At 56.1% G+C, this 55142-nt stretch carries 58 protein-coding genes (2 of these 58 cut by a window edge); 24 read left to right on the plus strand and 34 right to left on the minus strand.

Annotation, left to right across the window (positions count from 1 at the left end; genetic code table 11):
- The 3 genes in view from potC to potA are tightly spaced (each overlapping or abutting the next) and all read right to left on the minus strand, a layout consistent with a single transcriptional unit that may run on beyond the window.
- Positions 1 to 252, minus strand: partial view of a spermidine/putrescine ABC transporter permease PotC gene (potC, locus tag ACMWJS_RS01650; RefSeq protein ID WP_414746497.1) — the 5' portion only. 540 nt of this gene lie to the left of the window's left edge; the window shows 252 of its 792 coding nt (coding positions 1–252); the start codon lies at positions 250 to 252; its stop codon lies off the left edge, out of view.
- Complete coding sequence (potB, locus tag ACMWJS_RS01655) at positions 249 to 1106, minus strand: spermidine/putrescine ABC transporter permease PotB (protein ID WP_414746498.1); 858 nt, start codon at positions 1104 to 1106, stop codon at positions 249 to 251. The genes potC and potB overlap by 4 nt, the downstream gene beginning before the upstream one ends.
- Positions 1090 to 2232, minus strand: coding sequence for a spermidine/putrescine ABC transporter ATP-binding protein PotA (gene potA, locus ACMWJS_RS01660; RefSeq protein ID WP_167213168.1), 1143 nt, complete (start codon positions 2230 to 2232; stop codon positions 1090 to 1092). Before potA ends, potB begins: the two co-directional genes overlap by 17 nt.
- A gap of 237 nt (positions 2233 to 2469) precedes the next feature.
- On the opposite strand from potA, the gene pepT reads away from it, so the two are divergent.
- Complete coding sequence (gene pepT, locus ACMWJS_RS01665) at positions 2470 to 3693, plus strand: peptidase T (RefSeq protein ID WP_111966902.1); 1224 nt, start codon at positions 2470 to 2472, stop codon at positions 3691 to 3693.
- A 99-nt stretch (positions 3694 to 3792) separates the two neighbouring features.
- Positions 3793 to 4284 carry an REP-associated tyrosine transposase gene (locus ACMWJS_RS01670; protein ID WP_414746499.1) on the plus strand — a complete coding sequence of 164 codons (492 nt, stop codon included), beginning with the start codon at positions 3793 to 3795 and terminating at the stop codon, positions 4282 to 4284.
- 87 nt (positions 4285 to 4371) lie between these two features.
- On the opposite strand, the gene ACMWJS_RS01675 is transcribed toward ACMWJS_RS01670, so the two are convergent.
- The 8 genes from ACMWJS_RS01675 to rluE all read right to left on the minus strand — a co-directional run bounded on the left by ACMWJS_RS01675 (position 4372) and on the right by rluE (position 12181).
- Positions 4372 to 5493 carry a cupin domain-containing protein gene (locus tag ACMWJS_RS01675; RefSeq protein ID WP_021241031.1) on the minus strand — a complete coding sequence of 374 codons (1122 nt, stop codon included), beginning with the start codon at positions 5491 to 5493 and terminating at the stop codon, positions 4372 to 4374.
- Positions 5494 to 5584: 91 nt separating this feature from the next.
- Positions 5585 to 7048: a two-component system sensor histidine kinase PhoQ gene (gene phoQ / locus ACMWJS_RS01680; protein WP_414746500.1), complete on the minus strand. Its 1464-nt coding sequence runs from the start codon at positions 7046 to 7048 to the stop codon at positions 5585 to 5587.
- Positions 7049 to 7720, minus strand: a complete 672-nt coding sequence (phoP, locus tag ACMWJS_RS01685) for a two-component system response regulator PhoP (protein WP_024908594.1) — start codon at positions 7718 to 7720, stop codon at positions 7049 to 7051. It lies immediately after the preceding gene.
- Between the two features lie 123 nt (positions 7721 to 7843).
- Positions 7844 to 9214, minus strand: coding sequence for an adenylosuccinate lyase (gene purB / locus ACMWJS_RS01690; protein WP_045910223.1), 1371 nt, complete (start codon positions 9212 to 9214; stop codon positions 7844 to 7846).
- Between the two features lie 19 nt (positions 9215 to 9233).
- The gene (hflD, locus tag ACMWJS_RS01695; RefSeq protein WP_008500756.1) at positions 9234 to 9863 is read right to left on the minus strand and encodes a high frequency lysogenization protein HflD; all 630 of its coding nucleotides are present in this window, start codon (positions 9861 to 9863) and stop codon (positions 9234 to 9236) included.
- Positions 9864 to 9891: 28 nt separating this feature from the next.
- The gene (gene mnmA, locus ACMWJS_RS01700; protein ID WP_021241033.1) at positions 9892 to 11004 is read right to left on the minus strand and encodes a tRNA 2-thiouridine(34) synthase MnmA; all 1113 of its coding nucleotides are present in this window, start codon (positions 11002 to 11004) and stop codon (positions 9892 to 9894) included.
- A 40-nt stretch (positions 11005 to 11044) separates the two neighbouring features.
- Positions 11045 to 11518, minus strand: coding sequence for an NUDIX hydrolase (locus tag ACMWJS_RS01705; protein WP_023327130.1), 474 nt, complete (start codon positions 11516 to 11518; stop codon positions 11045 to 11047).
- A gap of 9 nt (positions 11519 to 11527) precedes the next feature.
- Positions 11528 to 12181 (minus strand): 23S rRNA pseudouridine(2457) synthase RluE, encoded by a 654-nt coding sequence (gene rluE / locus ACMWJS_RS01710; protein WP_414746501.1) that lies wholly within the window; start codon positions 12179 to 12181, stop codon positions 11528 to 11530.
- A gap of 117 nt (positions 12182 to 12298) precedes the next feature.
- On the opposite strand from rluE, the gene icd reads away from it, so the two are divergent.
- From icd to ACMWJS_RS01725, 3 genes are all read left to right on the plus strand, one after another.
- On the plus strand, positions 12299 to 13549 hold the full coding sequence (gene icd, locus ACMWJS_RS01715; RefSeq protein WP_008500752.1) for an NADP-dependent isocitrate dehydrogenase: 1251 nt from the start codon (positions 12299 to 12301) through the stop codon (positions 13547 to 13549).
- Positions 13550 to 13626: 77 nt separating this feature from the next.
- Entirely contained in the window at positions 13627 to 13974 is a 348-nt protein-coding gene (locus tag ACMWJS_RS01720) for a DUF1304 domain-containing protein (protein ID WP_126534335.1), read from the plus strand.
- 74 nt (positions 13975 to 14048) lie between these two features.
- Positions 14049 to 14294 carry a DUF2543 family protein gene (locus ACMWJS_RS01725; RefSeq protein WP_248221150.1) on the plus strand — a complete coding sequence of 82 codons (246 nt, stop codon included), beginning with the start codon at positions 14049 to 14051 and terminating at the stop codon, positions 14292 to 14294.
- 290 nt (positions 14295 to 14584) lie between these two features.
- On the opposite strand, the gene ACMWJS_RS01730 is transcribed toward ACMWJS_RS01725, so the two are convergent.
- Positions 14585 to 16084, minus strand: coding sequence for an EAL domain-containing protein (locus tag ACMWJS_RS01730; protein ID WP_414746502.1), 1500 nt, complete (start codon positions 16082 to 16084; stop codon positions 14585 to 14587).
- A 206-nt stretch (positions 16085 to 16290) separates the two neighbouring features.
- Between ACMWJS_RS01730 and ACMWJS_RS01735 the strand changes: the two genes are divergently transcribed.
- The 3 genes from ACMWJS_RS01735 to ACMWJS_RS01745 all read left to right on the plus strand — a co-directional run bounded on the left by ACMWJS_RS01735 (position 16291) and on the right by ACMWJS_RS01745 (position 20025).
- The gene (locus tag ACMWJS_RS01735; RefSeq protein ID WP_414746503.1) at positions 16291 to 17841 is read left to right on the plus strand and encodes an EAL domain-containing protein; all 1551 of its coding nucleotides are present in this window, start codon (positions 16291 to 16293) and stop codon (positions 17839 to 17841) included.
- A 166-nt stretch (positions 17842 to 18007) separates the two neighbouring features.
- Positions 18008 to 19492, plus strand: a complete 1485-nt coding sequence (locus ACMWJS_RS01740) for a diguanylate cyclase (protein WP_414746504.1) — start codon at positions 18008 to 18010, stop codon at positions 19490 to 19492.
- Positions 19493 to 19776: 284 nt separating this feature from the next.
- On the plus strand, positions 19777 to 20025 hold the full coding sequence (locus tag ACMWJS_RS01745; RefSeq protein WP_008500746.1) for a GlsB/YeaQ/YmgE family stress response membrane protein: 249 nt from the start codon (positions 19777 to 19779) through the stop codon (positions 20023 to 20025).
- A gap of 129 nt (positions 20026 to 20154) precedes the next feature.
- Here ACMWJS_RS01745 and ACMWJS_RS01750 read toward each other — a convergent pair whose 3' ends face one another.
- Positions 20155 to 20253 carry a YoaK family small membrane protein gene (locus ACMWJS_RS01750; protein WP_014883431.1) on the minus strand — a complete coding sequence of 33 codons (99 nt, stop codon included), beginning with the start codon at positions 20251 to 20253 and terminating at the stop codon, positions 20155 to 20157.
- 45 nt (positions 20254 to 20298) lie between these two features.
- The gene (locus tag ACMWJS_RS01755; protein ID WP_414746655.1) at positions 20299 to 21327 is read right to left on the minus strand and encodes a sensor domain-containing diguanylate cyclase; all 1029 of its coding nucleotides are present in this window, start codon (positions 21325 to 21327) and stop codon (positions 20299 to 20301) included.
- Positions 21328 to 21636: 309 nt separating this feature from the next.
- On the opposite strand from ACMWJS_RS01755, the gene ACMWJS_RS01760 reads away from it, so the two are divergent.
- Together ACMWJS_RS01760 and ACMWJS_RS01765 are read left to right on the plus strand one after the other, a co-directional pair.
- Positions 21637 to 21891: a DUF333 domain-containing protein gene (locus tag ACMWJS_RS01760; protein WP_045910230.1), complete on the plus strand. Its 255-nt coding sequence runs from the start codon at positions 21637 to 21639 to the stop codon at positions 21889 to 21891.
- A gap of 80 nt (positions 21892 to 21971) precedes the next feature.
- Positions 21972 to 22277 carry a periplasmic protein gene (locus ACMWJS_RS01765; RefSeq protein ID WP_048027499.1) on the plus strand — a complete coding sequence of 102 codons (306 nt, stop codon included), beginning with the start codon at positions 21972 to 21974 and terminating at the stop codon, positions 22275 to 22277.
- Here the strand turns inward: ACMWJS_RS01765 and ACMWJS_RS01770 are convergent, their stop codons facing one another.
- Complete coding sequence (locus tag ACMWJS_RS01770; protein ID WP_048027500.1) at positions 22278 to 22622, minus strand: DUF488 domain-containing protein; 345 nt, start codon at positions 22620 to 22622, stop codon at positions 22278 to 22280. It abuts the gene before it with no gap.
- A gap of 101 nt (positions 22623 to 22723) precedes the next feature.
- Between ACMWJS_RS01770 and ACMWJS_RS01775 the strand changes: the two genes are divergently transcribed.
- Complete coding sequence (locus ACMWJS_RS01775; protein ID WP_048222585.1) at positions 22724 to 23431, plus strand: CTP synthase; 708 nt, start codon at positions 22724 to 22726, stop codon at positions 23429 to 23431.
- Between the two features lie 31 nt (positions 23432 to 23462).
- On the opposite strand, the gene ACMWJS_RS01780 is transcribed toward ACMWJS_RS01775, so the two are convergent.
- The gene (locus ACMWJS_RS01780; RefSeq protein WP_414746505.1) at positions 23463 to 24650 is read right to left on the minus strand and encodes a CynX/NimT family MFS transporter; all 1188 of its coding nucleotides are present in this window, start codon (positions 24648 to 24650) and stop codon (positions 23463 to 23465) included.
- A gap of 99 nt (positions 24651 to 24749) precedes the next feature.
- Here ACMWJS_RS01780 and ACMWJS_RS01785 point away from each other — a divergent pair, with 99 nt between their 5' ends.
- The gene (locus tag ACMWJS_RS01785) at positions 24750 to 25541 is read left to right on the plus strand and encodes an AraC family transcriptional regulator (protein ID WP_414746506.1); all 792 of its coding nucleotides are present in this window, start codon (positions 24750 to 24752) and stop codon (positions 25539 to 25541) included.
- Here ACMWJS_RS01785 and ACMWJS_RS01790 read toward each other — a convergent pair.
- Entirely contained in the window at positions 25525 to 25971 is a 447-nt protein-coding gene (locus ACMWJS_RS01790; protein WP_008500737.1) for a DUF441 domain-containing protein, read from the minus strand. The genes ACMWJS_RS01785 and ACMWJS_RS01790 overlap by 17 nt on opposite strands.
- Positions 25972 to 26116: 145 nt before the next feature.
- Between ACMWJS_RS01790 and yoaI the strand changes: the two genes are divergently transcribed.
- A complete protein-coding gene (gene yoaI / locus ACMWJS_RS01795) occupies positions 26117 to 26221 on the plus strand; it encodes a small membrane protein YoaI (RefSeq protein ID WP_010430055.1) in 105 nt (34 codons plus the stop codon).
- A gap of 20 nt (positions 26222 to 26241) precedes the next feature.
- Here the strand turns inward: yoaI and ACMWJS_RS01800 are convergent, their stop codons facing one another.
- The 3 genes from ACMWJS_RS01800 to yeaG form a co-directional block, all read right to left on the minus strand.
- Positions 26242 to 26742, minus strand: coding sequence for a YbaK/prolyl-tRNA synthetase associated domain-containing protein (locus ACMWJS_RS01800; protein ID WP_008500735.1), 501 nt, complete (start codon positions 26740 to 26742; stop codon positions 26242 to 26244).
- Positions 26743 to 26841: 99 nt separating this feature from the next.
- Positions 26842 to 28125 carry a YeaH/YhbH family protein gene (locus ACMWJS_RS01805; protein WP_032651499.1) on the minus strand — a complete coding sequence of 428 codons (1284 nt, stop codon included), beginning with the start codon at positions 28123 to 28125 and terminating at the stop codon, positions 26842 to 26844.
- 74 nt (positions 28126 to 28199) lie between these two features.
- Entirely contained in the window at positions 28200 to 30134 is a 1935-nt protein-coding gene (gene yeaG / locus ACMWJS_RS01810) for a protein kinase YeaG (protein WP_008500713.1), read from the minus strand.
- Positions 30135 to 30564: 430 nt separating this feature from the next.
- Between yeaG and ACMWJS_RS01815 the strand changes: the two genes are divergently transcribed.
- Positions 30565 to 31311 (plus strand): MipA/OmpV family protein, encoded by a 747-nt coding sequence (locus tag ACMWJS_RS01815; protein WP_045910236.1) that lies wholly within the window; start codon positions 30565 to 30567, stop codon positions 31309 to 31311.
- A gap of 78 nt (positions 31312 to 31389) precedes the next feature.
- On the opposite strand, the gene ACMWJS_RS01820 is transcribed toward ACMWJS_RS01815, so the two are convergent.
- On the minus strand, positions 31390 to 32274 hold the full coding sequence (locus tag ACMWJS_RS01820; RefSeq protein WP_048027505.1) for a D-hexose-6-phosphate mutarotase: 885 nt from the start codon (positions 32272 to 32274) through the stop codon (positions 31390 to 31392).
- Between the two features lie 72 nt (positions 32275 to 32346).
- Positions 32347 to 33342, minus strand: a complete 996-nt coding sequence (gapA, locus tag ACMWJS_RS01825; RefSeq protein ID WP_006809136.1) for a glyceraldehyde-3-phosphate dehydrogenase — start codon at positions 33340 to 33342, stop codon at positions 32347 to 32349.
- 341 nt (positions 33343 to 33683) lie between these two features.
- Between gapA and msrB the strand changes: the two genes are divergently transcribed.
- Positions 33684 to 34097, plus strand: a complete 414-nt coding sequence (gene msrB, locus ACMWJS_RS01830; RefSeq protein WP_008500710.1) for a peptide-methionine (R)-S-oxide reductase MsrB — start codon at positions 33684 to 33686, stop codon at positions 34095 to 34097.
- Positions 34098 to 34138: 41 nt separating this feature from the next.
- Positions 34139 to 34411 (plus strand): YeaC family protein, encoded by a 273-nt coding sequence (locus tag ACMWJS_RS01835; protein WP_023327144.1) that lies wholly within the window; start codon positions 34139 to 34141, stop codon positions 34409 to 34411.
- A gap of 51 nt (positions 34412 to 34462) precedes the next feature.
- Here ACMWJS_RS01835 and ACMWJS_RS01840 read toward each other — a convergent pair whose 3' ends face one another.
- The 4 genes from ACMWJS_RS01840 to sppA form a co-directional block, all read right to left on the minus strand.
- Positions 34463 to 35716, minus strand: a complete 1254-nt coding sequence (locus ACMWJS_RS01840) for a glycoside hydrolase family 18 protein (RefSeq protein ID WP_414746507.1) — start codon at positions 35714 to 35716, stop codon at positions 34463 to 34465.
- Between the two features lie 220 nt (positions 35717 to 35936).
- Entirely contained in the window at positions 35937 to 36578 is a 642-nt protein-coding gene (pncA, locus tag ACMWJS_RS01845) for a bifunctional nicotinamidase/pyrazinamidase (RefSeq protein ID WP_069719432.1), read from the minus strand.
- Positions 36579 to 36587: 9 nt separating this feature from the next.
- The gene (gene ansA / locus ACMWJS_RS01850) at positions 36588 to 37604 is read right to left on the minus strand and encodes an asparaginase (RefSeq protein WP_014883450.1); all 1017 of its coding nucleotides are present in this window, start codon (positions 37602 to 37604) and stop codon (positions 36588 to 36590) included.
- 63 nt (positions 37605 to 37667) lie between these two features.
- The gene (sppA, locus tag ACMWJS_RS01855; protein ID WP_045910239.1) at positions 37668 to 39524 is read right to left on the minus strand and encodes a signal peptide peptidase SppA; all 1857 of its coding nucleotides are present in this window, start codon (positions 39522 to 39524) and stop codon (positions 37668 to 37670) included.
- A gap of 167 nt (positions 39525 to 39691) precedes the next feature.
- On the opposite strand from sppA, the gene ACMWJS_RS01860 reads away from it, so the two are divergent.
- The 3 genes from ACMWJS_RS01860 (at position 39692) to ACMWJS_RS01870 (ending at position 43321) form a co-directional block, all read left to right on the plus strand.
- Entirely contained in the window at positions 39692 to 40243 is a 552-nt protein-coding gene (locus ACMWJS_RS01860; protein WP_414746508.1) for an NAD(P)H nitroreductase, read from the plus strand.
- 116 nt (positions 40244 to 40359) lie between these two features.
- Entirely contained in the window at positions 40360 to 41403 is a 1044-nt protein-coding gene (selD, locus tag ACMWJS_RS01865; RefSeq protein ID WP_021241055.1) for a selenide, water dikinase SelD, read from the plus strand.
- A 4-nt stretch (positions 41404 to 41407) separates the two neighbouring features.
- Positions 41408 to 43321: a DNA topoisomerase III gene (locus ACMWJS_RS01870; RefSeq protein WP_045910241.1), complete on the plus strand. Its 1914-nt coding sequence runs from the start codon at positions 41408 to 41410 to the stop codon at positions 43319 to 43321.
- Between the two features lie 114 nt (positions 43322 to 43435).
- On the opposite strand, the gene gdhA is transcribed toward ACMWJS_RS01870, so the two are convergent.
- Complete coding sequence (gdhA, locus tag ACMWJS_RS01875) at positions 43436 to 44779, minus strand: NADP-specific glutamate dehydrogenase (protein WP_090417328.1); 1344 nt, start codon at positions 44777 to 44779, stop codon at positions 43436 to 43438.
- A 229-nt stretch (positions 44780 to 45008) separates the two neighbouring features.
- Between gdhA and ACMWJS_RS01880 the strand changes: the two genes are divergently transcribed.
- Positions 45009 to 45287, plus strand: a complete 279-nt coding sequence (locus tag ACMWJS_RS01880; RefSeq protein WP_045910243.1) for a DUF1496 domain-containing protein — start codon at positions 45009 to 45011, stop codon at positions 45285 to 45287.
- Here the strand turns inward: ACMWJS_RS01880 and ACMWJS_RS01885 are convergent.
- Entirely contained in the window at positions 45244 to 45663 is a 420-nt protein-coding gene (locus ACMWJS_RS01885) for a pyrimidine (deoxy)nucleoside triphosphate diphosphatase (protein ID WP_334762381.1), read from the minus strand. The genes ACMWJS_RS01880 and ACMWJS_RS01885 overlap by 44 nt on opposite strands.
- 75 nt (positions 45664 to 45738) lie before the next feature.
- Here ACMWJS_RS01885 and ACMWJS_RS01890 point away from each other — a divergent pair, with 75 nt between their 5' ends.
- Complete coding sequence (locus ACMWJS_RS01890; protein WP_262750319.1) at positions 45739 to 46308, plus strand: carboxymuconolactone decarboxylase family protein; 570 nt, start codon at positions 45739 to 45741, stop codon at positions 46306 to 46308.
- Positions 46301 to 46918 (plus strand): CDP-alcohol phosphatidyltransferase family protein, encoded by a 618-nt coding sequence (locus ACMWJS_RS01895; RefSeq protein WP_262789890.1) that lies wholly within the window; start codon positions 46301 to 46303, stop codon positions 46916 to 46918. Before ACMWJS_RS01890 ends, ACMWJS_RS01895 begins: the two co-directional genes overlap by 8 nt.
- Here ACMWJS_RS01895 and ACMWJS_RS01900 read toward each other — a convergent pair.
- The 6 genes from ACMWJS_RS01900 to xthA form a co-directional block, all read right to left on the minus strand.
- Positions 46915 to 48222 carry a sulfurtransferase gene (locus ACMWJS_RS01900; protein WP_414746509.1) on the minus strand — a complete coding sequence of 436 codons (1308 nt, stop codon included), beginning with the start codon at positions 48220 to 48222 and terminating at the stop codon, positions 46915 to 46917. The genes ACMWJS_RS01895 and ACMWJS_RS01900 overlap by 4 nt on opposite strands.
- Before the next feature lie 73 nt (positions 48223 to 48295).
- Positions 48296 to 48916, minus strand: coding sequence for an ATP-binding cassette domain-containing protein (locus ACMWJS_RS01905; protein WP_045910248.1), 621 nt, complete (start codon positions 48914 to 48916; stop codon positions 48296 to 48298).
- Positions 48916 to 50445, minus strand: a complete 1530-nt coding sequence (locus tag ACMWJS_RS01910) for a thiamine ABC transporter permease (protein ID WP_414746510.1) — start codon at positions 50443 to 50445, stop codon at positions 48916 to 48918. Before ACMWJS_RS01910 ends, ACMWJS_RS01905 begins: the two co-directional genes overlap by 1 nt.
- Complete coding sequence (locus ACMWJS_RS01915) at positions 50418 to 51578, minus strand: ABC transporter substrate-binding protein (RefSeq protein ID WP_414746656.1); 1161 nt, start codon at positions 51576 to 51578, stop codon at positions 50418 to 50420. The genes ACMWJS_RS01910 and ACMWJS_RS01915 overlap by 28 nt, the downstream gene beginning before the upstream one ends.
- 15 nt (positions 51579 to 51593) lie before the next feature.
- Complete coding sequence (locus tag ACMWJS_RS01920) at positions 51594 to 52277, minus strand: TVP38/TMEM64 family protein (RefSeq protein WP_414746511.1); 684 nt, start codon at positions 52275 to 52277, stop codon at positions 51594 to 51596.
- A gap of 6 nt (positions 52278 to 52283) precedes the next feature.
- Positions 52284 to 53090 carry an exodeoxyribonuclease III gene (gene xthA / locus ACMWJS_RS01925; protein ID WP_008500688.1) on the minus strand — a complete coding sequence of 269 codons (807 nt, stop codon included), beginning with the start codon at positions 53088 to 53090 and terminating at the stop codon, positions 52284 to 52286.
- A 433-nt stretch (positions 53091 to 53523) separates the two neighbouring features.
- On the opposite strand from xthA, the gene ACMWJS_RS01930 reads away from it, so the two are divergent.
- Both ACMWJS_RS01930 and astA read left to right on the plus strand, forming a co-directional pair.
- A complete protein-coding gene (locus tag ACMWJS_RS01930) occupies positions 53524 to 54744 on the plus strand; it encodes an aspartate aminotransferase family protein (RefSeq protein WP_045910251.1) in 1221 nt (406 codons plus the stop codon).
- A protein-coding gene (astA, locus tag ACMWJS_RS01935) for an arginine N-succinyltransferase (protein ID WP_008500686.1) crosses the window boundary here: on the plus strand, positions 54741 to 55142 show its start. Its footprint extends 633 nt past the window's final position; only the first 402 of its 1035 coding nucleotides appear in the window; its start codon is at positions 54741 to 54743; its stop codon lies off the right edge, out of view. The genes ACMWJS_RS01930 and astA overlap by 4 nt, the downstream gene beginning before the upstream one ends.

A 55142-nucleotide genomic window follows, 5' to 3' on the forward strand; every position in this document is an offset into this window, starting at 1 on the left:
CGCCACGCCGGTCAGGGAGCCAATCAGCGTGGCGAAGGTGGCGGAGAAGATCGCCATCGTCAGCGAGTGCTGAGCGGCCTGCAGCAGGCTGTCATTGTTCATCAGCAGGCTGTACCAGTCGGTGGTAAAGCCCTGCCAGTTAATCCCAAAGCGCGAGCTGTTAAACGAGTTCACGATCAAAATGATGATCGGGATATACAGGTAAGCGTAAATGGCGGTCATAAAACCGCCGCGAAGCAGTCGACCGATCATTCGAGTTCCACCTTCTTATTCAGCAGCCGTGAGGCGCGCCAGTAGACCAGCAGCATCAGACCCATCACCACCGTCAGCGTGATGCTGGTGGCGGACCCGAACGGCCAGTCGCGGATGTTGAGGAACTGGCTCTTGATCACATTCCCAATCAGCAGGTTTTTCGCCCCGCCCATCAGGTCAGAAATGTAGAACAAGCCCATCGCCGGGAGCATCACCAGCAGACAGCCCGCGATAATACCGGGCATGGTCAGCGGGATGATAATGCGGATAAAGGTCTGGAACCTGTTGGCACCCAGATCTTTTGCCGCTTCCAGCAGCGGTTTATCCAGCTTCTCAATACTGGAGTAGAGCGGCATCACCATAAACGGCAGCAGGATATAGACCAGACCGACAATCACCGCGCTCGGGGTGAACATGATGCGGATCGGCGTATCAATCACTCCCAGCCACAGCAGAAATTCATTGAGGTAGCCTTTGGTGCTGAGGAAGATTTTCAGCCCGTAGATGCGAATCAGCGAGTTGGTCCAGAACGGCACAATCAGTAAAAATAGCAGCAGGGGCCGCACCTTTTGCGGCAGGCCCGCGAGGAACCACGCGAAGGGATATCCCAGCACCAGACAGGCAATCGTGGCAATCAGCGCCATATTCAGCGAGTGCAGCAGCACGTCAAAATAGAGCGGATCGAGCAGGCGCGTGTAGTTGTCCAGCGTAAAGACCAGCGAAACGAAATGGGTATCGTCGCGGGTCAGGAAGCTGGTGGCGATAATGATCAGGTTGGGTAGAAAGACAAACAACACAAGCCAACCAACGATCGTGGCAATCACCACATTCTGGAACTTACTTGTGTTCTTCATCAGCCAGTACAACCTCCCAGCTTTCTACCCAGTTGATAACCATTTTCTGGTCGAGAGAGTGGTCGAAGTCAGGGTCGTCCTCGTTAAAGAACTCGCTGACCATCACCATTTTGCCGTTCTCCAGCTCGACGACAGACTCCAGCGTCATCCCTTTGTAGTTGCGCTCGCGGATATAGCCGATTAACCCTTCGGCCTCGGCATTGCCGTGGATTTCATCGACGCGCAGATCTTCCGGGCGCAGCAGAACGTTGAGCTTTTGTCCCTTTTCGACGGGGAAATTCACCGTGATGGCGCACTCCCGTCCTTCGACGCGGGCCCGGACGCGCTGGTCGTCCAGACGTTCGATCACCGTGGCGTCGAAGATATTGATTTCACCAATGAAGCTGGCGACAAACAGGTTCTTCGGCTCTTCGTAGATTTCACGTGGCGTGCCGTCCTGCTCGATTTTACCGTCACGCATCACCACGATGCGGTCGGACATGGTCAGGGCCTCTTCCTGGTCATGGGTGACGAAGACAAAGGTAATGCCGAGCTTGCGCTGCAGAGCCTTGAGCTCGTTCTGCATCTGCTTGCGCAGCTTGTAATCCAGCGCGGAGAGGGATTCATCCAGCAGGAGCAGACGCGGCTTGTTGACCACGGCGCGGGCGATGGCCACGCGCTGCTGCTGGCCGCCGGAAAGCTGATGCGGTTTTCGCTGGGCGAACGTCTCAAGCTGCACCATGCGCAGGGCTTCGGTGACGCGCGGTTCGATTTCATTCGCCGGGGTTTTTTGCATCCGCAGGCCAAATGCCACGTTTTCAAACACGGTCATGTGCGGGAAGAGGGCATAGCTCTGAAAGACAGTGTTGACGTGGCGGTCTTCGGCGGGAACCTGGGTGATGTCCTGGTTTTCAAGATGGATATGGCCGTTATCGACGCTTTCCAGCCCGGCGATAAGGCGCAGTACGGTTGTTTTGCCGCAGCCGGAGGGGCCAAGCAGCGTAAGAAACTCACCGTCATTGATGGTGAGAGTGAGGTCGGAAATGACGTCCTTGCCATCAAAACTTTTACGAATTCGTTCCAGTTTCACCAGCGGTGAACGGGTTTGTGTATTCAATTTTTGCGCTGTCCCATATAGACGCCTCAGGCAGCAGACTGAAGCGGGGTTTGTGTGTAACCACCTTGGTGACTCGTAATGAGGGCGGACATTCTACGGCAATCCCCTGCAATCGCCAATCCTTGTCACTGATTCATAAGCTACATTTACTAACGCATAACGATATAAACGGAAAATATTCTCGTTTGCGGGATAAAAGTGACCTGACGCAATATTTGCGTTTTGATGCTTATTGATAATGTTGTCACAAAAAGTGAGGGTGACTGCATGGATAAATTACTTGAGCGTTTTTTACAGTACGTTTCGCTGGATACCCAATCTAAACCGGGTGTTCGCCAGGTGCCGAGCACCGAAGGCCAGTGGAAGTTATTAAACCTGCTTAAAGAGCAGCTTGACGCCATGGGGCTGGTCAACGTCACGTTAAGCGAGAAAGGCACTGTGATGGGAACGCTGCCGGCGAATGTCCCGGGTGACATTCCGGCGATTGGCTTTATCTCCCATGTCGACACCTCTCCGGATTTTAGCGGTAAACATGTGAACCCGCAGATTGTTGAAAACTACCGCGGCGGCGACATTGCGCTGGGCATAGGCGACGAAGTGCTCTCGCCCGTCATGTTCCCGGTGCTGCACCAGCTGCTGGGCCAGACGCTGATCACCACCGACGGAAAAACGCTGCTGGGGGCGGATGATAAAGCGGGGATCGCAGAAATCATGACGGCGCTGGCGGTGCTGAAGGGCAAAAACATTCCGCACGGGGATATCCGCGTGGCCTTTACGCCGGACGAAGAGGTCGGCAAGGGCGCGAAGCACTTCGACGTGGACGCCTTTAACGCGCAGTGGGCCTACACCGTTGACGGTGGCGGCGTCGGTGAGCTGGAGTATGAAAACTTCAATGCTGCCTCAGTGACGATCAAAATTGTTGGTAACAACGTTCACCCCGGTTCGGCGAAAGGCGTCATGGTGAACGCGCTGTCGCTGGCGTCGCGAATTCATGCGGAAGTCCCGGCGGAAGAGAGCCCCGAACAGACCGAAGGGTATGAAGGTTTCTATCACCTGACCAGCATCAAAGGCACTGTGGACAGCGCGCAAATGCACTACATCATCCGCGATTTCGACCGTAAAGCCTTTGAGGCGCGCAAGCGTAAGATGATGGAGATCGCCAAGAAGGTGGGCAAGGGCCTGCATCCTGACTGCTATATTGAGCTCATCATCGAAGATAGCTATTACAATATGCGCGAGAAGGTGATGGCGCATCCGCATATTCTCGATATCGCCCAGCAGGCGATGCGCGACTGCGATATTGAACCGCAGCTGAAGCCAATTCGCGGCGGCACCGACGGTTCTCAGCTGTCATTCATGGGGCTACCGTGCCCGAACCTGTTTACCGGTGGCTATAACTACCATGGCAAACATGAGTTTGTGACGCTTGAAGGAATGGAAAAGGCGGTGCAGGTGATTGTGCGGATCGCGGAGTTGACCGCGAAGCGGTAGCCGCTTTAAGCCGGGTGGCGGCTACGCCTTACCCGGCCTACGTTCAAATTGTAGGCCCGGTAAGCGAAGCGCCACCGGGCAGAAAGGCAAGGAGTGCCCATGTCAAACTACCGTCGCCATTACGTCCCCGGTGGAACCTGGTTCTTCACCGTCAACCTGCAAAATCGTCAGAGCGATTTGCTTACCCGTCATATCGATAGCCTGCGTTCCGCCGCCTCAACGGTTAAGCGTGCGAAGCCCTTCACCATCAACGCGTGGGTTATTCTGCCTGAACACATGCACTGTATCTGGACCCTACCGGAAGGAGACAGTGATTTTTCTGCTCGCTGGCGGGATATCAAAATGACGTTCAGCCGCAACATCGACATGCGCCATATCTGGCAACCACGATTCTGGGAACACACTATCCGTAACGAAGAGGACTACCGGCGGCATGTGGATTACATTTACATCAATCCGCTGAAGCACGGCTATGTGGGTAAAGTCAGCGACTGGCCGTTTTCAACGTTTCATCGGGACGTGCAGGAGGGATTGTATCCGGTGGATTGGGCCGGCGAGATCGAGGATTTTGCGGCGGGTGAGCGGCGATAAAAACGCCCGGTGGCGCTACGCTTACCGGGCCTACGATCCGAATGTAGGCCGGGTAAGGCGAAGCCGCCACCCGGCAAATATCACGACTCAGTCCTCAAAGAACCAGTACCCGCTGTTGACCAGTGCGGCCAGCATCGCGAGGAAGGACGGGTCTTCCAGCGCATCGCCAAAGGTATCGGCAGTCAGCACCAGATGGCTGGCAATCGCTTCCAGTGCCGGACGGTGTGGAGAGTCCAGCTTCTCGCCGTTGACGAACACGTCCTCACCAATACGCAGCACGCGTAGCCCGCCCAGACGCGTCAGCTTGTCACCCTGCTGAAGCGCATCATAAATCTCGTCAGCCTGATAAGGCGGCTCCGGTGGTGCAACGTCCAGCTCGTGGCGGGACTGGCTGATAAACTCGCCAAACCACTGTTTGAAGTGCTCCGGCTCGTTAATCAGATCCAGCATCATGCCGCGCAGCTTATCCAGCTCTGCGGGCAGGATATCGGCCGGATGCTCGCGTGCAGGCACATCAGGGTCGCTGTAACGATAGCTGCCCAGCTCGCGCTGCAGAACATAGTCGGCAAATCCGCTGATCATCTCGCGGCCGCTTGGCGCGCGGAACCCGACGGAGTAGTTGAGGGAATTCTCCAGGGAGTAACCTTCGTGAGGGAATCCCGGTGGAATGTAGAGAATGTCACCCGGCTCCAGCTCTTCGTCGATAATCCCGTCAAACGGGTCAACCTGAAGCAGGTCCGGATGCGGGCAGTGCTGCTTCATGGGGACTTTTTCGCCCACGCGCCAGCGGCGGCGGCCCGTACCCTGAATAATAAACACGTCGTACTGGTCCAGATGCGGACCGACGCCACCGCCAGGAACGGAGAAGGAGATCATCAGATCGTCCATGCGCCAGTCGGGCAGGGCGCGGAATGGACGCATTAAGGCGGCCGTTGGCTCGTGCCAGTGGTTGACCGCCTGCACCAGCAGCGACCAGTTGTTTTCACCGAGGTGATCGTAGCTTTCGAAAGGACCGTGGCTAACCTGCCATTTCCCGTCCTGGTGGCTGACCAGACGGCTGTCGACTTCGTTTTCCATGGCCAGACCGGCCAACTCGTCAGGCGAGATGGGGTCGACAAAATTGCTGAAACCGCGCTTCAGAACGACCGGGCGTTTTTGCCAGTAACGTTCAATAAACTCGGGCCAGTTAAGCGTTAAGTGATAATCCATATTTTTTTATTCCGCAGGCTCTTACTGACTCGGATTATAACGGAAGCTCAGCCCCCCGGCTGCGAGATCCTCGCATTTTTCACATAACGGGTTAACTATCGTTCGATGTGGGCTGCTGGCGACCAAAAATGACCTCCATTCGCGCGCCGCCCAGCAAACTTTCACTGGTTTCGATTTTCCCGTCGTACTGATCGACAATCTCGCGCGCGACGGCTAATCCAACGCCCTGGCCAGGACGTAGCGTATCAACGCGTTGACCGCGATCGAACACCACATCACGTTTATTGCGCGGGATCCCCGGGCCATCATCCTCAACGATGATATGCAGTTCGTTATCCGTCTGCCGCGCCGACACTTCCACGAACTCCAGACAGTATTTGCAGGCGTTATCCAGCAGGTTACCCATCACTTCCATGAAGTCATTTTTTTCACCCACAAAGCTTATCTCTGGCGAGATATCGAGGCTGATGTTCACCCCTTTACGCTGATACACCTTGTTGAGGGCAGACGTGAGGTTATCCAGAAGCGGGGCGACCGGATGCAGCTCTCGGCTCAGCAGCGCGCTGCCGGAACGCATGCTGGCGCGGTGGAGGTAATAGCCAATTTGCTGGGAAATACGGCTGATCTGCTCCAGCATCACCGGCTCGGCATCGTCAACGCTCAGCTTCGAACTGCGCATGGAACGCAGGGTGCTTTGCATGACCGCGAGCGGGGTTTTCAGGCTGTGGGTCAGGTCGGTAAGCGTCGTACGGTATTTATCATAGCGTTCGCGTTCACTTTTCAGCAGGCGGTTGAGGTTTCGCACCAGGCTGGTGAGCTCGCGGGTGGTTTCCGGATTAAGCTTTTCGCGATGATGTTCTTCCAGCTCGCGAACCTCTTTCGCCAGTGATTCAATGGGGCGCAAGCTCCACCACGCCGCCACCCACAGCAGCGGGATTACCAGCAGCAGATTTGCCGCCAGAACGTAGATGAACCAGCTCCAGACCATATAAGAACGCTTCAGCTCGACCGGAATGGTGTCGATCACCACGATGGTCAGTTGCGGCATGTTTAGCGTCGCCGGATAGAGGTTAATCGCGACGGAGTGCGTCATCTCCGTTTCGGCATCGTCGGCGCGGATCTCGTTCAGCTTTTGCTGCAGGGAGCGATCTTCACGGATCAGCGAGCTGGTGGTGTTGAGATCGGCTTCAATTTCATGAAACCCGTTGGTTTTAAGCCAGTCCGGACGAATGCTTTTGACCAGCCACGGGATGTCCCGCTGTGCCCACAGTAGCTTCCCCTTTTCGTCATAAATCAGGGCCAGCGTGGGGCTCTGCTGATTGAGGTTTTCCGGCATTTCGACGGTGATTTTATTGTCTTCCCACTTCGCCAGGGTATAAAACAGATTGCTTTCGCCACGCAGCAGGCGAAAGGTGGTTTTATCAAAGCTGACGCTGTAGCCCACCAGGGCGACCATGCCGTAGGAGAGCGACAGCACCAGCACGACGGCTGCCGTTGCCAGTAAAAAGCGCACCCGCAGCGAGAGGGGCAAAATATGGCGCAAGATCCGTCTCATTTAGCGTAATTCGAACAGGTAGCCCTGGCCACGGACGGTGGTAATCACATCCTGTGGATATTGCGCCTGAATTTTCTTACGTAAACGTCCCATCAGCACGTCAATGGTATGGCTTTCACGCAGTTCAGCATCAGGATAGAGCTGGAGCATCAAGGAGTCTTTGCTCACGACCTTGCCGTTGTTACGGATCAGCGTCTCCATGATGGTGTATTCGAAAGCGGTGAGCTTGATCACTTCATCATTGATGGATAATTCCCGGCGGGAGAGATCGACCTGGAAAGGCGGGATGGAGATAACCTGAGACGCCAGCCCGCTGTTGCGACGAAGCAGCGCCTGCATGCGGGCCGCCACCTCTTCAATATGGAATGGCTTGGTGACGTAATCATCTGCACCCGCGCTGAGCACTTCGACCTTATCCTGCCAGCCTTCACGGGCGGTCAGCACCAGAACCGGCAGAGAAACATCGTGGCTGCGCCAGCGGCGAATCAATGACAGACCGTCTTCATCAGGCAACCCTAAATCGACAATGGCGATATCCGGCAGGTGTTCATTGAGATAATAATCGGCTTCTTTTGCATCTTCAGCATCGTCCACCTGATGTCCCATCTCCTGAAGCTGAACCTTCAGGTGATGACGTAGCAATGCGTTATCCTCAACAACCAGTACGCGCATCATCTTTTCTCCCAGAATAAATAGTATGAATAGTTTAACGCTGATTATGTTGCTGTGGGGATAAACATTGAGTAAACCGGGGAAAAGCAACCCCCTTTCCGGGCGGAAAGGGGGGAGAGGAGATTACTTCAGCTCGTCAACCATGGTGATGGCGCGGCCAATGTAGTTCGCCGGAGTCATCGCCTTCAGGCGGGTTTTCTCTTCTTCCGGCAGCGCCAGGCCGTCGATAAACTGCTTCATACCCTCGGCGTCAACGCGTTTGCCGCGGGTCAGCTCTTTCAGTTTTTCGTACGGCTTTTCGATGCCATAACGACGCATCACGGTCTGAATCGGCTCCGCCAGCACTTCCCAGTTGTGATCCAGTTCGTCCAGCAGACGATCGCGGTTCACTTCCAGCTTGCTCACGCCTTTCAGGGTGGACTGGTACGCAATCAGCGCGTAGCCGATGCCCACGCCCAGGTTACGCAGCACGGTGGAGTCGGTCAGGTCGCGCTGCCAGCGGGATACCGGCAGTTTGCTTGCCATATGCTGCAGCACGGCATTCGCCAGACCCAGGTTGCCTTCGGAGTTTTCGAAGTCGATCGGGTTCACTTTGTGCGGCATGGTGGAAGAGCCAATTTCACCCGCGATGGTTTTCTGTTTGAAGTGGTTCAGGGCGATGTAGCCCCACACATCACGATCGAAGTCGATCAGGATGGTGTTGAAGCGCGCGATGCAGTCAAACAGTTCGGCGATATAGTCGTGCGGCTCAATCTGGGTGGTGTACGGGTTCCACTGAATGCCCAGCGAGGTCACGAACTCTTCGCTGAACTGGTGCCAGTCCACTTCCGGATACGCGGCGATGTGGGCGTTATAGTTACCGACCGCGCCGTTGATTTTGCCCAGAATTTCAACCTGTTCCAGCTGACGATACTGGCGCTCCATACGGTACGCGACGTTCGCCATCTCTTTACCCATCGTGGATGGGGTGGCTGGCTGGCCGTGGGTACGGGAGAGCAGCGGAATGTCGCGGTATTCCACGGACAGCGCTTTCACCGCGTCGATGATTTTCCGCCAGTAAGGCAGCACCACCTCTTTGCGCGCGGTAGAGAGCATCAGGGCGTGCGACAGGTTGTTGATGTCTTCAGACGTACAGGCGAAGTGGATGAACTCAGACACGGCGTGCAGCGCAGGAACGCTTTCCACTTTCTCCTTCAGGAAGTACTCGACCGCCTTCACGTCGTGGTTGGTGGTGCGCTCAATGGTTTTAATGCGCGCGGCATCTTCTTCATTGAAGTCGGCAACGATTTTATCAAGGTAATCGTTTGCCTTTTCATCAAAAGCAGGAACTTCCTTGATTGCTGCCTGGGCGGCCAGCTTTTGCAGCCAGCGTACTTCAACCTGAACACGGAACTTCAGCAAACCATATTCGCTGAAGATCCCGCGCAGCGCGCTGACTTTATCGCCGTAGCGTCCATCGACAGGGGATACGGCGGTCAGTGAGGATAATTCCATAATTCGCAACTCCGGGAGGTTAACAATGAGCAAGAATTTGTTTTGCCTGAGTGGTCAGGCGATTACGAGAAAACATTAGCTGCAGGCGGCCACCGCCAACCTGGTGCCACAGCACGGCAGCGCGGATCCCAGCCAGCAGGGACGCGCGTACTTTTGCCTGTACCTGCGGACTTTGCAGCACGGCAGGGGAGCCGGTGACCTGTATACGCGGTCCCAGCGGGCTGATGACGTCAACATAAATGCCGGCCATGGCGCTCAGCAGCGTGTCGGACTGCAGGTCAAAATGATCGAGCTGACGCTGTAGCCCGGCAATGCGATCGCCCAGGGTATTAAGCGCGCCTTTTGCTGCGCTCAGCTTACGCTCCAGCACCATCAGGCTCAACGTGTAGCGGGTCAGCTCTGCGTTTAACCCCTGACGGCTGCTGGCGTTAAGCACGCCAAGCAGGGTTTCAAGACCGAGACGAAGATTGGTTTCACTGCCGCCGAACACGCCCAGGGTTGAACCGGGGTTGAGGTCGATAACGCTGTTGAGTGAAACGTGCAGGGCGTCAGCGTCGCAATGACCCTGATGCGCCAGCTGTTGCACCAGACGGGCTGACTGGCAAATTCCCGCCAGCGCCAGGGTGATGTCATAGTAGTTCTTCGCCACACGGTCTCCTTTATGTGTGCAATCGCTGTTAAACAGCGGGCAGCGGCAGGCGCTGTTCAATGATCCCGCCGCCCAGGCAGATTTCGCCGCTGTAGAAGACAGCAGACTGGCCCGGGGTGACGGCGGCGACCGGCTCGTCGAAGCGCACGTCAATGCGATCGTCATCGAGCGCGGTAACGGTGCAAGGAATATCGGTCTGACGGTAGCGTGTTTTCACCGTGCAGCGCAGCGTGCCTTTTAGCGGCTCACGATCGACCCAGTGCAGCTGTTGCGCGATCAGGCCAACGGACATCAGACGCGGATGGTCGTGACCCTGAGCAACAACCAGAATATTGTTTTCGACATCTTTGTCGACCACGTACCACGGATCTTCGCTACCTTCTTTCGTCCCGCCGATACCCAGGCCTTTACGCTGGCCTAAGGTGTGGTACATCAGCCCCTGATGCTGGCCAATCTCTTCCCCGTCGACGGTGACAATTTTACCCGGCTGTGCGGGCAGGTAACGTCCGAGGAAATCGCGGAATTTGCGCTCGCCGATGAAGCAGATGCCGGTAGAGTCTTTTTTCTTCGCGGTGATCAGGTCCAGCTCTTCGGCGATTTTACGCACCTGCGGCTTTTCCAGCTCGCCGACGGGGAACAGGCTCTGGGCGATTTGCTCGTGGCTCAGCGTATAGAGGAAGTAGCTTTGATCTTTATTGCCGTCCAGACCGCGCAGCAGCTGGCTTTTGCCATTCACATCTGCGCGACGCACGTAGTGACCGGTCGCAATGTAGTCTGCGCCCAGATCTTCCGCGGCGAATTCCAGGAAGGCTTTAAATTTGATCTCTTTATTGCACAGAATATCCGGGTTCGGCGTGCGGCCCGCTTTGTACTCTTCGAGGAACAGTTCAAACACGTTGTCCCAGTATTCTGCGGCAAAGTTAACGGTGTGCAGTTCAATGCCGAGCTTATCGCACACGGCCTGCGCATCGGCGAGATCCGCAGCGGCAGTGCAGTATTCCTCGCCATCATCTTCCTCCCAGTTCTTCATGAACAGGCCCTCCACCTTATAGCCCTGTTGCTGTAACAGGTAGGCGGAAACGGAGGAATCGACACCGCCGGACATGCCGACGATCACTTTTTTCTGGCTATTATCTGACATGGAATACTCACGACATTGAACTTCAAGGCGGCGTATTCTATCACGCCCCCCCACCATTGGCACCCTCTGTAAACGGCCAGTTAAAAGCGCCGATGACATCCAGCGGCAAGCGGTCGGCAGACTGCCAGCAGCGAATGCTTTCCGCAACCAGCGGCGAGCGCAGGTTTCGCGCGTTCAGGATCTCGTCGGCGGTGACCCACAGGCAGCGGTCGATATCGTCATCCTGCGGCTCAGTGGCGCACGTTTCGCTAAGCTCAACGGCAAATAAAAAACGCAGGAAAGGGGTGCTGTCGGGTGCAATCCACTGGTGCATACGGATGAAGTGCTGGGGTTCAGCGTGAATGCCGGTCTCTTCCCACAGCTCGCGTTTTGCGGCCTGAAGAAGGGTCTCATTGGCTTCAAGGTGCCCGGCTGGCTGGTTCCACAGCGCTTTGCCGTTAATGCTCTCTTCGACAACCAGGAATTTACCCCGGGCGTGGACCACGCAGGCAACCGTGACATGAGGTTTAAACATAGTGACTCCTTAACAGGTAACGTCTCGCCATTCACCGTTTGCCAGCGTTTCCAGGGTGTAGTTACCCATAGCGTAGCGAATCAGACGCAGGGTAGGGAAGCCGACGTGCGCGGTCATCCGTCGAACCTGACGGTTGCGGCCTTCATAAAGGGTGATTTTGAGCCAGCTGGTCGGAATGGATTTGCGTTCGCGGATCGGCGGATTGCGCGGCCACAGCCACTCCGGTTCATCCACGCGTTCAATACATGCCGGCAGGGTGGGACCGTCGTTTAGCGTGACGCCTTTGCGCAATTTATCCAGCGTTTCTTCGTCCGGCTCGCCTTCGACCTGGACGAAGTAAATTTTGCCGGTGCGTTTTCCCGGCTGCGTGAGCTTCGCCTGCAGCGCGCCGTCGTTGGTCAAGACCAGCAGGCCTTCGCTGTCCCGGTCCAGACGCCCGGCCGCGTAGACCCCCTGAACAGGGATGTAGTCCTTTAGCGTGCTGCGTCCGGCTTCGTCGGTGAACTGCGGCAAAACATCGTAGGGTTTATTGAACAGAATCACCCGCTTTGGCTGGGTTTCTTGCGGTCGTCTGGCTGCTTGTCGGGAGCTGAATCGCTCAACCCGGTGTTTTGTAAAAGAAGTTTTCTTCATGGTATTTTCAGGCGTTATCAATTGCCGCATTATAGCCTAATAACGAAGACCTTTCATGGCGTCGGACAATCAGGTACTATCGAAGGGCTCATTACAATTTATTAACATAAGATCAGTAACAACCAGAAGCGCTCGAAGGAGAGGTTAATGGAAAGCAAAGTAGTTGTTCCGGCGGAAGGTAAAAAGATCACCCTGCAAAACGGCAAGATTAACGTTCCTCACAATCCGATTATTCCGTTCATCGAAGGCGACGGTATCGGTGTAGACGTTACCCCGGCAATGCTGAAAGTGGTTGATGCCGCTGTTGAGAAAGCCTACAAAGGCGAGCGTAAAATTTCCTGGATGGAAATTTACACCGGTGAGAAATCGACGCAAGTTTATGGCCAGGACGTCTGGCTGCCAGCAGAAACGCTGGACCTGATCCGCGACTACCGTGTTGCTATTAAAGGCCCACTGACGACGCCAGTCGGCGGCGGTATCCGTTCCCTGAACGTAGCTCTGCGTCAGGAGCTGGACCTGTACGTATGTCTGCGTCCGGTTCGTTACTATCAGGGCACCCCAAGCCCGGTGAAGCACCCGGAACTGACCGACATGGTTATCTTCCGCGAAAACTCAGAAGACATCTACGCGGGTATCGAATGGAAAGCGGACTCTGCTGACGCAGAAAAAGTGATTAAATTCCTGCGCGAAGAGATGGGCGTGAAGAAAATTCGCTTCCCTGAGCATTGCGGTATCGGCATTAAGCCGTGCTCCGAAGAAGGGACCAAGCGTCTGGTGCGCGCGGCCATCGAATATGCGATCACCAACGACCGTGACTCTGTGACCCTGGTTCACAAAGGCAACATCATGAAGTTCACCGAAGGCGCGTTCAAAGACTGGGGCTACCAGTTGGCGAAAGAAGAGTTCGGCGGTGAGCTGATCGACGGCGGCCCATGGCAGAAGATCAAAAACCCGAACACCGGCAAAGAGATCATCATTAAAGATGTGATCGCCGATGCGTTCCTGCAACAGATCCTGCTGCGTCCTGCAGAATACGACGTAATCGCCTGTATGAACCTGAACGGTGACTACATCTCTGACGCCCTGGCTGCACAGGTTGGCGGTATCGGTATCGCCCCTGGCGCGAACATCGGTGACGAGTGCGCCCTGTTCGAAGCAACCCACGGTACTGCACCTAAATACGCAGGTCAGGACAAAGTGAACCCAGGCTCTATCATCCTGTCCGCAGAGATGATGCTGCGCCACATGGAATGGTTCGAAGCCGCAGACCTGATCGTTAAAGGTATGGAAGGCGCGATCAACGCGAAAACCGTAACTTACGATTTCGAACGCCTGATGGAAGGCGCTAAGCTGCTGAAATGTTCAGAGTTTGGCGACGCGATTATCGCGAACATGTAATCCAGATTCTGGGTTAAACAAGAGCGGGGGCCTGAGGGTTCCCGTTTTTTTTGCCCCTGCCTGCGGGAGACAACTCGATGTTAGCCACTGTCCTTATCGCTGTCGTTGCACTCATCCATCTCTACATTCTTGTGCTGGAAATGTTCCTGTGGAATACCAAAACAGGGCACAAGGCTTTTAATCTGCGTCCTGATTTTGCGCGCGACACCCGCGTGCTGGCCGCGAATCAGGGGCTCTATAACGGTTTTCTGGCGGCAGGTCTGCTCTGGAGCCTCTGGCTCGGCGAAAAGGGGATTCAGGTAGCCATCTTCTTCCTGACCTGTGTACTGATCGCCGGACTTTTTGGCGCAGCCACCGCCAGCCGTAAAATTTTGTATGTGCAGGCCATACCCGCGCTTGCAGCGCTGCTTGCGTTACTCCTCTGAAGCAATGCTTTGGTTGAGATAACGCCTCCGATATACTCGTGACGTTACCTTTATTGACCTGAGACGAGACTGTTATGCACAACGACATCCCACTGAAATACTATGACATTGCCGACGAGTACGCGACGGAAGCCGCAGAGCAAGTCCCTGAGTCAGAGCGCGACGCGCTGGCACACTATTTCCAGCTGCTGCTCACCCGCTTAGCGAATAATGAGGAGATCAGCGAGGAAGCCCAGCAGGAGATGGCCACTGAAGCCGGGATCCGTGCGGGTCGCATTGATGATGTTGCGAACTTCCTCAATCAGTGGGGAAATGAATAGCCTGCCTTAGAAACCGTTATGCTGATGCTTTGCGATACAGCTCAGCATCACGCTATCGGACCACATGCATTTTTTCCGCAGAATAGGCGAAGTGGGTTTATCGATAAACAGCGCGAAAATAACGATCAGAAAGAACAGTACCACTGGAAAAAGTAAGGATAATTTCACGTTTTTAACCAAAATAAGAGTGTGCTTCAGGGTAATCTACCGTCTGAATATGACGACTATATGTTTTGGCGGAAAAAATGGAAACGCCTGCGTGTAAAAAAACGTGCATGGCAGGCTTCTGATTACGCGGCGACGCCGGTGAGTCGCTTCGCCAGTTCGCTCCGGGTGAGTGCTTTTGAAAAATACCATCCCTGGATCAGGGCATCGGGATATCTGTCCGCAATGAAGCGATATTGAATTTCATTTTCCACGCCCTCGAAAACAAGGGTTTTATTCAACTTCGCAAGAGCATCGCTGAAGATAACAAAGATGTTTTGCTTATAATGCTCGCTGACGCCATCCACCAGCGACTTATCAATTTTAATTTCATCATATTCAAGCTGCGACAGCCGGGCCAGATTAGAATTTTGCACGCCAAAATCATCAATTGAAATTTTAACGCCAAGCGACTTCAGTTCCTGACAGAACTCCTCGAGGATACCCGCCGCGGAAACGGCTTTCTCAGAAAGCTCGACCTTCATCAGGGAAAGGGGGAGGCGATTGGCTAAGCACTCGCGACGCAAAATGTTAATAAACTGTCCATCTTCAATTTCTTTTCGCCCAACGTTGATTGAAACGATCAGCTGATGCTTAATCGCCAGCGGGGCAATTTCTGAAAGGGACTTCGCGATAATATTGCTGTAATATTTTTTATACAGACCGATTTTTTTAATTAATGGGATGAACAGCTCCGGCGAGACGTCTCCGTGCTTTTGATCGCGCCATCGCGACAGAACTTCGACACCCACGATTTTTTGATCGCGAATACGAATAATGGGCTGATAATTAACGCTGAAGGTATTCGTTATCACGGCTTTGATCAGCGTGCGTTCCAGCGAAAAACGGTCTTCATAGAGACGGAAGATAAATAACGTTATCGCGACCCAGATAAAAAAGAGTATGACCGCGAGAAACGTAAAGATAAACGGGGGGAGCGAGGCCAGTCCCGCATCGTGGTGTTTTACAATCACGCATAGATCCCACAAGGCGCTGCACTGTGTAATGGTCAGGGTGAACAACACCGAATACAGCCAACTCCGCGGCTTCAGCTCAGGGGCGGCTGAAAAAAAGATCCGGCCAAAGTCCTTCGTGGTGGCGCTCAGAGAATAGCTTGCGGTTACCGGGGTAAATTTATCGTAAGCATAGCGGGAGGTGAAGATAATAATATTATTATAAATAGCCGCATTGCCCGTGAAAAAGTCTTTTCTGGAAAACTGCGCCAGGAGAAAACCTCTCGGCGTTTTATGCAGTTCCGCAGGAAGTGGAATGGGCGTCGCGAGTTTACCCCAAAAAGCGGTACAGACAATTTTTCCCTTTTCGATGAAACCGATATCGCTGAAATAGAGGTTATTAAGCTTTATTTGCCTGTAGCTATCAAGGCTGGCTTTATCACATCCCTGCGTCGTTATGCTTTTGAGGCCCAGCGCCACGCTTTGGGACAGATCTTCTGAATAATGTAAAAGGGTTTGGGATATTTCAAGCTGTTTGGTTTTTTGCTGGCCGATGATAACCACGTTGACCGCATAAAGAGACAGGATGACCAGAAGCGTTGAAACGATCGCAACGGCAATGCGCTTTTTCATTTTCCAGTTATCCTGTCCGCTCCCTGATTTCACAAAGCTTAACACAGCCAGGGCAAGGCACAAGCCTGATAGTCACGTCGGGTGAGCAAATTTGGGCGGGTGAACTCATACGAAAGCATCAGTTTTTTAAGACAATTCTCAGCTAAGCTATTTTCATTGTGATAAGCAACGCCGGGTAAACCACGGGTTCTTCTTTCCGATCCTCCATGCTTGTTTATTCTATTAAGGAAAACATCGTGCGTAACATGATGATCCCTGTTCTCAGTGCCTTGTTTCTTTTTCTGATCGGCATACTGATTATTAACTGGCAGTTATGGCAGATGGCAAAAATGAATAATGTTCATACCGCCACGGTAAGCACCCAGAAAATAGAAAACATTCTGTCGGAAGCCGTCAGTGCGGCCAGCACGGCGAAGCGCGTTGCGGAGCAGGGGTGTACCAGTAGCGGGCAGCTGGTGCTGGGGACAGAAGCCGCGCTAAAACCGCATCTGCGCGCCATCATGATCCAGCAGCAGGGAAAAATCATCTGTACTTCCCTTCCGGGGAATGGCGTTTTGATTGTGCATCCGGAGACGCTACCTGAAAAAGAATTAATGCTGCTACCCGGTAATCGACTGGTGAACGGCATCCCGGTACTTGTCTTCCAGATGCCCATTGCGGGAGGGCGCGTCATCGTCAGCGTCAGTGATGCGCATTTGCAGGACGTCATCGCGAACGCATCAAACAGCGTTAACCTGGGGTTGGTTGTCGGCGACAGGATGTTTACGCGCAACGGTGAGGTGACCGGCTGGAAAGCGGCCTCGTGGGCGGGGTCACTGACGACCTCTTCGCACTTCCCCTTCAGTCTGGCCTGGCAACCGCCTGCCTTTTTTAGCCTGACGCGGCTACTGCAACAGGGATGGAGCCTGATTCTGCTGATTCTCGCGCTATCCGTGGCGGTGGGCATTTTGATCCGCCGCTACAAGGGGAAAAGCACCACCTTTGAAGACGATTTACGTAAGGCCATTTTGCAGGGAGAGATCGTGCCTTATTACCAGCCGATCGTGAACGGCGATACCGGCGGGTTATACGGTGTCGAAGTCCTGGCAAGGTGGAAGCATCCTAAGTCAGGCTTTATCCCGCCGGACGTCTTTATCCCGATAGCTGAACGTAGCGGGTTGATTATTCCGCTGACCAAAGGCTTGATGGCGAAAGTGGTCACACAGCTTAAGCCGCTCCTGCCTAAGCTGCCGGACGGGTTCCATATCGGGGTGAACATCAGCGCCAGACACATCAATGCCCCTTCTTTCATCGGTGACTGCCGAATCTTCGGCAAGGGGTTTCAGGGTAAAGCCGTGAAGCTGGTGCTTGAGGTGACCGAACGTGAACCGTTGATCGATAATCCTCATCTGGTGGAAAACCTCAACGTGCTGCATAACGCCGGTTTTGTCATAGCACTGGATGATTTTGGTACCGGGTATTCCGGGCTGTCATGTCTCAATGCGCTTGCCATAGATTATATTAAAATTGATAAAAGCTTTGTTAACCGGGTATCAGAGGAGAAGGACTCAACGATCCTGCTGGACTGCGTTATTGACCTGGCGAAAAAACTTTCGTTGCGGATCGTGGCCGAAGGCGTAGAAACGAAAGAGCAGCTGGAGTATCTCAACCGTAATGAGATTACCCTGCTGCAGGGTTATTATTTTGGTAAACCCGTCTCCTATATCGATTTTATTAAAGTCATTTTATCTAAGCCCAGGGAGACCGTGATGGTGTAAAACGCCGGGCGTTGCTGAGCGTCAGGAATAGCGCCGGTTACCAGTCGGTGAAAAACAAAATAAAGACGAGCTTCTGTTGTATGCTTAAGTGCAATTTATTTTCCTCTTATCCTGAGCTTTGTTACAGTGACAAGAGTTGTCAGCCAGGGATATCAGGCGTGATAAGGTGGAAAAGCTCGTGCATGTGAAAAATACTTTTTACACAACAACCATTACCGTCATCATTGTCTCATTGATCATCTCGCTGGCGCTTGCTGTCCAAATTGCCACGTCCAGACAGCAGTCAATCCAGCAAATTAATACCAGCGTCGCTAACCTGAGCCATACCCTTGATGTCTATACTGAAGGGATCATGCGCCAGAGTGAAATGTTAATTACTACCGTTTCCGACATAATCGAAATTTATGGCATGACCCCGCAGCAGGCGACCAATATTCAGCACATGATCAATAATCAGGATAACCTTCTTACCCAGATTAATAATGTGGTTGTTTACAATGCTCAGGGCGATATCTTTACCGCGCTGCATGAAAGTTTTACGGGGCCACGCAAAGGCTCGGACAGAGAGTTTTTTATCTATCACAAAGAAAATAAAAATCAGGCGATTTTTATTGGGGAACCGGTGGTAAGCAGAACCAATGGCAAATGGGTTATCACCATCAGCCGGCGCCTTGAAACCCAGACCGGGGCATTTAACGGTGTGGTGGTGGTGACGCTGGGTATCGAAAATTTTCTGGCGCTCTACGGGCAGATTAATATCGGTCACTCGGGTGTCATCGGCTTAACGACACAATCAGGCGTGCTGCTGGTCCGGTATCCCTTTAAAAATACCTATATCGGCACGATTGTTTCTGATTCACCGCTCTTCAGGAAATATCTCAAGGTACAAAATACAGGGATAGCCAGCTCCATCTCACGGTTTGATAAAATCGAGCGCATTTATGCCTATGAGAAAAACAGACGCTACGGACTGGTCACCACCGTGGCGGTCAGTATTGATGAAGCTCTTGCCCCCTGGCGCAAACAGGCGATTCAGCTGGCGGTACTCATTTTCGTGTTCACGGCGATACTCATCGTCGCGTCATACTTCCTCTATTCCGACCTGTCCCGTAAAACACGGGATAACAAAGCGCTGAAGATTATTGCCTCAGAAGATGCGTTGACCGGGCTGTACAATCGCCGCGTCTTTGATGAAAAAATCCTCTCGGACATCGCTATGTGTGCCGCGCATGACGCACCGATTTCGATACTGATCGTGGACGTGGACTACTTCAAAAAATACAACGATAACTACGGCCATCCGGAAGGGGATCGGTGTCTGGCTATGCTTGGAAACAGCCTCAGGAAGAGCCTTACCCGTGATAATCAGCTTGTGGCGCGATACGGCGGAGAGGAGTTTGCGCTGATATTGCCGGATACGGATATTCAGGAGGCGCTTCGTCTGGCCCAGACGATTATTCGCAATGTGTTCTCGCTGCAAATCGCCCATGCCTTTAGCCCCTTCGGCCGGGTGACGGTAAGCGTCGGGATTTCAACCGCCCGTGCCGTCGACATCGCGGGCAGCCAGCAAAATATCATTATTGCCGCAGACCAGGCCCTCTATCAGGCGAAACGCGCGGGGCGTAACCGGTACGCGTTTGTTGGGGTATGAGCTAAAAAAAAGCCCACTCAGGAGTGGGCAAAAAATACTGGAAGCAATGTGAGCAATGTCGTACTGAATACCTGAGTGTTTCTCTCAACTATTCAGTATTGAGAAAGATAATCTTTCTCAATAAAAGATGCAACCCCACAGTTTATGTGGCCCATTCTTTTTGTTGATGAAAAATGACGCACTCTCTCACTGTGATGCTTATCACAAATTTCCTTTCTGGAATCCTGTGCTATTCTTTTTTGTGTCGTTGATTTAATGACAAAAACCATACAGAGAGGAAAGTTATGGGAATTTTATCCTGGATTATCTTTGGGCTTATTGCGGGTATTCTGGCGAAGTGGATCATGCCGGGCAAAGATGGCGGTGGGTTTATCGTCACCGTAATACTGGGTATTGTCGGCGCGGTAGTCGGCGGCTGGATCAGTACGCTGTTCGGTTTTGGCAAGGTCGATGGCTTTAACTTCGGCAGTTTCGCCGTCGCGGTGATCGGTGCGCTGGTTGTTCTGTTTATCTACAGAAAGATCAAAAGCTAAGTTCTGAAAGCGTTGAAAAAGGCTGCCGGATGGCGGCCTTTTTACGTATTGGGTTTACCACCAGCCAAGCTGCGTGCCGGCAAACGCTGCAATGGCAACGATCAGCATAATGACGGTTGTCTTCCGCATTTATGCCCCCGGCGCCGCGTAGCCGCCAACAAAAAACCACGCTAAAAAAACCACCGCCGTTATAAATATAACGACCGGGAAGAGGATCCCTATTCTCATACCATCACCTGTTTCGGTTTCTGCAACGCCGTAGAGTGTACGGGGTTAATCCATAGTGAGAAAGCGTGTTTTGCTTTTTCCTTTCTTATCCTGATACATCGCCACATCCGCAGCGCGTAACGCGCTGTCAGGATCGGTTGCGGCAGGGTCCACTTCGATCACGCCGAAGCTGGCGCCCGGATAAATAATATGAACGCTGCCGAGCCAGTATTCGCCGGCGATGCAGGCGCTGAGGCGCGTTTTGAGCAGCGTAAGCTGCGCGTTATCCCCGTCCTGGTGGGGCTGGCTCAGCGACGCAACCAGAAATTCATCCCCGCCCAGACGACCAATAATATCCTCCTGCTGTTTCTCTTCGGTCAAACGCTTGCTCACTTCTATCAGGAACTGGTCGCCAGCCTCGTGGCCGTAACGATCGTTGATCAGCTTGAAATCATCCAGATCGATAAACGCGATGATGGCGTTACGCTTCAGGTGCCGGGCCAGAGAAAAGAGGGTGGTCAGATCTTCAAAAATGGCGCGACGGTTAGGTAAACCGGTAAGGGCATCCGTATAGGAGTGCGCGATGAGGGCCGCATTGGCTTCGCGAAGCTGGGTCACCAGCGACTCTTTCTGAATGGACTGGGCAATCAGCCCGGCGAAGAGCTTCAGCACCTGTTCAGCGCGCTCGCTCAGCGGCTTTCTGGCCGTGCTGGTGGCGCAGAGCGTTCCGTAAAGTGAACCATCCGCAAGATGGACAGGAATACTCATGTAGGTGGTAATGCCAAGTGCTTTTGCGGCTTCACACTCGGGCCAACGTTCGGGCACGTCATTGCTGAACATCGTGTCACTATCCAGCGCGCGTTTGCACAGCGTCTCATCCCATGGGACGCTCAGCCCCTCCGGGATCGTCATCTGTTTGCTGTTGCGGGCGTAGAGGATGTGCTGCAGCCGCGCCTCGATATCCACCTTCGTCAGGTAGGTCGACTCCATGTCGGTGACAATTTCCAGCATCTCCAGCAGCTGGCGAACGAGGCTTTCAAGGGATTGCTCGGTGGCAAGGGTTTCTGAAACGCGAGCGAGGATAAGGTCCGACATGACGTAGAATGACTCCCAGGCAGAAGACGTCTGCATCTGCATGTTATGCTGAGTTTTTAGACTTCAGGCATAGTAAAACATGAATACAGAAAATTTAATATATGCAGGAAGCGGGGAGCAGGCGAGAAAAAAAGCCCCGTTGTTGAGACCGGGGCAAAGACATCTTGATTACGGAATGATGTTCTCTGGTCATATCGAGAACATGCCACACTATAGTGCTGAAAAGTGCAGTTAAAATGGAGAAATCATGGAGAACGCGGCGATGACCCGTTACCCTTAGGGTGTAATGACGTCAAAAGGATCAATGAGATGAGATTTCTGCTTCTGACACTGGCGCTTCCCCTGGCCGCCTGCACCGCAAAAACCACGCCACCCGATGCGCCGAAACCGCCGCACGTTATCGGTATGGCGAACCCGGCCTCCGTCTACTGCCTGGAGAAAGGCGGGGAACAGATCCCGGTTCAAAGCCCGCAGGGCGTTCGCACCGAGTGCAAATTACCGGGCGGGGAAGTGATCGATGAATGGACGCTCTATCGTCGCGATCATCCGCAACCCACCAGGTGACAGACGGATACTGCCTGCGATACACTTCTCTTTAGGATTAATCTTAGCCAGTTTCTGGCGTTCGTTTCCGCGAGAGAAGTATGTTTCAGCTAAAACCGGGCAGCATGGCGATGATCGTGGGTGCCCGCACGGCGTCAGGCCGTCGCAATATTGGTAAATCTGTTGAGCTGTTTGGCCTTTGCCAGCCTGGCCTGCGTTTCGTTAACCCGGTCAACGGCGTGATGACGCAATTACCGGCCACCGCAGATCGCGCGCTTTGGCTGGTGACGGGTGATGTCTACGCCTTCGATAACCAGCACGGCTTTGCGTTTGTCCGCGCCGAACATCTGATGCCGCTCACCCCGGATGATGCACCGCAAATTCTGGATGAACTGACGATCGGCTGATCACAGATGGCGCAGCCAGTCGGCTAAGACCAGGGCGTGATTTTGCTCCGTGTTTTTGGCAGCAAAGAGCAGGGTGACGGTCTGCCTGCGCGCCAGCGTCGCCAGACGCGCACCCTCGTCAGCCTGCTGCGCCAGCTCTTCCCGATAGGCCTGGCTGAAGGCGGTGAAATCAATCGTTTCGCTATGAAAGGCCTTGCGTAGTTCAGTCGAGGGCGCGAGCGCTTTACACCATTCGTCATACACGAGGTCCGTTTTCTTAACGCCGCGCGGCCACAGCCTGTCCACCAGTACCCGATAGCCGTCGTCAGAGCCTGCCTGTTCGTAGACCCGTTTGCACTGAATCATGATTTCACCCTCCCAATTTAAGGTATTGTGATAATTGCAAAAGATCGGTAGTCTGAGGTTCCTTATGTTATCTGATAATACTCTGGCATAAGGAACCTTTCATGGAACACCTCCCGGTTAAAACGACGCTGCGCATTGCGCTGGTTGGCGATTACAATCCCAATGTTATTGCGCATCAGGCGATCCCGCTGGCCATTGACGACGCCGCCGCAGTGCTTGACCTCACCGCCGATTACGACTGGCTGGCCACGACGGAGCTGACAAGCTCTGAAGATCTGGTGGGCTACGATGCCATCTGGCTGGTTCCTGCCAGCCCCTACAAAAACACCGAGGCCGCTTTTATTGCCGCGCGCTACGCCCGTGAAAATAGCATCCCGTTCCTGGGCACCTGCGGCGGGTTCCAGCATGCGCTGATTGAGTATGCCCGTAACGTGCTGGGCTGGGCTGATGCGGCACACGCTGAGACGGATACCGAAGGCACCATGGTGATTGCGCCGCTGACCTGCTCGCTGGTGGAAAAAACCGATGCGATTGAACTGCGCAGGAATACACTGATTGCCAAAGCGTACGGCAAGCCGGAAATTGAAGAGGGATATCACTGTAACTATGGCGTGTCTCCAGCGTTTGCACAGGCGCTGGAAAACGGAGATATGCATGTGACGGGCTGGGACGATCAGGGTGAAATCCGTGCCGCGGAACTGGTCACGCACCCGTTCTTTGTGATCACCTTATTCCAGCATGAGCGTGCTGCGCTGGAAGGACGTCCGGTCGTGCTGGTACAGGCGATGCTGCGCGCGGCGCGCGGGTAAAAAAGGCAGACCCGAGGGTCTGCCACACTGTTTAACGGGGCGCGATCTCCCGGTCTCGCCCGGCTAAGATGCCGCAGAGGGCCATTATCACGGCGGCCAGCGCGCAGCCCAAGAGCGGGATCCGCCAGTCTCCCGCGCTATCGTGAATTTTCCCCATTAGCGGAGGGCCGCAGGCGGCGAGCAGATAGCCAATCGACTGTGCCATGCCGGACAACGCCGCCGCCTGGTGTGCAGTGCTGGCGCGAAGACCGATAAACGTCAGGCCGAGGATCATCGTTGCCCCTGTGCCAAAGCCAAACACCAGTGTCCACATCACCGCCATGCCCGGCATAAACCATAATCCCGCCGCGCTTATCGCGCACATCAGCGCCACCGCGCCTGCGATCGCCCGCTGGTCTTTCAGACGGTGGAGGATCAGCGGAACGGCGAGTCCCGGCACGGCCGTGGCCAGCTGCAACAGACCGTGCACCGAGCCAGCCTGCGCTTCGCTGTAGCCGTGGCTCAGCAGTATTGCCGGCAGCCAGCCGATGATGACGTAGTAAATCAGCGAGTTTATCCCCAAAAAGAGCGTGACCTGCCAGGCGAGGGCCGAGCGCCAGATCGCGCGGTTATGCAGCGCGCCTGAGCCCGTTACCGTTGCGACGTGTTTCTGACGCCACTGCGGCAGCCAGAGCAGCAATGCGACCAGCGGAAACGCCATCAGCATCAGCAGCGCGCCATGCCAGCCCGCACTCCCCTGTGCAAGGGGAACGATCATCGCTGAGCCAAACGCCGCCGAAACGCCCATCGTCAGGGAATAGGCGCCGGTGAGCTTCGCCACCTGGCCTGGAAAATCACGCTTAATTAATCCGGGTAACAGCACGTTCCCGAGCGCAATACCGCAGCCGACGATCGCCGTTCCGGTGAAAAGCAAAGCGGCGGAGGGCAGCGAGCGAACGGCAATCCCGGCGCAAATCAGCAGCAGGGCAATAAACAGGCTGCGCTCCATGCCGATACCCCGGGCAACACCTGCGGCGAGCGGCGAGACGAGGGCGAAAGCCAGCAGGGGCAGGGTGGTCAGCAGACCGGTTTGCGCCGTGCTTAAGCCATAATCAAGACGAATGGTATCAAGCAGCGGCGCTGCGCCGGTAAAGGTGACGCGAAGCGTAGTGGCAATCATCAGGATGCCTGCAATCAACAGCGCGCCGTGTTTTCCTGAGGTGCGAATAGCAGTAGTCATTATGTTCTCATACGTTCAAGCGAGCGCACACAATACCGATTTTCTCAGCGGTTGAAATCAGGCTAAAATGACAGTTTATCGCTAATATCGGACAAACTGATGATTGGTCTGGGACTGGAAGGCTACGATCCAGATAGCCAGCACGATGCGGCCGTCTCATTTCGCATTCAGGTGGTGGCGGAGGAACAGTATATTCCCCGGCATCATCACCGTAAGGGGCAGCTGATTCTGGCTCTCGGCGGCGCAATCACCTGTGAAGTGGAAAATGCGATGCTGATGGTGCCGCCTCAGTATGCCGTCTGGATCCCCGGTCAGATGCCGCACAGCAACAGGGCCACGCCGGGCGCGCAGCTCTGCTTTTTGTTTATTGAGCCGGGGGCCGTCAGCCTGCCCGAGCGCTGCTGTACCCTGAAAATCTCCCCTCTGGTGCGGGAGCTGATTTTATCGCTGGCGGAAAAATCGCGTGAGCAGCTCTCTCTTGCGACCACGTCGCGCCTGGTGGACGTGCTGTTTGACGAGCTGCCGCTCCAGCGTCAGGAGCATCTGCAGCTGCCCGTGTCGCCCCATCCCAAAATCAGGCTGATGAGCGAGAAGATGGCGGAAGAGCCCGCCGCCTGGCAGACGCTAACGCAGTGGGCGAGCCACTTCGCCATGAGCGAGCGCAATCTGGCGCGGCTGGTGGTGAAAGAGACCGGCTTAAGCTTCCGCCGCTGGCGTCACCAGCTGCAGCTGATTGTGGCGTTACAGCATTTAATAAGCGGGAAATCGGTGCAGCAGGTGGCCCAGTCACTGGGCTATGACTCGACCACCGCGTTTATCACCATGTTCAGGAAGGGACTGGGCCAGACGCCGGCGCGTTATATGGCCAGCCTGACTACGACTTCCCAATAAACAGCGAGACAAGGCCTGCCGCAATCAGCGGGCCGACCGGCACGCCGCGAAAGAGCGCCACGCCCAGTACGGTGCCCACCAGCAGACCCGCCACCAGCGAGGGCTGGCTGCTCATCAGCGTGACGCCGCGACCGCCCAGCCACGACACAAAAATCCCCACCGCGATCGCCACCAGCGATTTCCAGTTTACAAACGAGTGCAGCAGAGTTGAAGCGGGAAGGGTACCGCTGGCAATCGGCGCCATCACCCCAATGGTTAAGATGATAATCCCGATGGTGAGGCCTTGTTTTTCTATCCACGGGAAAAAGGTATTTAACGGGGTCACGCGCACAATAATCAGCACCAGAATCGAGATGGCGACGGTAGTGTTATGGCTGATAAAGCCGAGCGCGGCGAGTGCCAGAAGAATGAGCAGAGTAGGGTCAAACATAGGGAATCCTTGCCAAAAAAATTGTTCTGTTTACTGTACGCGCAAACGCGGCAGAGAACAGGGTTAAAAAGATTTTGTCGTTGTCATAACCTTGTCATTTACGCGGATTAAAACGAAAGCAGATATCGCAAAAGGGGTCGCCATCATGAACGATCACATGTTTGTGGAAACGCTAATTATCTCCTCATCGTTTTTCGCTATTGCCGTTATTCTCGTTGCCTCCGTGCTGTTTCTGGAACGAAAAGGCTGACAGGGCGTCAGCCATCGCAGTTACGCTTTATGGAAGGTGACGAGCTCAGGACGGGCGATGCGCAGGTAATCCTGGGTATCCATAATCACGGATTTCTCCAGCAGGCCGGCGTTAAACGCGATTTCGTCAAAGCGCTCGAACAGCAGCGGGTCGGCAACCAGTGCCAGGTCAGGATGAAAGCTAAAGGGCGGGATAGCGCCGAAAACGCAAGCGGTCAGGGCATCGACTTCGGCCGGGCTGGCGAGGGAGGCCTTTAGCCCGCCAAAATGGCTGGCAAGCTGGCTCAGGTCAGCCTGCAGGTCGGCGGCCAGAATCGCCAGAACGTGTTTTTTCACGCCGTTTCCCTTCACCTTGCAGACCAGGGCCTTGGCGCCTTGCCGCAGATCGGTTCCGCGAATTTCACTTACCGCTTCACATTTCCCGACCGCCTCGTGCTCCATGACGCGAAAACGCGCGCCCTGCTCGGTAAGTAAGGTAATGAGCTGCTGGTGGGTTCCTGTTCCAATAACGTCGTCAGTCATAACGATTTTCCCGGTGATAATCCAGTATGCAGTGTTCTACATTAGCACGGGATGAACGGGGTCGAAAGAAAACAGCCAGCGGGTTCGCTGGCTGTGGGTTTATGCGTTGCTGGTGGCAGACTGCTTGTGGAACAGCTCCCTGAACACCGGATAAATGTCATCCTGGTCACGGATATGCTGCATGGCGAAATTATCGAACATCGCCTGCAGATGCTCATACTCCCGCCACAGGGTCTGGTGCGCGCGACGGGTGATTTCGATATAGCTGTAGTAACGCACGACCGGCAGAATTTTCTTCGCCAGGATCTCGTGACACAGCGGCGAATCGTCGGCCCAGTTATCGCCATCCGACGCCTGCGCGGCATAAATGTTCCACTGCGCCGGGTCGTAGCGCTCTTTGACCACTTCATCCATCAGCTTCAGAGCGCTCGAGACGATGGTGCCCCCGGTCTCCTGCGAGTAGAAGAACTCATGTTCATCCACCTCCTTCGCCTGGGTGTGGTGGCGGATATAGACTACCTCCACGTTCTTATAGGTTCTGCTCAGGAACAAATAGAGCAGGATATAAAAACGCTTCGCCATATCTTTGGTGGCCTGATCCATCGAGCCGGACACATCCATCAGACAGAACATCACCGCCTGGCTGGAGGGCTCAGGGCGTTTTTCGTAGTTCTTGTAGCGCAGGTCGAAGGTGTCGATAAACGGTACCCGTTCGATCTTCGCCCTCAGCTCTGCAATCTCTTTACGCAGGCGCTCCTCTTCCAGCAGTTGCGCCGGTTCCGTGTTTTCTACTACCTTGAGGCTGCTCTCCAGCTCGCGCAGTTCGCGACGTTTGCCTGCCGTCATGGCCGTGCGTCGCGCCAGCGAATTCTGCAACGAACGCACGACGCTGATGTTGGCGGGCACGCCGTTGGCGGTATAACCCGCGCGGTGGGTTTTATATTCATTAAGCTGACGATGCTGATTCTTTTTCAGATTCGGCAGCGCCAGGTCTTCGAACAGCAGGTCGAGATATTCATCTTTCGAAATTTGGAAGACAAATTCGTCCTGACCTTCACCGTCCTGGCTGGCCTGTCCCTGACCGCTTCCTGAACCACCACCGCCGCCCTGAGGGCGCTCAATTCTGTCGTTCTGAACGAAGTGGTCATTACCTGGGTGTACGCGATGGCGCAGACCGCCTCGCCCCTGATGAAACATCGGTTCGCTGATGTCATCGGTGGGGATGGAGACAGACTCGCCGCTGTCGACGTCGGTCACCGAGCGTTTGTTGATGGCCTCGGAGATAGACTGTTTAATTTGCGCTTTATAACGACGCAAGAAGCGCTGGCGGTTTACCGTGCTCTTGTTTTTGCCGTTAAGACGCCGGTCAATAAACCAGGTCATATACCCCCCGTACTGCATTTGCCAACTTGCATTTTGTAGGCCCGGCAGGCGCTAACCGCCGCCGGGCACTTGTTTTAAGACGATTTACGCACGCGCAGGTACCATTCGCAGAGCAGGCGGACCTGTTTACGGGTGTAGCCTTTTTCCATCATACGGTCGACAAAATCGTCGTGTTTTTTCTGTTCATCGGTTGAGGTTTTGGCGTTAAACGAGATCACCGGCAGCAGCTCTTCGGTATTGGAGAACATTTTCTTCTCAATGACCGTGCGCAGTTTCTCGTAGCTGGTCCAGTTCGGATTGCGCCCGTTGTTATGCGCTCTGGCGCGCAGGACGAAGTTCACAATCTCATTACGGAAGTCTTTCGGGTTGCTGATCCCGGCAGGCTTCTCGATTTTTTCCAGCTCCGCGTTCAGGGATTCACGGTCAAACAACTGGCCGGTATCCGGGTCGCGGTACTCCTGATCCTGGATCCAGAAGTCAGCGTAGGTGACATAACGGTCGAAAATGTTCTGCCCGTACTCTGAATAGGATTCCAGGTAGGCCGTCTGGATCTCTTTGCCAATGAACTCGGCGTATTTCGGGATCAGGTAACCTTTCAGGAACTCAAGGTAGCGTTCAGCCTGCTCCTGCGGGAACTGTTCGCGTTCAATTTGCTGCTCCAGCACATAGAACAGATGAACCGGGTTGGCCGCCACTTCCGCATGGTCGAAGTTAAAGACGCGGGAGAGGATCTTAAACGCGAAGCGCGTGGACAGACCGTTCATCCCTTCATCAACCCCGGCGTAGTCGCGGTATTCCTGATACGATTTCGCTTTCGGATCGGTATCCTTCAGGCTCTCACCGTCATACACGCGCATTTTCGAGTAGATGCTGGAGTTTTCCGGCTCTTTCAGGCGCGAAAGGATGGAGAAGCGTGACAGCGTTTCCAGGGTGCCTGGTGCGCACGGCGCATGCACCAGCTCACTGTGGTTAAGCAGTTTCTCGTAAATTTTGATCTCTTCGGAGATCCGCAGGCAGTAAGGCACCTTGACGATGTACACGCGGTCAAGGAAGGCCTCATTGTTTTTGTTATTACGGAAAGTCACCCATTCAGATTCGTTCGAGTGGGCAAGAATGATCCCGTTAAACGGCAGGGCAGAGATACCTTCCGTCCCGTTGTAGTTTCCTTCCTGAGTCGCCGTCAGCAGCGGATGCAGCACCTTGATGGGCGCTTTAAACATCTCGACGAATTCCATAATCCCCTGGTTAGCCCGGCACAGTGCACCCGAGTAACCGTAGGCATCCGGGTCGTTTTGCGCGAAGTTTTCCAGCTTGCGGATGTCGACCTTACCGACCAGCGCCGAAATATCCTGGTTGTTCTCATCACCGGGTTCCGTTTTGGCGATGGCGATCTGTTCCAGGATCGACGGCCAGACTTTCACCACGCGGAATTTGGTGATGTCGCCACCAAACTCGTGCAGGCGTTTGGCCGCCCACGGGGACATGATGGTGCCGAGGTAGCGACGCGGGATGCCGTACTCTTTATCCAGAATCTGCGCATCTTCCTGCGGATTGAACAAGCACAGCGGATGGTCATTCACCGGGCTGCGCTCGCCGTTGGCGCTCAGCACATAGATAGGCACGCGCTGCATCAGCGACTTCAGGCGTTCCGCCAGCGAGGATTTACCGCCGCCCACGGGGCCGAGTAAATAAAGGATCTGTTTCTTCTCTTCCAGACCCTGAGCGGCGTGCTTCAGGTAGGAGACAATCTGTTCGATGGCATCTTCCATACCATAGAACTCTTCAAACGCCGGGTATCGGGCGACCACCCGATTCGAAAAGAGACGGGAAAGCCGGGGTTCCAGGGCAGTGTCAACCATGTTTGGCTCACCAATAGCCATTAATAGCCGTTCTGCCGCATTGGCATAGGCACTGCGATCTTGCCGACAGATGGTAAGAAACTCCTGCAGTGTGAACTCTTCGTCCTTGGCAGCTTCATAGCGCTGGCGATAGTGATCGAATATATTCATGGCATGCCGTCCTTTCGTTTTTTAGCACAGGATAAGAGCCGTTCGTATGAGTAGTGGAGGCTCCCGGAAGAGAATCTTTCGCACCTCACTGCCAGAGCAGCAACCTGTGTGCCAGGTCAGACGCTAAGAACCGCAGGTGTTCAGGAAAACTCTTCTTAAATTAAAGCGTAGATGGCATTTGCAAAACTTGCATGCCCATAAAATCTACTTTCAATGACATATCAATAACTCATCCAAAAATTTCCACTCTGGTAATAAGGCAAAAGCACGTTTTTCATTCAGCGGTCATGTAAATGAAAGCAGGTTGTCATCTGATAAGTTAAAAATAATGGGTTAATCGGACTGATTAGCAGGCAAAAAATTTTGGGATGTACGGGAATGGCGGTTACACTTCACCCGCTGATTATTTGACTACAGGAAAGAATGGATTGTGACCAAACTCAAACTTCTGGCATTAGGCATCCTTGCCGCGACCGCAGTAAGCACCGCACAGGCGGAAAGTCAGTGGACGGTTGGCGCGGGTGTTGGCGTCATTAACAGCCCGTACAAACAGTATGACCGTGATGTTTACCCTGTTCCCGTTATCACCTATGAAGGGGATAACGTCTGGTTCCGTGGGCTCGGCGGCGGCTACTATCTGTGGAACGATACGGCCGATAAGCTCTCCATCATGGCCTACTACGATCCGACGCACTTCAAGCCGGGTGACAGCGACAGCCACGCGCTTCGCCAGCTCGACAAGCGTAAAAGCTCGATGATGGCCGGCCTCTCTTATGTGCATAACACCCAGTATGGCTTCCTGCGTACGGCCCTGGCAGGCGATACGCTGGATAACAGCAACGGTTTTATCTGGGACCTGGCGTGGTTGTACCGCTATACCAACGGTGCTTTGACTCTGACCCCGGGGATTGGTGTGCAGTACAACAGCGAGAACTACAACGACTACTATTATGGCGTCTCTAAAAACGAGTCCCGTCGTAGCGGTCTGAAGAGTTACAGCGCAGATGACGGCTGGGATCCGTACCTGGAGCTGACCGCGAGCTATAACTTCCTCGGCGACTGGAGCGTGTACGGTACTGGCCGTTATGAGCGTCTGAGCGATGAAGTGAAGGATAGCCCGATGGTCGACAAGTCCTGGGCAGGCATCTTCTCTGTCGGTGTGACCTACAAGTTCTGATTGTGCACTCATAGTGTGCAATTGATGCATTAAAACGGGGCGCATGCGCCCCGTTTGCTTTAGTGTGGTGCAGCGAGATTATCGCTTAACAATGCGGATCGTCTGCCCTAAACGAGATGGCTTTTCTTCACTCGCTTTCTGCGGGGTGGTCACGCAGGCGGTTTCCACGCAGACGAACGTTTTATAACCGTCGTCAGGCACGTCAGCCATGCTGACTGACAGCGCCGGACCCGGGTTCCAGCCCACCACATTGCTATGGTGGTGATGTACCACCTCGATGCCGCGGTTCAGGGCACCGTCGTGGATCATGCTGCATGCTTCCGGATGCAGATAGACGCGGTCGGTACGGTCAGGAAACGCCTGAACGCCGTCACTCAGCTTCCCTTCTTTGGCGTTATCGACTTTGTCGATAAAGGTATCGCCAAGGCCGCTCACCTTCACTGCACTGATGTCACCCACGTTGAAATAGGTGTGCAGGGCGGAGGTGGTTTCGAACTCGCCGTGGGCTTCCAGTTCGATTTCACAAGTTTTACCCAGCTTAAAGCGGGCGTACAGGGTGAAATCGTGCGGCCAGAGCGCGCGGGTTTCGTCATTAGCCTGCAGCTCAAAGGTCAGCACGGCGCCGTTGTCGTCTTCGTTATGCGCTTTCAGGGTCCACTGCTGGTTACGGGCAAAACCGTGAGAAGGCAAACCAGGCTGTGCGGACGGGCCGAACCACGGCCAGCAGATCGGTACGCCGCCGCGAATCGCCGCCCCTTTTTTGAAAGAGGTCGCATCGCTCAGCCACAATCCCTCTGCTTCACCTTCGGGTTTCCAGGAGAGCAGGTGGGCGCCGTTCAGCGCCACGGAGGCCTTAACGCGTGGATGGTCAACGACGATAACGTCAGCACCGTCAATCTGGCGGCGGGAGAGCACAGGGGTAAGTTGTTCGACTACCGGAAGTGCAAAAATTTTATTAATCATTAAGCAATCCTCTGTCTTATAAATAAAAAAGGCGACCGAAGTCGCCTTTTTGGATCAAACACTCATCTCAACTTATTTGGAGATGTGAGCGATCAGGTCCAGTACTTTGTTAGAGTAGCCGGTTTCGTTGTCGTACCAGGATACCAGTTTAACGAAGTTGTCGTTCAGTGCGATACCTGCTTTAGCATCAAACACGGAAGTGCACACTTCGCCGTTGAAATCGGTAGAAACAACGTCGTCTTCGGTGTAACCCAGAACGCCTTTCATTGGGCCTTCGGAAGCAGCTTTGATTGCTTTCTTAATTTCTTCATAAGAAGCAGCTTTTTCCAGACGAACGGTCAGGTCAACAACGGATACGTTAGGAGTTGGAACGCGGAACGCCATACCAGTCAGTTTGCCATTCAGTTCTGGCAGTACTTTACCTACAGCTTTAGCCGCACCGGTAGAGGATGGGATGATGTTCTGAGCCGCGCCACGGCCGCCGCGCCAGTCTTTGTGAGACGGGCCATCAACGGTTTTCTGAGTAGCGGTGGTTGCGTGAACGGTAGTCATCAGACCTTCGATGATGCCGAAGTTGTCGTTGATAACTTTAGCCAGCGGTGCCAGGCAGTTGGTGGTGCAGGATGCGTTAGACACGATATCCTGGCCAGCGTAAGTTTCGAAGTTTGCACCACGAACGAACATTGGGGTGTTGTCTTTGGAAGGACCAGTCAGAACAACTTTCTTCGCACCAGCAGTGATGTGTTTACGTGCAGTTTCGTCGGTCAGGAAGATACCGGTTGCTTCAGCAACAACGTCAACACCAATTTCGTTCCATTTCAGGTTAGCTGGGTCTTTCTCAGCAGTAACGCGGATGGTTTTGCCATTTACAACCAGGTGGCCGTCTTTCACTTCAACGGTGCCGTCGAAACGACCGTGAGTTGAGTCGTACTTCAGCATGTACGCCATGTATTCAGCGTCCAGGAGATCGTTGATACCAACGATTTCGATGTCAGAACGTTTCTGAGCAGCACGGAAAACAATACGGCCGATACGGCCAAAACCGTTGATACCTACTTTGATAGTCATATATTCCACCAGCTATTTGTTAGTGAATAAAAGGTTGCCTGTAAAATTACAAAAACCTTACGCAGCGTCAAGCGGAATCGTGTCAATCATTGCGACAAATCAATCCTGTGACTAACGTTTGTGCGACTGACTCGCCTCACTTTCCCTTTGAGCTTGCAACCACATGGGGGCTGCGCCCGGAATTTTAAAGTCCTCGCAGGATAAAAATGTGAATGTGATCACAATTGCCTGACCGCCTTTTCGCGACACATAAGTTTAGATCAAAAGTGCACGCAAGGGTGTTAATGTTTTGTTAGAATGCGGGGTAAAAGATGTCTGTTTCTACAGCGAGATGTAAGCATATGTCGAACCAACGTAACCCTGACGATTTGAAAAAAAACCTCACAGAAATGCAGTTTTACGTGACGCAGAACCACGGAACGGAACCCCCGTTCACCGGGCGTTTACTGCACAACAAGCGGGACGGTGTCTACCACTGCCTGGTCTGTGATGCCCCGCTGTTTAATTCACAAACGAAATTTGATTCGGGCTGCGGCTGGCCGAGCTTTTACGAGCCGGTGAGCGATGAGGCTATCCGCTATCTGACCGACTCGTCGCACGGTATGGTGCGCACCGAAATTCGCTGCGGCAACTGCGATGCGCACCTTGGGCACGTCTTCCCGGATGGCCCTCAGCCAACGGGTGAGCGTTTCTGCGTGAATTCAGCCTCAATGAGCTTCACCGATGATGAGAATGGCGACCAGATCAAGGGTTGAAAAAACGATTCAGCAAATTATTCCTTCGAAAGGGCGGGATTGTGAATATTGAAGACATGATTAGCGGTATGACGCCGGAAATTTATCAGCGTCTGGTCACCGCCGTAGAGCTGGGAAAATGGCCCGATGGCGTCGCGCTGACCCCGGAGCAGAAAGAGAACAGCCTGCAGCTGGTGATGCTGTGGCAGGCGCGCAACAACACCGACGCGCAGCACATGACGATCGACACCCGTGGTCAGATGGTGATGAAGAGCAAGCGTGAGCTGAAAGAGGACTTCGGTATCACGCCGAAGCCGATTGCGACTTTCAAATAAGGCTCTCCCTGTAGGCCGGGTAAGCGCTAGCGCCACCCGGCACACTACACCTTAGTGTGGGATCCCGAGCGACGCCGCCAGCTGCTTCGCTAACTGGTTTTCGTCATCCGCGCCATACTCCCAGAACATCGCTCCGGCGAGCCCTTTCTCTTTGATGTAGTCCGCTTTGATCGCCACGGATCGCGGGTTCTCATACGAAATCGCAAACAGCGCGCTGCCATCGGCACCTTTCACCGAGAGCCACGGCACCTTTGCCTGGTCGTCCCAGTGTTCAGTAAAGCGTTTCTGCGGATCGTTCAGCAGCTTTTTGACGATATCGTTGTACTTCACGTAGGTATCTTTGGTCAGGTCATAGCCGAGTGACTTGAACAACCCAATTTCCTGCGGCCCGAAGTAGGGCTGAGTGGCCGGATTTTTTTGCGCATCGGGTTTTGTCCAGTCAATGCCCGGTTCCACGGCGCGTTTCGGTACGCGGCCATAGAAACCAATCCCGAGATTCATCTGCTGCGGCTTCAGCCCGGCGGCCAGATAGTTGTTCACCACAAAATCGACGCTGTATTTGTCCGCGGCGGCCACCGTCGGCCAGGTGCTGGAGTCATACAGGTTGGCGTTAAAATACTGCGTACCGTACGCCATGTCGTAGGTCATCAGGTTGATGTAGTCGAGCAGGGGCGCAATGGCTTTCACATCCACCCAGCTTTTCGGACTTTCCGCATTCGCGCCTACCGCAATGGTCACCAGCTTTTTATGCCCGAACGCGTCGCGCATCTCCTTCAGCAGGGCGGTAAAGTTATCCCGGTCGGCAGGCTGGCTTGCCACCAGCCCCCAGGCGCCGTTGACCGGATACTCCCAGTCGAGATCGATCCCGTCCAGACCATATTTTTCGATAATCTCCTGTGCGGAGCGGATGAACACCGCGCGGCTCTCTTGGGTTGCCGCTGCGCCAGAGAAGCCACGCGCGCCCCAGCCGCCGACGGAGAGCAGGACCTTAAGATTTGGGTTTTGCTTACGCAGAGTGGGGATTAAGGCCAGATCGGACGCCACTTTTGGCGATAGCCAGATTTGATGCAGCTTCGCCGGATCTTTCAGCGCGGCGTTGGTTTCGTCTTTTTCGTCGTTATAGACCAGACCAAACGAGTAGTTCAGGTGGGTGATCTGGCGAACGTCCAGTTTATTGATATCGCCACCCGGTCCGGCGGTGACATCGCCACCCCCGTTAAAGTAGCCCACGGACATCAGGGAACTGGCGGAGGCAACTGACGCGCAAAGCAAGGGTAATGCTGCCAGCAAGGGCAAACGTTTCATACAAGTTCCTCTTTGACTAAATAAAATTAACCACGCCACGGAAAAGGCGTGGCGAAAAAACAGCCTGAAGAGAATAGCATTGCCGCTTCGCTGAGGTTGCGAGGGAGTTCACTTTATGGGAGATCGGAGGGGCTTTGCCGGGTGGCGCTTACGCTTACCCGGCCTACAAAACCATCGAAGTAGGCCGGGTAAGGCGCAGCCGCCACCCGGCTTAAAAGGCCTAAGCCTGCGTTTCCAGCCAGTCTTCGAGCGTATACAGCGTCGCGCCTTCCGCAGCCATATCCATAAACGCCTGGGCGCTGTCCTGCGGGTGAATGTTCACCCCGCGGCAGCCGTCGGTGATGACGCTGACGGTGTAGCCTAACTGAAGCGCGTCCAGCACGGTGAACTTCACGCAATAGTCCGTTGCCAGCCCCAGCACAATCAGCTCCGTGATTTCGTGGTGACGTAACCACGCATCAAGAGCGGTTTTCTGACGATGCCCGTTATCAAAAAACGCGCTATAGCTGTCGATAGCCGGGTTTTCGCCTTTGTGGAACACCGCATCGATGGCCTTTTGATTCAGGAGCGGATGCAGCGCCGCGCCTTCCGTCTGCTGTACGCAGTGATCCGGCCAGAAGGTTTGCGCCAGCCCGTCGAGTTCACCCTGGGTGAAGGGCTCGACATTGTGCTGGCTGGCAAAGCTGCCGTGATTTGCCGGGTGCCAGTCCTGGCTTGCGACAACCGCTTCACCGCGGGCTTTGCTCCAGTCAATCAGCGTGTTGGCCACGTCAACGGTGCTGTCACCTTCGGCGACGGCCAGCGCACCGCCCGCGCAGAAATCATTTTGCAAATCGACCAGGAGCAGGGCGCGTTGCTTCATGAGACCTCCTTATTCGTCAGGCGTCAGTTCGCCGCGCAGGTTTTGCATCATCGCGTTGCGAATGGACTGAATGTCCAGATCCTGACTCAGTAAATAGTGAAGTTTAGTCAGCGTTGCCTCAACGGTCATATCGAAACCGCTGATCACCCCCGCATGCGCCAGCGCGTTGCCGGTGGCATAGCCGCCCATATTCACTTTACCGGACATACACTGGGTCAGGTTCACCACCACAATTCCACGCTCGCTGGCTTCCTGAAGCTCTTTCAGGAATTCACCGTTCTGCGGCGCATTGCCCACGCCGTAGGAGCGCAGGATCAGCGCCTTCACCGGCTGGCGCAGGAAGTTACGCACCACGTCCGCAGAGATACCCGGATAGATGGTGACCACGCCAATCGGTTGCGGAGTAATCGGATGCACAATCAGCTCGCCCGCGGTGTTCGGCGCAGGAGGGGTTCCCAGACGACGGATATGAATACCGGCCTCCAGCAGCGGCTGCAGGTTAGGTGAGGCAAAGGCGTCAAAGCCGTCGGCGTGGGCTTTGGTGGTGCGGTTACCGCGATAAAGACGATTGTTAAAGAACAACGACACTTCGTTAATCGGGTAATTCGCCGCCACGTACAGGGAGTTCAGCAGGTTGATCTGCCCGTCGGAGCGCAGTTCCGCCAGCGGAATTTGCGACCCGGTGACGATAACCGGCTTGCTCAGGTTCTCCAGCATGAAGGAGAGCGCCGAGGCGGTAAACGCCATGGTGTCGGTACCGTGCAGGATCACGAAGCCGTCGTACTGGTCGTAATGGGCTTTAATGTCATCCGCGATGTGCTGCCAGTCTTCCGGCGTCATGTCGGAGGAGTCCATCAGCGGCTCGTATTCGTGGATAGTGAAGTCAGGCATTTCCGGACGGTGGAATTCGGGCATCAGCGCAAGCTGACGCTGAAGGTGGCCGGAGACGGGGATATAGCCGTTTTCGGAGCGCTGCATACCGATGGTACCGCCAGTGTAGGCTACATAAATCGATTTCTTCTGCATGGTAGTGAGTTCTTGTTCTTCAAAAGAAAAAAATCCCCTCTTCGCGGGAAGAGGGGACGGTTTTTAACGGACGTTCGCGCAGGTCAGGCAAAACGCGTAACGACTCTGTGGATCGTTAAAGGCCGCAAGCTTATCGCTTTCCGCCTTCATCGCTTTTGCCGCCGTGGCGACCGGCGCAGGCAGGTAAGCCTGCAGCGCCTCCGGCAGCATGGCGCGTACCGAGCCGGACATGCTGTCCATGACCATATCGAAGAACGACGGTTCGTCCTGGTAATACTCGATATGCCACTGCTTCAGCTTCGCCAGTTCGGCGGCTTTCTTCACCGCGTCATCGAAGTCACCCAGGCTGTCCACCAGTCCGTTGCTCTTCGCATCCTGACCGGTCCAGACGTGGCCCTGTGCAATCTGGTCGATCTGCTCAGGCGTCTTTTTACGCGAGTCTGCGACCAGGGTGATAAAGCGTTTATAGCCGTTCTCAATGCTGAGCTGCATCATCTCAGAGACTTCCGGCGGCAGGGATTTGGTCACCGAGACATCCGCCAGCGGAGAAGTCGCTACGCCGTCGGTATGCACGCCCAGAGAATCCAGGCTGTTCTCTACGGTGTTGATCACTCCGAAGATACCAATCGAGCCGGTCAGCGTGCTTGGGTTAGCCACGATGTAGTTGGCTGGCGTGGAGATCCAGTAACCTCCGGAGGCGGCCATTCCGCCCATTGAGACGACGACCGGCTTACCGGCGGCGCGCGCCGCGGCCAGTTCAGCGCGGATCACTTCGGAGGCGCTGACGCTACCGCCAGGGCTGTTGACCCGCAGGACAATCGCCTTCACTTTCGGATCCAGGCGCGCATCGCGGATTTGTGACGCGGTGGTATCGCCACCCACGTTCCCCGGGGTCTCCTGACCGTCCATGATCGCACCGTTGGCAAAGACCACCGCGACGCTGTCACCGTTCTCATCCGGTTTCTTCGTCGAGTAATCATACATGCTGATGGCGCTATAATTTTTGTCCTCTTTGCTCCAGCCAAACTGTTTGCTCAGGGATTTTTCAATCTCGGCGCTGGTGCCCAGGGCATCAACCAGTTTGTTATCGAGCGCATATTTCGCGGTATCGCCGTCAACCTTACGCAGGCCTGCCAGCACGCCCTGCGCGCCAGGGAACACCTGCTCAGGCGTAATCTGACGGTTCGCGGCAACGGTGCCCAGATAGTTCTGCCACAGCTCACCAATCCAGCGGCTGTCCGCTTCGCGGGCGGCAGGGGACATATCGTCACGGATAAACGGCTCCACGGCAGATTTGTACGTACCGACGCGGAAGACGTGGGTGGTGACCTTCAGCTTATCGAGCAGCGATTTGTAGTACAGGCCGTTGGTGGCAAAGCCGTGCAGATCGACCGTACCCTGTGGGGAGAGCCAGATCTTATTGGCGAAGCTCGCCAGATAATATTGTCCCTGGCTGTAGCTGTCGCCCACGGCAATGACCGGCTTGCCGCTGTCGCGGAATTCGCGCAGCGCTTTACCGATGTACTGCATAGACGGCTGATCGCCGCCGGCAAAATCTTTCAGATCCAGCACGATGCCGGTGATGTTGCGGTCATCTTTGGCCTGACGGATGGCATCGACGATATCGAACAGGGAATTTTCCTGCAGACGGTCTGACGTGGCGCCAAACAGCTGACGGCTGATTACGCCCAGACGGTTGCTGGCTGACGGTTTATCAACGATTACGCCGGTGATATCAAGTAACAAGGCCCCGCGAGTCGAATGCTGCGCCTGATTCGCGTTGCTGATGTGCATCCAGATACCCGCGCAAACCAGAACCAGCAGGATGAAGAAGATGTTCATCACCAGGTTGCGGACGAAGTTGAGCAGTCGCCACGTCCATTTAAAGAAACCGGCAATAATTCGCCAAAGGGTTCGCATGTATTCTCCCTAACCAGAAAATGACTGTTTCCGTCGCCACTGGACGGTAATGTTGGGTTATCGTAATGACCCAACCGCCACTTGTCAGCAGGAATCGCCTGCCAGGCTGTAACAAAATCTGCCGTCGTGTTAATTTTGTGAGTAAATTTCAAGAAAGGAGTTAACCAATGGACGCACTCGAACTGCTTGTTAACCGCCGTAGCGCTTCCCGTCTGGCCGAACCTGCCCCGGCAGGCGAGCTGCTGGAGAACATTCTGCGTGCCGGCATGCGTGCCCCCGATCATGGCACACTGCAGCCGTGGCACTTCTTTGTAATTGAAGGCGAAGGACGCGATCGTTTCAGCCAGCTGCTGGAGCAGGGGGCGCTGGCCGCAGGGCAGGATGAGAAGGGGATCGACAAGGCGCGTAATGCCCCGTTCCGCGCCCCGATGATCATCGCCGTCGTGGCAAAATGTCAGGCGGGCCATAAGGTGCCGGTCTGGGAGCAGGAAATGTCCGCGGGCTGTGCGGTGATGGCGATGCAAATGGCCGCCGTCGCGCAAGGCTTCAACGGTATCTGGCGCACCGGTGCGCTGACCGAAAGCCCGGCGGTCCGTGACGGTTTTGGCTGCGGTGAGCATGACAAAATTGTCGGTTTCCTCTACCTCGGCACCCCGCAGCTTAAAGCCTCCAGCACCATCAGCGTGCCGGACACCACGCCTTTCGTCAGCCGCTTCTGATAACGCACGCTAAACTGTCTGGATTCTGAGCATCTGCCGCAGAATTCAGACAGTCATACTTACCTCTTTATGGAATGAGCGCTACCATAGCGCGATTGAGATGACAGGAGACGTCCATGAGCGAGCAAACCATTCGTTTAACGCAGTACAGCCACGGAGCCGGTTGCGGTTGTAAAATTTCCCCGAAAGTGCTGGAGACCATCCTTCACAGTGAACAGGCGAAGTTTGTCGACCCGAACCTGCTTGTCGGCAATGAAACGCGCGACGATGCTGCAGTTTATGACTTAGGTAACGGCACCAGCATTATCAGTACCACCGACTTCTTTATGCCGATTGTCGACAATCCGTTCGATTTCGGGCGCATTGCGGCCACCAACGCCATCAGTGATATCTTTGCCATGGGCGGTAAGCCGATTATGGCGATCGCCATTCTGGGCTGGCCGATCAACACCATCCCGCCGGAAGTGGCTCGTGAAGTGATTGATGGCGGCCGTTTCGCCTGCCAGCAGGCAGGAATTGCGCTGGCCGGTGGTCACTCTATCGATGCGCCGGAGCCTATCTTCGGCCTGGCCGTCACCGGTGTGGTGCCGACCGAACGCGTGAAGCGCAACAGCACCGCGCAGGCGGGCTGCAAGCTGTTCCTCACCAAGCCGCTGGGCATTGGCGTGCTGACCACCGCCGAGAAAAAGTCCCTGCTGAAACCGGAGCACAAAGGGCTGGCAACCGACGTCATGTGCCAGATGAACCTCGCCGGTGCGGCGTTCGCCAATATCGACGGCGTGAAGGCGATGACCGACGTGACCGGTTTTGGTCTGCTGGGGCACCTCTCCGAAGTGTGTCAGGGCGCGGGCGTGCAGGCGCAGGTCTGGTATCAGGACGTGCCGAAGCTGCCGGGCGTGGAGGAGTACATTGCTCAGGGCGCCGTTCCGGGCGGTACCCAGCGTAACTTCGCCAGTTATGGTCACCTGATGGGCGAAATGCCAGAAGAATGGCGCAATCTGCTGTGCGATCCGCAAACCTCCGGCGGCCTGCTGCTGGCGGTGACGCCGGAATCCGAAGCCGAGGTCCAGGCCACGGCCGCCGAGTTCGGCATTACCCTGACGGCGATCGGCGAGCTGGTAACCGCGCGCGGTGGCCGACCGATGATTGAGATCCGTTAATTCGATGCGGTTGTTTATTGCCGAAAAGCCGAGCCTGGCCCGTGCCATAGCCGATGTGCTGCCCAAGCCGCATCGCAAAGGCGACGGCTTTATCGAATGCGGTAACGGGCAGGTGGTCACCTGGTGTATCGGTCACCTGCTTGAGCAGGCGCAGCCGGATGTCTACGACAGCCGCTACGCCCGCTGGAATTTGAACGATCTGCCCATCGTGCCGGAAAAATGGCGCCTGCAGCCCCGGCCTTCAGTCACCAAACAGCTCAACGTGATCAAGCGCTTCCTGCATGAAGCCGAAGAAATCGTGCACGCGGGTGACCCGGACAGGGAAGGGCAGCTGCTGGTGGATGAGGTGCTGGACTATCTGGAGCTGGCGCCGGAAAAGCGCCAGCAGGTGCAGCGCTGTCTGATCAACGACCTCAACCCACAGGCGGTCGAGCGAGCCATTTCGCGCCTGCGCGCCAACAGCGAGTTTATTCCGCTGTGCGTCTCGGCGCTCGCGCGTGCCCGCGCCGACTGGCTGTACGGTATCAACATGACCCGCGCCTACACCATCCTCGGGCGCAACGCGGGCTATCAGGGCGTGCTCTCCGTGGGCCGCGTGCAGACGCCGGTGCTGGGGCTGGTCGTGCGTCGTGACGAAGAGATTGAGAACTTCGTCGCTAAAGATTTCTTTGAGGTGAAAGCGCATATCGTCACGCCTAAAGACGAGCGCTTTACCGCCGTCTGGCAGCCGAGCGATGCCTGCGAGTCGTATCAGGATGAAGAGGGGCGTTTGCTGCACCGTCCGCTGGCGGATCATGTGGTTAACCGCATTACCGGACAGCCGGCTATCGTTACCAGCTATAACGATAAACGGGAATCAGAACCCGCGCCGCTGCCATTCTCGCTGTCGGCCCTGCAGATTGAGGCCGCGAAGCGCTTTGGCCTCAGCGCGCAGAACGTGCTGGATATCTGCCAGAAGCTCTATGAAACCCACAAGCTGATCACCTATCCGCGTTCGGATAGCCGCTATCTGCCGGAAGAGCATTTTGCCGGTCGTCATTCGGTGATGAACGCCATTAGCGTGCATGCGCCGGATCTGCTGCCGCAGCCGGTGGTGAACCCGGACACCCATAACCGCTGCTGGGACGACAAAAAGGTGGACGCCCACCACGCGATTATCCCGACGGCGCGCGCCAGCAACGTCAACCTGACCGACAACGAAGCAAAGGTCTATAACCTGATCGCCCGCCAGTACCTGATGCAGTTCTGCCCGGACGCGGTGTTTCGCAAATGCGTGATCGAACTGGAAATCGCGAAAGGGAAATTCATTGCGAAAGCCCGTTTCCTTGCTGAAGCAGGCTGGCGCACACTGCTGGGGAATAAAGAGCGTGACGAGGAGAACGACGGCACGCCGCTGCCCGTCGTTGCCAAAGACGATGAGCTGCTGTGTGAAAAAGGGGAAGTGGTGGAACGTCAGACCCAGCCGCCGCGCCATTTCACCGATGCGACGCTGCTGTCCGCGATGACCGGCATCGCCCGGTTCGTGCAGGATAAAGATCTGAAGAAGATCCTGCGCGCCACCGACGGTCTGGGCACGGAGGCGACCCGCGCGGGGATCATCGAGCTGCTCTTTAAGCGCGGTTTTCTTGAGAAAAAGGGGCGCTACATCCATTCGACCGAGCCGGGCCGCGCGCTGATTCACTCCCTGCCTGAGCTGGCCGCCAGGCCGGACATGACCGCGCACTGGGAGTCGGTGCTGACGCAGATCAGCGAGAAGCAGTGTCGCTATCAGGACTTTATGCAGCCGCTGGTGGGGACGCTTTACCAGCTGATCGATCAGGCGCGCAGCACGCCGGTGAAGCGCTTCAGAGGGATGGTTGCACCCGGTGGTGGCGCGAAGAAACCATTCAAAAAGAAAAAGAGCGCGGCCGCCTCTTAACCGTAGGCCGGGTAAGGCGAAGCCGCCACCCGGCGAAAGACAGCTCTGCGGCCTGAAAAAAGCCCGGTGGCGCTAACGCTTACCGGGCCTACACGTTGAGAACGCCGCGAAAGCTTAAATCACACCCTGCCCAATCATCGCATCCGCTACCTTCACGAATCCGGCGATATTCGCCCCGCGCACGTAATTGGTTTGCGATGCTTCACCGCCGTACTCCACGCACGCATGGTGAATATCCAACATGATATGGTGCAGGCGCGCGTCCACTTTTTCCGCCTTCCAGCCGAGACGCGCGGCGTTTTGCGCCATCTCGAGGCCGGAGGTCGCCACGCCGCCCGCGTTAGCGGCCTTGCCCGGTGCAAACAGCACGCCCGCCTCCAGGAACAGGTCCGTCGCGTCGATTGTGGTCGGCATGTTCGCCCCTTCGGCCACCGCTTTTACGCCATTGCTAATCAACGTGCGCGCGGCTTCAGCATCCAGCTCGTTCTGCGTGGCGCACGGCAGGGCGATATCCACCGGCACGCCCCACGGCTGTTTCCCTTCCTGGTAGGTCAGGCCAAACTCCCGGGCGTAATCCGCCACGCGTCCATCGCGGCTGGCTTTGATTTCACACAGGCGCGCCAGCTTCTCTGCCGTGAAGCCCGCTTCATCCACCACCGTTCCGCTGGAATCAGAGGCGGTCACCACGCGAGCGCCAAACTGCATCGCTTTCTCAATCGCGTACTGCGCCACGTTACCGGAGCCGGACACCGCGACGCGCATACCTTCGAAGCCTAAGCCGTGACGCTTGAGCATAGCTTCGGTGAAGTAAACCAGACCGTACCCGGTCGCTTCCGGGCGGATCAGGCTCCCGCCAAACGACAGCCCTTTGCCGGTAAAGACGCAGGCGCTGTTGTTGGAGAGCTTTTTCATCATCCCGGCCATAAAGCCCACTTCACGTCCGCCCACGCCGATATCACCGGCAGGCACGTCGGTGTCAGGACCAAGATGGCGATAGAGTTCGGTCATCAGCGCCTGGCAGAAACGCATCACTTCGCCTTCGCTTTTGCCTTTCGGGTCGAAATCGCTGCCGCCTTTCCCGCCGCCCATGGGCAGCGTGGTCAGCGCGTTTTTAAAGGTCTGCTCGAAGCCGAGGAATTTCAGAATCGACAGGTTCACGGACGGATGGAAACGCATGCCGCCCTTAAACGGACCGATGGCCGAGTTAAACTGTACGCGCCACGCGCGGTTAACCTGCACCTGGTTGCGATCGTCCACCCACGTCACGCGGAACTGGATCACGCGCTCTGGCTCGACAAGGCGTTCAAGCAAAGACATCTGGCGATAGCGCGGGTTTTGTTCAAGGAAGGGCCACAGGGTGGTCATCACTTCACGCACGGCCTGGGCGAACTCGCTTTGGTGCGGGTCGCGCTGCTGAACGTGGGCAAGGAAACTTTCCAGAGAGCGTGTCTGATCCATAGATATAAGAACCTCTTATAATAATGTTTGTATATGACTTATGCGTTTTGTGTTGTTTTTTTGACTATACCACCCGTACTGCTTTGTCTGGCAAGCAGAAATTCAGGGCGAAAGGGAAATTAATTAAATGAGCTGCGTCATAACTAAAAGCGATGACGAGATATATTAAAGGTTCCGCGCTGGTTTACCGTTATAGTCATTATCAAGGGAACAACAGGAAGATGTGTCTATGAACCGTTATCTACTGACCGCGTTATGTGTGATTTTTACCGCAGGTGCGCAGGCTGACCGCATTCGCCCGGACGTGGAAGTCAATGTGCCGCCGGAAGTGTTTAGCTCCAGCGGCCAGAATCAAACGGTGCAGCCCTGTAATCAGTGCTGCATCTATCAGAACCAGAACTACTCGGAAGGGGCCGTGGTGAAAGCGGAGGGCGTGCTGTTGCAGTGCCAGCGTGACGAGCGCGTTATTGGCACGAACCCGCTGGTCTGGCGTCGCGTAAAACAATAAACGCTTCCAGAAGGGGAATATCCGCGGGGGCTAAGGCGTAGCCGAACGCCTCTTCCGGCGTACACCACACCAGCGCGCTGTGGTAGTGCGCCATGAGCTCGCCGCTAAACGCAGGAACGTGCCAGGCGTGCAGGTTGATTAACCGCTGCGAGACTACACGCTGGTGGCTGGCCACGTATTGCGCAGGGCGTGCTTCAATACCTAACTCTTCACGCAGCTCGCGGATAAGCGCCTCGGGCTGGGTTTCACCCGCCTCGACTTTGCCGCCTGCAAATTCCCACATGCCCGGCTGGTCGGCGTGGGCAGGGCGCTGTGCCAGTAAAATTTTGTCGTCTTTTTCGATGATGGCGGCAACGACATCGAGTGTTTTCAGCATGGTCGTCAATAATTGATAGCGAAAAAAGACATATTATCGTGCCCTTTCTCAGAGTCCAGCTATCAGGAGAATCAGGTGAAAGAGACTACCGCCTGGGTTGCCCCTATCGAATCCCTTCCCGCCAGCCTTAAACCCATTGCCGTGATGCAGAAAAAGCATTTTGGCACCGTGCTGAATCCCACGCGCTGGTGGGGGCGCATGCCGCGTCTGTTCTGGCTGGTGGCGCTGTTCGTCGGTTTTCTGGAGCGTCGTCGCGCGCGCCTGACGCCCGTGCTTCGTTCGCTGCTCATGACGCGGGTGTCCCAGCTCTGCCACTGCGCTTTCTGTATTGATGCCAACAGCCTGCGGCTGGCCGAGCGCTGCGGGGCGCTGGATAAGGTGCAGGCCGTGAGCGACTGGCAGGGTTCCGCCTTGTTCACGGAGCAGGAGCGCGCGGCGCTGGCCTACGCCGAGGCGGTGACCGCCACGCCGCCCCGGACGGATGAGGCCATCAGAACGGCGCTGAAGCGCCATTTTACGGATGACGCCATCACCGAGATGACGGCGCTCATTGCCTTTCAGAATCTCTCTGCCCGCTTTAACGCCGCGCTGGATATTCCGGCGCAGGGGCTGTGCGCCACCTTTAACGAGACGCCTCATGCTTGATCGCCACCTTCATCCGCAGATAAAACCGGCGCTGAATCGTCTGGTCTCCGTGCTGGACCGACCGGGAATAACGCCCGACGGATTAACCCTGACCGGGTTTGCCATCGGCGTGCTGGCGCTGCCGTTTCTGGCCCTTGGCTGGTATCCGGCGGCGCTGGTCGTCATCGTGCTGAACCGCCTGCTGGACGGTCTGGATGGAGCGCTGGCGCGCCGCAGAGGGCTGACCGATGCGGGGGGATTTCTCGATATTGCGCTAGATTTTCTGTTCTACGCCCTGGTGCCGTTTGGCTTTGCGCTGGCAGCACCCGTTGAGAATGCGCTGGCCGCGGCCTGGCTGCTGTTTGCGTTTATCGGGACTGGCAGCAGTTTTCTGGCGTTTGCGGCGCTGGCCGCGAAGCACGACATCGACAACCCCGGCTATGCGCACAAGTCGTTTTATTACATCGGCGGGTTAACGGAAGGGACGGAGACCCTCGCGCTGTTTGTGCTGTGCTGCCTATTTCCGGCGCACTTTACGCTCTTCGCGTGGGTATTTGGCGCGCTGTGCTGGCTGACCACCACAACGCGCATCTGGAGCGGCTACGTGACGCTGAAGTCACTTAACCCTTAGAGCGCGCTTTCAGGCCCGCGCTCGCCGGTAGTTACCGGGTTCTGTGGGTGACTGCTCCATTCGTACCAGCCGCCGTCATAGACGGCGATATTCTTCCAGCCCATCGCCCGGGCGTACATAAAGGTTTCAGACGCCCGCCAGCCGGTGCCGCAGTAAAACGCGACGTGCTGTTCCGGCAGAATATTCCAGCGCTTCCACTGAGCGGCGATGTCGTCAGCGCTGCGCATGGTGCCATCCGGGTTATGGAAATCCTCCATGTGGGTAGCATCGCTGCCCGCGTGACCCCAGCGGGCACCGGCAATTTCACCTTTTGGCTTGATATAGCTGTAGCCGCTGGTTTCGCCGATGAACTCCGGCCACGAGCGAATGCTGACCAGGGAGGCATCCTGACGGTGCAGCATGCCGCGCGCCTGTTCCATATCCACCATCAGCTGCGGCTGACCGGGTATCGGCGCGCCAAAATCGGGGGCTGGCATTACTTTACCGGGCGTGCCGCGCTCAACCGGCAGGCCTGCATCTGACCACGCCTTCCAGCCGCCGTCGAGAATACGCACATCCTTCACGCCCGCATACAGCATAATCTGCGCCACGCGCGCGGCGGCGTAGACGTCGCGGCCATACAAGATGACGGTGGTGTCGTGACGGATCCCGTGCTTCGCCAGCATCGCTTTCAGCTTGTCGTCGGAGACTTTATTCCACAACGGTTCGCTTTCCACCTCGTTGGTGTCGATATAGCCCGCGCCGGGAATGTGGTTCAGCAGGTAAAACTTCGGTGCGCCCCAGGCGGCTTCGATCACTTTCCAGTCGCCCGCCGGTGCGGCAGTTACGGGTTTACCCTGCTGGAGCCGGTGGATCCACTGCGGGTAAACCAGCTGTTCAAAGTGGGGCAGACGCTGAAGGCGGTCTGGGGTCTGCAGTGCGTCACTGAGCAGCGAAACGTGGCGGTATCCGGCTTTCTCCAGCCGCGCTTTCACCGCCTGGTTATCGTTTTCGTCGCCATAGAGGGCGATGGTCGTCGCAGGGGTAAGCTGATGCTGTTTTGCCCACAGCGCAATCTGCTCATCGCTCATGGCGCTAAGCCAGGCGGCAGCAAGGTTGAGTGCGGCGGGTTCATGCCCGGAAGGGCCGCTGAGCGTCTGCGGCCAGCCGTTATAGAAGGCGCTGGCGCGTGTGTCGACAGGCGTGCCGTGCTGTGCCTGAAGCTGAGACAGCGTGATGGCGTTGGGCATATCAGCCGCCAGCGAGGAAAAAGAAGCGAGGCCGCAGAGCAGGGCCAGCGCGGTCAGTTGAGAAACACGTTTCATCGAATAACCTGACGTCAGTAAAAGAGGGGGGCATTGTCGTCTCTCCCGAATCGGAAAACATTGCGTTAGCACATTATTGCCAGCGAGAAATCTCAATCAGCTCGCCGCCGGGTGGAATATCGTCCTCATCGTGCGTGACCAGCACCACCGGAATATTGCGCGCGCGGACGGCGTCAAACACCCATGCCCGAAATGAGGCCCGCAACGCTTTATCGAGGCGGCTGAACGGTTCATCCAGCAGCAGCGCCTGCGGCTCCGCGAGCAGGGCCCGCAGCAGGCTGACCCGTGCGCGCTCCCCGCCGGAAAGGGTGGCCGGATCGCTGGCGTAATGGCCGCTCAGCCCGGCGGAATCCAGCGCCTGCGCGACCGCTTCCCGCCGCGCGCTGCCGGCGATCCGCTCAGGCAGCGCCAGCAGCAAATTTTGCCCGACGCTGAACTGGTCGAACAGCAGCGCGTCCTGAAAGAGAATACCCAGCCCGCGGGACTCCACGGGAAGACCGTCGCAGCGACGCGCGTCGAGCCACAGTTCACCCCGCGCCTGGAAATCGTCTGACAGCGCGCCGACCATCCAGGCAAAAAGGGTCGATTTGCCGCTGCCGGACGGCCCCATCAGAGTGACGATCTCCCCCCGGGGCACGCAAAAACTGACCTCGCGGAAAAGCGGTTCGATGGTGAGATTTTTTACCTTCAGCATTAACGTAACCCTTGTCGGTAGCGGCCCACGAGCCGGGATAGCAGGGCGGCAAGACCAAACACCGTGCCCGTGACCAGCAGTAATCCCAGCGCCCGGTTAGCAAGAATCGGGATGCTGCCCCCGCTGCTCAGCGCGACGGTTTCGGTGGTCAGCGTGGCGAAACGCCCCGCGCCCAGCCACAGCGTCGGCATGTATTGCGACATGCTGACGGAAAAGCCGGTGGCAAAGGCCAGTAGCGCAGGGCGCACCAGCAGGGGGCATTTCACCAGGCAGAAGACTTTGGTCCGTCGCCAGCCTAGGGTTCTGGCGGTGAGGAGCAGCCGGGGATCGATCCGGCGCCAGGCGGGTTGCAGCACCAGCAGCGTCCACGGCAAGACCCACAGGAGGTGGCTCCAGAGCACGGCGGCGTAGTGCCCGTCGACGCCCAGGTGCAACGCAATCGCATACTGGCCGGTGACGAGCGGGAGGGCCGGAAGGGCGAGCGGTAACCATACCCACAGCGCGCGGCGCTGCGGACCCCATTCCAGCCAGAGTAAGCCGACGACCAGGGCGATCAGGGCTGAAAGCAGACCGAATGACAGGCTGGTCCCCACCGGGCCAACGTCTTCCCGTTGCGCCAGCATCAGCAGCACCGCGGCGCACAGCACGCCGCACGCGGGCAGGAACCCGCTCAGTGCCCGCTCAGGCAGGGCGAGCTGAGACCGGGGACGCGTTCCGGTGAAATCCGCAAACGTGCGAACCCATGCCTTCCAGAGGCCGTATCCCAGGGCGGCAAGCGCGGCCAGCAGCAGAAGGAGAAGCAGGCACAGCAGCGTCCCTTTTGCCTGCTGCTGCGCGTCGCCCTGGCTTAACCACTGCCAGGCCAGCACGGCCAGGGTAGGCGGGTTGCCCGGCCCGAGAACGATCGCCACATCGACGACCGACAGCGACCACGCCAGCACCGCCAGCATTACTGCCCCGAGGACAGGGGCGATAGCCGGAAGGAGCAGCCAGCTGAGCGTCTGAAAACGCCCGTAGCCGAACGTCTGCAGGACGATTTTCTGCTGCGCGAGCCGTTTTTCCGGCAGTACGGCATAAATGGCCCACAGGACAAACGCGCTCTCTTTGACCGCGAGCGTCAGCCCCAGCCCGGCGCCGTAGCGGTCAAACGGTGGGGAACAGACGGTGCAGACCTGATAAAACAGACCGCCCTCGGCAAACAGCAGTAGCGCGCCGGTGGCGAACGCCACATGGGGGATCGCCAGCAGCCACGGCAGGCGGGTTGTGAGACGTCGCCAGCGTTTCCCGGGCCAGACAAGGCTGACGAGGAGAAGGGCAATCAGCAACGCCCCCAGCGTGGCGATGAGCGTTGAGACCAGCGTGGCAATGGTTGCCTGAGGCAGCTGCGGATCGTTCAGCAGCCGCTGCCAGTTTGTCACCGAAAACGCTGGGGCAAGCAGCATGGCGCCGGCGGGCAGGAGCGGCAGATAAATCACCGCCATCGCCAGCCAGACAATCCCGCTCAACGGGTGCCGTAACGACGCAGCCATTCCTGCTCCAGCGCATTCACCCAGGCGGACTGGGGCTCTGCAAGTACCTTCGGCAGCCCCTGCGGCGTGTGGGCCAGCAGCTGTCTGGCTTCATCTTCAGGCAGCGTTTTGGCATCCAGCACGCTCGGATCGCCCCAGATGGCCGGGTCAGCTTTGCGGATCTGCGCCTGCGGTGAAAGCAGGAAATTGGCGACCACTTTCGCCCCTGCGCTGGCGCTGGCATTAGCCGGAATCGCCACAAAATGGACGTTGCCAATCGTTCCGCCGTGGAAACCAAAGCTGTAGCTGTCGGCGGGCAGTTCGCCGCTCGCCACTTTTTGCTGCGCATGTGCGGGGTTAAAGGTCAGGGACAGGTTCAGGCTGCCGCTCGCAAGCAGGGCATCCATCCGTGCAGGAGAAGGGGGAAAATCTTTCCCTTCGCGCCACAGCAGCGGGTGGAGTTTGTCCAGATAATCCCAGAGCGGTGCCGTCACCTCGGCAAAGGTGCTATCGGGGGCCTTTTGCAGCGCGTCCGGGTGAGCGGTCAGCGTCAGCAGCAGTTGCTCAAGAAATGCCGTGCCGGTAAAATCGGGCGGGCGAGGATAGCTGATCTTGCCGGGGTGCTGCTGCGCGTAAGCCAGCAGCGCCTCAGGATCCACAGGCGGCGTCGGCATGCTGGCCTTGCGGGCGATAAAGGTCAGCTGCGCGCCGCCCCACGGCGATTCCGCGCCGTCTGTGGGGATAGCAAAATCCTCCGTGACGGGCTTGCGGGTATCAACATAGCGCCAGTTGGGTAACGTCTGCGCCCATCCGGTCTGCAGCAGGTTTGCCTCTTTCAGCGTGCGGAAGTTCTCGCCGTTAACCCACAGCAGGTCGACGGAGCCGTTGGTCTTACGCCCCGCGGCGGCTTCGGTCTGAATACGTTTTACCGCGTCGGCGGCATCCGCCAGCGGGACAATTTTAAGGGTAATGGCATAGTGCGTTTGCATCTCACCGCTGACCCACTCCAGATAGCGGTTGACCGCCGGATCGCCGCCCCAGGCGTTAAACCAGACGGTCTGGCCTTTAGCCTGTTGCTGAATGGCCTGCCAGCCGTCGGCGGCAAATAGGGGGGCTGCCAGCAGCAGACCGGTCAGAAACGTGCAAAAACGCACACGGCGCATAATGCCTCACTTTTTAGCAGACGGGAGAAAACGGGAAAACAGCCGGCGGGTGACCAGCGGTAATAACCCCAGTAGTGTAAAGGCGAATACCATGCCCGGCGACAAAATATCGCGCAGCGAGGTCACTTTTCCCAGCTCGCGCCCGGCGTTCAGAAAGATAATCGTGGCGGGCAGCATGGCGACCTGGCTCACCCACCAGTAGCGAAATACCCCAATCCGGGTCAGCCCCATCAGCAAATTCACCAGAAAAAACGGGAACAGCGGCATCAGGCGCAGGGCAAAAAGAAAGTTCGCGCCGTCGCGTGCCATGCCGGTATTCACCGTACTCATCTGCCGGGCAAACCGCCGTTGCACCCAGTCACGCAAAAAATAGCGGCTGGCGAGCATCGCCAGCGTGGCCCCGAGCGTGGAGGCAAAGGAGACCAGCACGGTGCCTTCCCACAGGCTAAACAATGCCCCGCCCAGCAGGGTCAGGACCGCCGCGCCGGGTATCGAGAGGGCGGAGACCGCCACATAGACCGCAAAAAAGATCAGCGCGCTGCGCAGCGGCGCGTGGACGACATAGGCGAGTAACGCCTGATGGTGCGTTTTAATCCCTTCCAGGGAGAGGGTTCCCGGGGGAAGCATGACAAACGTCAACATAAATGCGCCCAGAAGGGCGCACAGGAAGAGTGTTTTTGGAATGTTCACGCGTCATTACAGCTTGAATTTAGCCCACACTGGCGCGTGGTCAGACGGTTTTTCCATGCTGCGGATGTCGTAGTCGATCCCGGTTTCGATGCAGCGCTCGGCCAGCGGCGAACTGGCGAGCAGAAGATCGATACGCAGGCCGCGGTTGTCGTCAAAGCCTTTAGAGCGATAGTCAAACCAGGAGAAGCGATCCTGCGTTTCCGGATTGGCATTGCGGAAGGTATCCACCAGGCCCCAGCCCAGCAGGCGCTCCATCCACTCACGCTCTTCCGGCAGGAAGGAGCATTTGCCGGTGCGCAGCCAGCGTTTGCGGTTCTCTTCGCCAATACCGATATCGAGATCCGTCGGGCTGATATTCATGTCGCCCATGATCAGCACCGGATTCTCTTTTTTGAGTTCGGTGGTCAGGTAGTCCTGCAGATCCTGATAAAACTTCGCTTTCGCCGGGAATTTGGTTTCATGGTCACGGCTCTCACCCTGCGGGAAATAGCCGTTGATGACCGTGATATTCCCGATCGCAGAAGGGACTTCCGCCATGATAATACGACGCTGCGCTTCTTCACCGTCGCCCGGGAAGCCGCGACGCACGGAAACTGGCGGCGCTTTGGTGAGCAGCGCGACGCCATAGTGACCTTTCTGGCCGTGATAAAAGACGTTGTAGCCGAGTTTCGCCACCTCTTCGAGGGGGAACATGTCGTCGTGAACCTTTGTCTCCTGCAGGCCGATCACATCTGGCTGATGTTGCTCAACGATAGCTTCAAGCTGATGAGGGCGGGCACGCAGGCCGTTGATATTAAAAGAGACAAATTTCATAGTCGCTGCCAGTGCAAGGTGAATAGTGCAAGGATGGTAGCAGAATTTGCGTCAACTGTTACCAGCTTCGACCAATAACTGCAACAGATAATGCCGGTGGTGCAATATTTGCACCATTCTGACGCGCTTCGCCCCCAAACAGGGCGTAAATGGCCAATAAATTTCGCGAGCGATCACAATTCCAGAATTATATTTGGCCTGTGCATACTCTTTCTGATTTTCATGCGGCAAAGCGCCGCTTGTCGTAAAAATATTCACTTTTTATGCACTAATAGTGAATAACTCCATATTGTAACTCATTGATATTCTGTTACCTCAACCCGTTTATGCATTTTTATCGCTGGCTGGCACGAAGGCTGCAATCTACATTCACAGTGCAAACACTCAATTATTTAACATTCAAATAACCTTTTATTTACCGGATGAGGTCGCTATGTCTCTGTCAATTACGCGTGAAAATTTCGATGAATGGATGATGCCGGTTTACGCTCCGGCGGCTTTTATTCCGGTTCGTGGGGAAGGCTCGCGCCTGTGGGATCAGCAGGGTAAAGAGTATATCGACTTTGCAGGTGGGATTGCGGTGAACGCGCTGGGTCATGCGCACCCGGCGCTGCGTCAGGCGCTGAACGATCAGGCGGCGAAGTTCTGGCATACCGGCAACGGCTTTACCAACGAGCCCGCGCTGCGCCTGGCCAAAAAACTGATCGACGCGACGTTTGCGGAGAAGGTCTTTTTCTGTAACTCGGGGGCGGAAGCCAACGAGGCGGCGCTGAAGCTGGCGCGCAAATATGCGCACGATAAATTTGGAACCCACAAGAGCGGTATCGTGGCGTTTAAAAATGCCTTCCACGGACGCACGCTCTTTACCGTCAGCGCAGGCGGGCAGCCCTCCTACTCGCAGGATTTCGCACCGCTGCCGCCGGATATTCGTCACGGTATTTATAACGATCTGCAGTCCGCCAGCGAGCTGATTAACGACACCACCTGCGCGGTGATCGTCGAGCCGATGCAGGGCGAGGGTGGCGTGCTTCCGGCGCAAAAAGCGTTCCTGCAGGGGCTGCGCGAGCTGTGCGATCGTCACAACGCGGTGCTGATTTTCGACGAAGTGCAGACCGGCGTGGGCCGCACCGGCGAGCTGTATGCCTATATGCACTACGGCGTGACGCCGGACGTGCTGTCGACAGCCAAAGCGCTGGGCGGCGGCTTCCCGATTGGCGCGACGCTGACCACCGATAAATTCGCCAGCGTGATGACCGTCGGCACCCACGGCACCACCTACGGCGGCAACCCGCTGGCCACCGCCGTCGCCGGACAGGTGCTCGACATCATAAACACCCCTGAGGTGCTGAAGGGCGTTAAGCAGCGCCACGACTGGTTTGTTGAGCGCCTGAATGCCATCAACAGCAAGGTTGGCCTGTTTAAAGAAATTCGTGGTCTGGGGCTGTTAATCGGCTGCGAGCTCACCGCTGAGTTTGCCGGAAAAGCTAAACTTATTTCACAGGAAGCGGCAAAAGTAGGCGTGATGGTGCTGATTGCCGGTGCTAATGTCGTGCGTTTTGCTCCTGCGCTGATTGTCAGCGAGGAAGAGGTGCAAACCGGTCTGGACCGCTTTGCGCTGGCGTGTGAAAAAGTGAAATCCGGGGTGTCATCATGATGGTCATCCGTCCCGTTGAGCGCGGCGATCTCGCCGGGCTCATGCAGCTTGCCGGTAAGACGGGAGGCGGGCTGACCTCGCTTCCTGCTGATGAAAAAACGCTGTCGGCGCGCATTGAGCGCGCCCTGCAAACCTGGCAGGGGACGTTGCCAAAAAGCGAACAGGGGTATGTGTTCGTGCTGGAAGACACCGATACGGGAACCGTGGCCGGGATCTGCGCCATTGAAGTCGCCGTCGGGCTGAACGACCCGTGGTACAACTACCGCGTGGGTACCATGGTTCACGCCTCGAAAGAGCTGAACGTCTATAACGCACTGCCCACGCTGTTTCTCTGCAATGACCACACGGGCGCCAGCGAGCTTTGCACGCTGTTCCTCGATCCGGCGTGGCGCAAAGAG

The sequence above is a fragment of the Enterobacter sp. HK-058-C-ECC genome, assembly GCF_047531125.1.
In the GTDB taxonomy this organism is placed as follows: domain Bacteria; phylum Pseudomonadota; class Gammaproteobacteria; order Enterobacterales; family Enterobacteriaceae; genus Enterobacter; species Enterobacter quasiroggenkampii.

What these genes read in the sequence shown, in the direction of transcription:
- potB (WP_414746498.1), bottom strand. Translation starts at nt 1,106, where the DNA reads ATGAAGAACACAAGTAAGTTCCAGAATGTGGTGATTGCCACGATCGTT.
- pepT (WP_111966902.1), top strand. Translation starts at nt 2,470, where the DNA reads ATGGATAAATTACTTGAGCGTTTTTTACAGTACGTTTCGCTGGATACC.
- ACMWJS_RS01670 (WP_414746499.1), top strand. Translation starts at nt 3,793, where the DNA reads ATGTCAAACTACCGTCGCCATTACGTCCCCGGTGGAACCTGGTTCTTC.
- ACMWJS_RS01675 (WP_021241031.1), bottom strand. Translation starts at nt 5,493, where the DNA reads ATGGATTATCACTTAACGCTTAACTGGCCCGAGTTTATTGAACGTTAC.
- phoQ (WP_414746500.1), bottom strand. Translation starts at nt 7,048, where the DNA reads ATGAGACGGATCTTGCGCCATATTTTGCCCCTCTCGCTGCGGGTGCGC.
- phoP (WP_024908594.1), bottom strand. Translation starts at nt 7,720, where the DNA reads ATGCGCGTACTGGTTGTTGAGGATAACGCATTGCTACGTCATCACCTG.
- purB (WP_045910223.1), bottom strand. Translation starts at nt 9,214, where the DNA reads ATGGAATTATCCTCACTGACCGCCGTATCCCCTGTCGATGGACGCTAC.
- mnmA (WP_021241033.1), bottom strand. Translation starts at nt 11,004, where the DNA reads ATGTCAGATAATAGCCAGAAAAAAGTGATCGTCGGCATGTCCGGCGGT.
- ACMWJS_RS01705 (WP_023327130.1), bottom strand. Translation starts at nt 11,518, where the DNA reads ATGTTTAAACCTCATGTCACGGTTGCCTGCGTGGTCCACGCCCGGGGT.
- rluE (WP_414746501.1), bottom strand. Translation starts at nt 12,181, where the DNA reads ATGCGGCAATTGATAACGCCTGAAAATACCATGAAGAAAACTTCTTTT.
- icd (WP_008500752.1), top strand. Translation starts at nt 12,299, where the DNA reads ATGGAAAGCAAAGTAGTTGTTCCGGCGGAAGGTAAAAAGATCACCCTG.
- ACMWJS_RS01720 (WP_126534335.1), top strand. Translation starts at nt 13,627, where the DNA reads ATGTTAGCCACTGTCCTTATCGCTGTCGTTGCACTCATCCATCTCTAC.
- ACMWJS_RS01725 (WP_248221150.1), top strand. Translation starts at nt 14,049, where the DNA reads ATGCACAACGACATCCCACTGAAATACTATGACATTGCCGACGAGTAC.
- ACMWJS_RS01730 (WP_414746502.1), bottom strand. Translation starts at nt 16,084, where the DNA reads ATGAAAAAGCGCATTGCCGTTGCGATCGTTTCAACGCTTCTGGTCATC.
- ACMWJS_RS01735 (WP_414746503.1), top strand. Translation starts at nt 16,291, where the DNA reads ATGCTTGTTTATTCTATTAAGGAAAACATCGTGCGTAACATGATGATC.
- ACMWJS_RS01745 (WP_008500746.1), top strand. Translation starts at nt 19,777, where the DNA reads ATGGGAATTTTATCCTGGATTATCTTTGGGCTTATTGCGGGTATTCTG.
- ACMWJS_RS01750 (WP_014883431.1), bottom strand. Translation starts at nt 20,253, where the DNA reads ATGAGAATAGGGATCCTCTTCCCGGTCGTTATATTTATAACGGCGGTG.
- ACMWJS_RS01755 (WP_414746655.1), bottom strand. Translation starts at nt 21,327, where the DNA reads ATGTCGGACCTTATCCTCGCTCGCGTTTCAGAAACCCTTGCCACCGAG.
- ACMWJS_RS01760 (WP_045910230.1), top strand. Translation starts at nt 21,637, where the DNA reads ATGAGATTTCTGCTTCTGACACTGGCGCTTCCCCTGGCCGCCTGCACC.
- ACMWJS_RS01765 (WP_048027499.1), top strand. Translation starts at nt 21,972, where the DNA reads ATGTTTCAGCTAAAACCGGGCAGCATGGCGATGATCGTGGGTGCCCGC.
- ACMWJS_RS01770 (WP_048027500.1), bottom strand. Translation starts at nt 22,622, where the DNA reads ATGATTCAGTGCAAACGGGTCTACGAACAGGCAGGCTCTGACGACGGC.
- ACMWJS_RS01775 (WP_048222585.1), top strand. Translation starts at nt 22,724, where the DNA reads ATGGAACACCTCCCGGTTAAAACGACGCTGCGCATTGCGCTGGTTGGC.
- ACMWJS_RS01780 (WP_414746505.1), bottom strand. Translation starts at nt 24,650, where the DNA reads ATGACTACTGCTATTCGCACCTCAGGAAAACACGGCGCGCTGTTGATT.
- ACMWJS_RS01785 (WP_414746506.1), top strand. Translation starts at nt 24,750, where the DNA reads ATGATTGGTCTGGGACTGGAAGGCTACGATCCAGATAGCCAGCACGAT.
- ACMWJS_RS01790 (WP_008500737.1), bottom strand. Translation starts at nt 25,971, where the DNA reads ATGTTTGACCCTACTCTGCTCATTCTTCTGGCACTCGCCGCGCTCGGC.
- yoaI (WP_010430055.1), top strand. Translation starts at nt 26,117, where the DNA reads ATGAACGATCACATGTTTGTGGAAACGCTAATTATCTCCTCATCGTTT.
- ACMWJS_RS01800 (WP_008500735.1), bottom strand. Translation starts at nt 26,742, where the DNA reads ATGACTGACGACGTTATTGGAACAGGAACCCACCAGCAGCTCATTACC.
- ACMWJS_RS01805 (WP_032651499.1), bottom strand. Translation starts at nt 28,125, where the DNA reads ATGACCTGGTTTATTGACCGGCGTCTTAACGGCAAAAACAAGAGCACG.
- yeaG (WP_008500713.1), bottom strand. Translation starts at nt 30,134, where the DNA reads ATGAATATATTCGATCACTATCGCCAGCGCTATGAAGCTGCCAAGGAC.
- ACMWJS_RS01820 (WP_048027505.1), bottom strand. Translation starts at nt 32,274, where the DNA reads ATGATTAATAAAATTTTTGCACTTCCGGTAGTCGAACAACTTACCCCT.
- gapA (WP_006809136.1), bottom strand. Translation starts at nt 33,342, where the DNA reads ATGACTATCAAAGTAGGTATCAACGGTTTTGGCCGTATCGGCCGTATT.
- msrB (WP_008500710.1), top strand. Translation starts at nt 33,684, where the DNA reads ATGTCGAACCAACGTAACCCTGACGATTTGAAAAAAAACCTCACAGAA.
- ACMWJS_RS01840 (WP_414746507.1), bottom strand. Translation starts at nt 35,716, where the DNA reads ATGAAACGTTTGCCCTTGCTGGCAGCATTACCCTTGCTTTGCGCGTCA.
- pncA (WP_069719432.1), bottom strand. Translation starts at nt 36,578, where the DNA reads ATGAAGCAACGCGCCCTGCTCCTGGTCGATTTGCAAAATGATTTCTGC.
- ansA (WP_014883450.1), bottom strand. Translation starts at nt 37,604, where the DNA reads ATGCAGAAGAAATCGATTTATGTAGCCTACACTGGCGGTACCATCGGT.
- sppA (WP_045910239.1), bottom strand. Translation starts at nt 39,524, where the DNA reads ATGCGAACCCTTTGGCGAATTATTGCCGGTTTCTTTAAATGGACGTGG.
- ACMWJS_RS01860 (WP_414746508.1), top strand. Translation starts at nt 39,692, where the DNA reads ATGGACGCACTCGAACTGCTTGTTAACCGCCGTAGCGCTTCCCGTCTG.
- selD (WP_021241055.1), top strand. Translation starts at nt 40,360, where the DNA reads ATGAGCGAGCAAACCATTCGTTTAACGCAGTACAGCCACGGAGCCGGT.
- ACMWJS_RS01870 (WP_045910241.1), top strand. Translation starts at nt 41,408, where the DNA reads ATGCGGTTGTTTATTGCCGAAAAGCCGAGCCTGGCCCGTGCCATAGCC.
- gdhA (WP_090417328.1), bottom strand. Translation starts at nt 44,779, where the DNA reads ATGGATCAGACACGCTCTCTGGAAAGTTTCCTTGCCCACGTTCAGCAG.
- ACMWJS_RS01880 (WP_045910243.1), top strand. Translation starts at nt 45,009, where the DNA reads ATGAACCGTTATCTACTGACCGCGTTATGTGTGATTTTTACCGCAGGT.
- ACMWJS_RS01885 (WP_334762381.1), bottom strand. Translation starts at nt 45,663, where the DNA reads ATGCTGAAAACACTCGATGTCGTTGCCGCCATCATCGAAAAAGACGAC.
- ACMWJS_RS01895 (WP_262789890.1), top strand. Translation starts at nt 46,301, where the DNA reads ATGCTTGATCGCCACCTTCATCCGCAGATAAAACCGGCGCTGAATCGT.
- ACMWJS_RS01900 (WP_414746509.1), bottom strand. Translation starts at nt 48,222, where the DNA reads ATGAAACGTGTTTCTCAACTGACCGCGCTGGCCCTGCTCTGCGGCCTC.
- ACMWJS_RS01905 (WP_045910248.1), bottom strand. Translation starts at nt 48,916, where the DNA reads ATGCTGAAGGTAAAAAATCTCACCATCGAACCGCTTTTCCGCGAGGTC.
- ACMWJS_RS01910 (WP_414746510.1), bottom strand. Translation starts at nt 50,445, where the DNA reads ATGGCTGCGTCGTTACGGCACCCGTTGAGCGGGATTGTCTGGCTGGCG.
- xthA (WP_008500688.1), bottom strand. Translation starts at nt 53,090, where the DNA reads ATGAAATTTGTCTCTTTTAATATCAACGGCCTGCGTGCCCGCCCTCAT.
- ACMWJS_RS01930 (WP_045910251.1), top strand. Translation starts at nt 53,524, where the DNA reads ATGTCTCTGTCAATTACGCGTGAAAATTTCGATGAATGGATGATGCCG.